The organism is Anaeromicrobium sediminis (assembly GCF_002270055.1).
In the GTDB taxonomy this organism is placed as follows: domain Bacteria; phylum Bacillota; class Clostridia; order Peptostreptococcales; family Thermotaleaceae; genus Anaeromicrobium; species Anaeromicrobium sediminis.
Genome location: NZ_NIBG01000022.1, coordinates 1 through 57,671, shown reverse-complemented (window position 1 = coordinate 57,671; position 57,671 = coordinate 1). Strand labels below are relative to the sequence as shown.

56 protein-coding genes (1 of these 56 running past the window's edge) are annotated in these 57,671 nt (G+C 31.7%); 16 read left to right on the top strand and 40 right to left on the bottom strand.

Going from position 1 to position 57,671, the window contains the following annotated elements:
* The 3 genes from CCE28_RS17925 to CCE28_RS17915 form a co-directional block, all read right to left on the bottom strand.
* A protein-coding gene (locus tag CCE28_RS17925) for an HD-GYP domain-containing protein (RefSeq protein ID WP_095135098.1) crosses the window boundary here: on the bottom strand, nt 1–995 show its 5' portion. The gene continues 274 nt to the left of window position 1, outside the view; 995 of the gene's 1,269 nt are visible here — the first part of the coding sequence; it begins with the start codon at nt 993–995; its stop codon lies off the left edge, out of view.
* A gap of 244 nt (nt 996–1,239) precedes the next feature.
* A complete protein-coding gene (locus CCE28_RS17920; protein ID WP_095135097.1) occupies nt 1,240–1,881 on the bottom strand; it encodes a hypothetical protein in 642 nt (213 codons plus the stop codon).
* Nucleotides 1,882–2,417: 536 nt separating this feature from the next.
* Nucleotides 2,418–2,714, bottom strand: a complete 297-nt coding sequence (locus CCE28_RS17915; protein WP_095135096.1) for a hypothetical protein — start codon at nt 2,712–2,714, stop codon at nt 2,418–2,420.
* A 95-nt stretch (nt 2,715–2,809) separates the two neighbouring features.
* On the opposite strand from CCE28_RS17915, the gene CCE28_RS23045 reads away from it, so the two are divergent.
* A complete protein-coding gene (locus CCE28_RS23045; RefSeq protein WP_095135119.1) occupies nt 2,810–2,902 on the top strand; it encodes a D-glutamate cyclase family protein in 93 nt (30 codons plus the stop codon).
* Nucleotides 2,903–3,049: 147 nt separating this feature from the next.
* On the top strand, nt 3,050–4,600 hold the full coding sequence (gene abc-f, locus CCE28_RS17905) for a ribosomal protection-like ABC-F family protein (protein WP_095135095.1): 1,551 nt from the start codon (nt 3,050–3,052) through the stop codon (nt 4,598–4,600).
* A gap of 34 nt (nt 4,601–4,634) precedes the next feature.
* Here the strand turns inward: abc-f and CCE28_RS17900 are convergent, their stop codons facing one another.
* The 6 genes from CCE28_RS17900 to CCE28_RS17875 all read right to left on the bottom strand — a co-directional run bounded on the left by CCE28_RS17900 (nt 4,635) and on the right by CCE28_RS17875 (nt 9,941).
* Nucleotides 4,635–5,609 (bottom strand): type I phosphomannose isomerase catalytic subunit, encoded by a 975-nt coding sequence (locus CCE28_RS17900; RefSeq protein WP_095135094.1) that lies wholly within the window; start codon nt 5,607–5,609, stop codon nt 4,635–4,637.
* Nucleotides 5,610–5,637: 28 nt separating this feature from the next.
* Complete coding sequence (locus tag CCE28_RS17895; RefSeq protein ID WP_095135093.1) at nt 5,638–7,599, bottom strand: BglG family transcription antiterminator; 1,962 nt, start codon at nt 7,597–7,599, stop codon at nt 5,638–5,640.
* Nucleotides 7,600–7,698: 99 nt separating this feature from the next.
* Nucleotides 7,699–7,962, bottom strand: coding sequence for an HPr family phosphocarrier protein (locus CCE28_RS17890; protein ID WP_095135092.1), 264 nt, complete (start codon nt 7,960–7,962; stop codon nt 7,699–7,701).
* An 11-nt stretch (nt 7,963–7,973) separates the two neighbouring features.
* Nucleotides 7,974–8,291: a PTS fructose-like transporter subunit IIB gene (locus CCE28_RS17885; protein WP_095135091.1), complete on the bottom strand. Its 318-nt coding sequence runs from the start codon at nt 8,289–8,291 to the stop codon at nt 7,974–7,976.
* 80 nt (nt 8,292–8,371) lie between these two features.
* Nucleotides 8,372–9,430 carry a PTS fructose transporter subunit IIC gene (locus CCE28_RS17880; RefSeq protein WP_095135090.1) on the bottom strand — a complete coding sequence of 353 codons (1,059 nt, stop codon included), beginning with the start codon at nt 9,428–9,430 and terminating at the stop codon, nt 8,372–8,374.
* A gap of 46 nt (nt 9,431–9,476) precedes the next feature.
* On the bottom strand, nt 9,477–9,941 hold the full coding sequence (locus CCE28_RS17875; protein ID WP_095135089.1) for a PTS sugar transporter subunit IIA: 465 nt from the start codon (nt 9,939–9,941) through the stop codon (nt 9,477–9,479).
* Nucleotides 9,942–10,190: 249 nt separating this feature from the next.
* On the opposite strand from CCE28_RS17875, the gene CCE28_RS17870 reads away from it, so the two are divergent.
* The 5 genes from CCE28_RS17870 to CCE28_RS17850 all read left to right on the top strand — a co-directional run bounded on the left by CCE28_RS17870 (nt 10,191) and on the right by CCE28_RS17850 (nt 14,236).
* Nucleotides 10,191–11,171, top strand: coding sequence for an acyl-CoA dehydratase activase-related protein (locus tag CCE28_RS17870; protein WP_095135088.1), 981 nt, complete (start codon nt 10,191–10,193; stop codon nt 11,169–11,171).
* Nucleotides 11,143–12,243, top strand: coding sequence for an acyl-CoA dehydratase activase-related protein (locus CCE28_RS17865; protein ID WP_095135087.1), 1,101 nt, complete (start codon nt 11,143–11,145; stop codon nt 12,241–12,243). The genes CCE28_RS17870 and CCE28_RS17865 overlap by 29 nt, the downstream gene beginning before the upstream one ends.
* Nucleotides 12,218–13,198: an acyl-CoA dehydratase activase gene (locus CCE28_RS17860; RefSeq protein WP_095135086.1), complete on the top strand. Its 981-nt coding sequence runs from the start codon at nt 12,218–12,220 to the stop codon at nt 13,196–13,198. The genes CCE28_RS17865 and CCE28_RS17860 overlap by 26 nt, the downstream gene beginning before the upstream one ends.
* Nucleotides 13,199–13,357: 159 nt before the next feature.
* Nucleotides 13,358–13,669, top strand: coding sequence for a hypothetical protein (locus CCE28_RS17855; RefSeq protein ID WP_095135085.1), 312 nt, complete (start codon nt 13,358–13,360; stop codon nt 13,667–13,669).
* A gap of 141 nt (nt 13,670–13,810) precedes the next feature.
* Nucleotides 13,811–14,236, top strand: a complete 426-nt coding sequence (locus CCE28_RS17850) for a YmaF family protein (RefSeq protein WP_242973018.1) — start codon at nt 13,811–13,813, stop codon at nt 14,234–14,236.
* 185 nt (nt 14,237–14,421) lie between these two features.
* On the opposite strand, the gene CCE28_RS17845 is transcribed toward CCE28_RS17850, so the two are convergent.
* Nucleotides 14,422–16,434: an ABC transporter ATP-binding protein/permease gene (locus CCE28_RS17845; protein WP_330396884.1), complete on the bottom strand. Its 2,013-nt coding sequence runs from the start codon at nt 16,432–16,434 to the stop codon at nt 14,422–14,424.
* 76 nt (nt 16,435–16,510) lie between these two features.
* Here CCE28_RS17845 and CCE28_RS17840 point away from each other — a divergent pair, with 76 nt between their 5' ends.
* The 3 genes from CCE28_RS17840 (at nt 16,511) to CCE28_RS17830 (ending at nt 17,779) form a co-directional block, all read left to right on the top strand.
* The gene (locus CCE28_RS17840; RefSeq protein ID WP_095135084.1) at nt 16,511–16,627 is read left to right on the top strand and encodes a DUF1540 domain-containing protein; all 117 of its coding nucleotides are present in this window, start codon (nt 16,511–16,513) and stop codon (nt 16,625–16,627) included.
* Between the two features lie 220 nt (nt 16,628–16,847).
* Nucleotides 16,848–17,057 (top strand): hypothetical protein, encoded by a 210-nt coding sequence (locus CCE28_RS17835; RefSeq protein WP_095135083.1) that lies wholly within the window; start codon nt 16,848–16,850, stop codon nt 17,055–17,057.
* 80 nt (nt 17,058–17,137) lie between these two features.
* On the top strand, nt 17,138–17,779 hold the full coding sequence (locus tag CCE28_RS17830) for an HD domain-containing protein (RefSeq protein ID WP_095135082.1): 642 nt from the start codon (nt 17,138–17,140) through the stop codon (nt 17,777–17,779).
* 101 nt (nt 17,780–17,880) lie between these two features.
* Here the strand turns inward: CCE28_RS17830 and CCE28_RS17825 are convergent, their stop codons facing one another.
* The 7 genes from CCE28_RS17825 to CCE28_RS17795 all read right to left on the bottom strand — a co-directional run bounded on the left by CCE28_RS17825 (nt 17,881) and on the right by CCE28_RS17795 (nt 24,554).
* A complete protein-coding gene (locus tag CCE28_RS17825) occupies nt 17,881–19,533 on the bottom strand; it encodes a SulP family inorganic anion transporter (protein ID WP_095135081.1) in 1,653 nt (550 codons plus the stop codon).
* Nucleotides 19,534–19,858: 325 nt separating this feature from the next.
* On the bottom strand, nt 19,859–20,473 hold the full coding sequence (pdxT, locus tag CCE28_RS17820; RefSeq protein WP_242973017.1) for a pyridoxal 5'-phosphate synthase glutaminase subunit PdxT: 615 nt from the start codon (nt 20,471–20,473) through the stop codon (nt 19,859–19,861).
* Nucleotides 20,439–21,317, bottom strand: a complete 879-nt coding sequence (pdxS, locus tag CCE28_RS17815) for a pyridoxal 5'-phosphate synthase lyase subunit PdxS (RefSeq protein WP_095135080.1) — start codon at nt 21,315–21,317, stop codon at nt 20,439–20,441. Before pdxS ends, pdxT begins: the two co-directional genes overlap by 35 nt.
* A 242-nt stretch (nt 21,318–21,559) precedes the next feature.
* Entirely contained in the window at nt 21,560–21,841 is a 282-nt protein-coding gene (locus CCE28_RS17810) for a hypothetical protein (RefSeq protein ID WP_095135079.1), read from the bottom strand.
* Between the two features lie 51 nt (nt 21,842–21,892).
* Complete coding sequence (gene asnB / locus CCE28_RS17805) at nt 21,893–23,737, bottom strand: asparagine synthase (glutamine-hydrolyzing) (RefSeq protein WP_095135078.1); 1,845 nt, start codon at nt 23,735–23,737, stop codon at nt 21,893–21,895.
* A gap of 167 nt (nt 23,738–23,904) precedes the next feature.
* On the bottom strand, nt 23,905–24,120 hold the full coding sequence (locus CCE28_RS17800; protein ID WP_095135077.1) for a YfgJ family double zinc ribbon protein: 216 nt from the start codon (nt 24,118–24,120) through the stop codon (nt 23,905–23,907).
* 86 nt (nt 24,121–24,206) lie between these two features.
* The gene (locus CCE28_RS17795; protein WP_095135076.1) at nt 24,207–24,554 is read right to left on the bottom strand and encodes a CGGC domain-containing protein; all 348 of its coding nucleotides are present in this window, start codon (nt 24,552–24,554) and stop codon (nt 24,207–24,209) included.
* 201 nt (nt 24,555–24,755) lie between these two features.
* Here CCE28_RS17795 and hpdB point away from each other — a divergent pair, with 201 nt between their 5' ends.
* The 4 genes from hpdB (at nt 24,756) to hpdA (ending at nt 30,093) form a co-directional block, all read left to right on the top strand.
* Nucleotides 24,756–27,476 carry a 4-hydroxyphenylacetate decarboxylase large subunit gene (gene hpdB, locus CCE28_RS17790; RefSeq protein WP_095135075.1) on the top strand — a complete coding sequence of 907 codons (2,721 nt, stop codon included), beginning with the start codon at nt 24,756–24,758 and terminating at the stop codon, nt 27,474–27,476.
* A complete protein-coding gene (gene hpdC, locus CCE28_RS17785; RefSeq protein ID WP_095135074.1) occupies nt 27,476–27,742 on the top strand; it encodes a 4-hydroxyphenylacetate decarboxylase small subunit in 267 nt (88 codons plus the stop codon). Before hpdB ends, hpdC begins: the two co-directional genes overlap by 1 nt.
* A gap of 147 nt (nt 27,743–27,889) precedes the next feature.
* A complete protein-coding gene (locus CCE28_RS17780; RefSeq protein WP_095135073.1) occupies nt 27,890–29,152 on the top strand; it encodes an MFS transporter in 1,263 nt (420 codons plus the stop codon).
* Between the two features lie 5 nt (nt 29,153–29,157).
* Complete coding sequence (gene hpdA / locus CCE28_RS17775; RefSeq protein WP_095135072.1) at nt 29,158–30,093, top strand: 4-hydroxyphenylacetate decarboxylase activase; 936 nt, start codon at nt 29,158–29,160, stop codon at nt 30,091–30,093.
* Nucleotides 30,094–30,132: 39 nt separating this feature from the next.
* Here hpdA and CCE28_RS17770 read toward each other — a convergent pair whose 3' ends face one another.
* The 21 genes from CCE28_RS17770 to CCE28_RS17670 all read right to left on the bottom strand — a co-directional run bounded on the left by CCE28_RS17770 (nt 30,133) and on the right by CCE28_RS17670 (nt 54,027).
* The gene (locus CCE28_RS17770) at nt 30,133–31,314 is read right to left on the bottom strand and encodes a MalY/PatB family protein (protein ID WP_095135071.1); all 1,182 of its coding nucleotides are present in this window, start codon (nt 31,312–31,314) and stop codon (nt 30,133–30,135) included.
* 159 nt (nt 31,315–31,473) lie between these two features.
* Complete coding sequence (locus CCE28_RS17765; RefSeq protein WP_095135070.1) at nt 31,474–31,644, bottom strand: aspartyl-phosphate phosphatase Spo0E family protein; 171 nt, start codon at nt 31,642–31,644, stop codon at nt 31,474–31,476.
* A gap of 156 nt (nt 31,645–31,800) precedes the next feature.
* A complete protein-coding gene (locus CCE28_RS17760; protein WP_095135069.1) occupies nt 31,801–32,862 on the bottom strand; it encodes a YfjL-like protein in 1,062 nt (353 codons plus the stop codon).
* A gap of 130 nt (nt 32,863–32,992) precedes the next feature.
* Nucleotides 32,993–33,163: a Spo0E family sporulation regulatory protein-aspartic acid phosphatase gene (locus tag CCE28_RS17755; RefSeq protein WP_095135068.1), complete on the bottom strand. Its 171-nt coding sequence runs from the start codon at nt 33,161–33,163 to the stop codon at nt 32,993–32,995.
* 403 nt (nt 33,164–33,566) lie between these two features.
* Complete coding sequence (locus CCE28_RS17750) at nt 33,567–34,457, bottom strand: SPL family radical SAM protein (RefSeq protein ID WP_095135067.1); 891 nt, start codon at nt 34,455–34,457, stop codon at nt 33,567–33,569.
* Nucleotides 34,458–34,576: 119 nt separating this feature from the next.
* Nucleotides 34,577–35,140, bottom strand: coding sequence for a nitroreductase family protein (locus CCE28_RS17745; RefSeq protein ID WP_330396883.1), 564 nt, complete (start codon nt 35,138–35,140; stop codon nt 34,577–34,579).
* A 373-nt stretch (nt 35,141–35,513) separates the two neighbouring features.
* Nucleotides 35,514–36,929, bottom strand: a complete 1,416-nt coding sequence (locus tag CCE28_RS17740) for a LysM peptidoglycan-binding domain-containing protein (protein WP_095135066.1) — start codon at nt 36,927–36,929, stop codon at nt 35,514–35,516.
* 160 nt (nt 36,930–37,089) lie between these two features.
* Entirely contained in the window at nt 37,090–37,635 is a 546-nt protein-coding gene (gene nrdG / locus CCE28_RS17735) for an anaerobic ribonucleoside-triphosphate reductase activating protein (protein WP_095135065.1), read from the bottom strand.
* Nucleotides 37,636–37,651: 16 nt separating this feature from the next.
* Nucleotides 37,652–40,012: an anaerobic ribonucleoside triphosphate reductase gene (locus tag CCE28_RS17730; RefSeq protein ID WP_095135064.1), complete on the bottom strand. Its 2,361-nt coding sequence runs from the start codon at nt 40,010–40,012 to the stop codon at nt 37,652–37,654.
* A 268-nt stretch (nt 40,013–40,280) separates the two neighbouring features.
* Entirely contained in the window at nt 40,281–41,063 is a 783-nt protein-coding gene (gene nudC / locus CCE28_RS17725) for an NAD(+) diphosphatase (protein WP_242973016.1), read from the bottom strand.
* Between the two features lie 221 nt (nt 41,064–41,284).
* Nucleotides 41,285–42,925, bottom strand: a complete 1,641-nt coding sequence (locus CCE28_RS17720) for an FAD-dependent oxidoreductase (protein ID WP_095135063.1) — start codon at nt 42,923–42,925, stop codon at nt 41,285–41,287.
* 42 nt (nt 42,926–42,967) lie between these two features.
* Nucleotides 42,968–44,713 (bottom strand): arsenical pump-driving ATPase, encoded by a 1,746-nt coding sequence (arsA, locus tag CCE28_RS17715; RefSeq protein ID WP_095135062.1) that lies wholly within the window; start codon nt 44,711–44,713, stop codon nt 42,968–42,970.
* Between the two features lie 21 nt (nt 44,714–44,734).
* Nucleotides 44,735–45,106 (bottom strand): arsenite efflux transporter metallochaperone ArsD, encoded by a 372-nt coding sequence (gene arsD / locus CCE28_RS17710; protein ID WP_095135061.1) that lies wholly within the window; start codon nt 45,104–45,106, stop codon nt 44,735–44,737.
* A 12-nt stretch (nt 45,107–45,118) separates the two neighbouring features.
* Nucleotides 45,119–45,493: an ArsR/SmtB family transcription factor gene (locus CCE28_RS17705; RefSeq protein WP_095135113.1), complete on the bottom strand. Its 375-nt coding sequence runs from the start codon at nt 45,491–45,493 to the stop codon at nt 45,119–45,121.
* Nucleotides 45,494–45,690: 197 nt separating this feature from the next.
* Nucleotides 45,691–47,046, bottom strand: coding sequence for an SH3 domain-containing protein (locus CCE28_RS17700; RefSeq protein ID WP_095135060.1), 1,356 nt, complete (start codon nt 47,044–47,046; stop codon nt 45,691–45,693).
* Nucleotides 47,047–47,293: 247 nt separating this feature from the next.
* A complete protein-coding gene (locus tag CCE28_RS17695) occupies nt 47,294–48,895 on the bottom strand; it encodes a sensor domain-containing diguanylate cyclase (RefSeq protein ID WP_095135059.1) in 1,602 nt (533 codons plus the stop codon).
* A 188-nt stretch (nt 48,896–49,083) separates the two neighbouring features.
* Complete coding sequence (locus CCE28_RS17690; protein ID WP_095135058.1) at nt 49,084–50,178, bottom strand: acyl-CoA dehydratase activase-related protein; 1,095 nt, start codon at nt 50,176–50,178, stop codon at nt 49,084–49,086.
* Complete coding sequence (locus CCE28_RS17685; protein WP_095135057.1) at nt 50,150–51,148, bottom strand: acyl-CoA dehydratase activase-related protein; 999 nt, start codon at nt 51,146–51,148, stop codon at nt 50,150–50,152. Before CCE28_RS17685 ends, CCE28_RS17690 begins: the two co-directional genes overlap by 29 nt.
* A 110-nt stretch (nt 51,149–51,258) precedes the next feature.
* Nucleotides 51,259–51,987 (bottom strand): YetF domain-containing protein, encoded by a 729-nt coding sequence (locus CCE28_RS17680; RefSeq protein ID WP_095135056.1) that lies wholly within the window; start codon nt 51,985–51,987, stop codon nt 51,259–51,261.
* Between the two features lie 346 nt (nt 51,988–52,333).
* The gene (locus CCE28_RS17675) at nt 52,334–53,056 is read right to left on the bottom strand and encodes a hypothetical protein (protein WP_095135055.1); all 723 of its coding nucleotides are present in this window, start codon (nt 53,054–53,056) and stop codon (nt 52,334–52,336) included.
* Between the two features lie 146 nt (nt 53,057–53,202).
* Nucleotides 53,203–54,027, bottom strand: coding sequence for a MerR family transcriptional regulator (locus tag CCE28_RS17670; protein WP_095135054.1), 825 nt, complete (start codon nt 54,025–54,027; stop codon nt 53,203–53,205).
* Nucleotides 54,028–54,179: 152 nt separating this feature from the next.
* On the opposite strand from CCE28_RS17670, the gene CCE28_RS17665 reads away from it, so the two are divergent.
* Together CCE28_RS17665 and CCE28_RS17660 are read left to right on the top strand one after the other, a co-directional pair.
* Nucleotides 54,180–55,310 carry an Ldh family oxidoreductase gene (locus CCE28_RS17665; RefSeq protein ID WP_095135053.1) on the top strand — a complete coding sequence of 377 codons (1,131 nt, stop codon included), beginning with the start codon at nt 54,180–54,182 and terminating at the stop codon, nt 55,308–55,310.
* A gap of 8 nt (nt 55,311–55,318) precedes the next feature.
* Nucleotides 55,319–56,233 carry a cation transporter gene (locus CCE28_RS17660; protein WP_095135052.1) on the top strand — a complete coding sequence of 305 codons (915 nt, stop codon included), beginning with the start codon at nt 55,319–55,321 and terminating at the stop codon, nt 56,231–56,233.
* 126 nt (nt 56,234–56,359) lie between these two features.
* On the opposite strand, the gene CCE28_RS17655 is transcribed toward CCE28_RS17660, so the two are convergent.
* Both CCE28_RS17655 and CCE28_RS17650 read right to left on the bottom strand, forming a co-directional pair.
* On the bottom strand, nt 56,360–57,034 hold the full coding sequence (locus CCE28_RS17655; RefSeq protein WP_095135051.1) for a 4Fe-4S binding protein: 675 nt from the start codon (nt 57,032–57,034) through the stop codon (nt 56,360–56,362).
* A gap of 259 nt (nt 57,035–57,293) precedes the next feature.
* The coding region (locus tag CCE28_RS17650; RefSeq protein ID WP_242973015.1) for a sensor histidine kinase at nt 57,294–57,671 on the bottom strand (378 nt) is incomplete at its 5' end.

Here is a 57,671-nt window from a genome sequence, read left to right as displayed (position 1 = left end):
GCTAAACTATCTACTTCTGATAGGATTTTGCACCCTATAAATGGATGTTTTTGTATCTCTATATATTCTTCATAATCTAATTTTCCACATTTATTTAGTATATTATCTGGTATTCCAATTTTACCTATGTCGTGCAATATGGCTGCTATTCTTATTTTTTCCACTTTGCTACTATTAAGACCCATACATTTAGCTATACTAGTGGCATAATCTGCAACCCTGTAGGAATGGCCATTAGTATACTCGTCCTTTGCCTCCATGGCATTAGATAAGGACTTAATAGTTTCCATATACATGTGTTTCATGTTTATATAAAGTTGAAATGAATGTCTTGCCAACAATAATGGACCGAAGAATAATATTACTCCAAACATGCCGTAAGAATTATAGACAACAGCTATAAAAATCCCTAATGGAGATATTGCTATAAGATTAAATACAACCCACAAACTCTCCTTAGCAAATATAGTAGGAGGTTTATTCTCTAGTATAGACATTAAACACGTAAAAATTGATACATTTATAATCAAATAGCCTGTTACAGCCATTATTATTCCTATTATATTAAAATCAGCAATCCTGACATTAGATACAAAACTATTTATATATATGTATATCCAAGTAGCAACAAGTAATGATATAGAATATGCTGATCCATTAAATATCCTCTTATACAGCGGAGTATTTAAAATACAATATATTTTCCCCTTATCTTTTTCTATAAATAAAAGCATAGATAAAAATCCGATTATCACCACTATATTAGATTGAAATATTAACATAGACGCTAACCCAATTCCAAATCCCACCGAAATCGCGATTGTTCCATTAACCTTTATTGCTAGAGATTCTGCTATTATACCTAAAGCAATAAAAAAAATAACTTTAGGCAATATATCAACAGTAATTGAATTGACACTAAAGTATAATGATACAAGTCCTAAGACGCTTATGAAAATCACATATAATTTTAGCCTTGTTGGTAACTCCTTCATTTTTATCTCCTTTATATAATTTTAGGTCGGTAAAATTAAATTATCTCCAGCTGAAGCTTGCTCCACCAGCTAATACTAATGATAATAAAGACATTAATAACACTAATACTCTGTTTTTCACGGATATGGCCCCCTTTGCACAGATACTCTGCGGCTACGCTAACTTCACAGGCCTATATTCGCTTCGCTATTCATATGTATAAGTATTTCATCTAAATATGCCGACCTAAAATATAAGCATAATTTAAAACTTTCCTACTTTTCTATTTATGGCATCTAATGTGGCTTTTATTACTGCCTCATACTCATTTTTTCTCACCATAGAAGAACCTACTAGTAAGTCCTCTCCCCTATCAGATATAAATGTAATTGCCACATTTATAATTTCTTTTTTAGCTAAAATTGACTTTTCTATATCCTCAACTATAAACACATTGTCCACACCTAAAAATTCATGGACGCAATTTAATGTGGCTTGTGCCACTAACCTATATACATTTCTAGTAGCATTAGTACCACTTGCTACGCTCAAACTTTCCTCTTCACCCTTTTTAAGGACAACTTTTATTTCTACTAAATTTCCTTCTACAGAGTAGGCTATAGACCCAACTTCTAATCTAGAATTTAATTCTTCATCTTCCTTAGTGTCTATTTGGGCTATACTTATTTTCTTGTGATCTATTTTGATGTTAAATTTAGCCATTAATGTGGATTGTATATCCCTAGATATTTGCTTGGCATTTCTTTTATTAGTAGCCAATATATGTAATTCAACAATATGCTCCTTTTCATCATCTAATACAACCTTAGATGATATAACCTCTGGGATACTGTTTATAAATTCCTGTATATGTAATATTAATTGTTCTATATTTAAGTTCTCCATATTTTCTTTCCCCTCTTCATCAAGAAAATTTAAAAGTTAATCGAAAAAAATCACACTAAATAATATTCGACTTTTTTTTTATATTTCCTTCATAAATTCTAAATTTTATAGCAACGAAACACATTTGTTCACATATTGCATATATTCTCTCTATATTGACAGATACTTACTTCTATCTTTTTTATTAGAATACAAAACCACCTTTATGTGAATACTAATGTATATTTAAACTAAAATTATTCTTCACTTAGCTCTGGAGGTTTTTCATTACTATTTACTTATTTAGTAATAGTTTTAACTCATAATAAATTCAGAAAGTTAAAGGGTTGTCCACCTACCGGTAACTGTCAACTCCCTTGGTATCCTTATACTTCATGGATAGCCATAATAGCTTTAATAGTAATTATAGTAAGTATGCCTTTAGTTCCAGGACAAGGTTCTGGACTAATTGCTGGATTAAGCTTAATAATATTTTATTTCCTATGTTATTTGATTTTTCAACGAAAAAAAAAATAAAGGGTAGCTTTTTCTCCCCTTTAAATAAATTTTTGTATACCGTTTAATTCCTTTTCAATAGATTTAATAACCTTTCCAAGTTCATCAATATGATTTTCTATTTTAGATACTTCATCTCTAATATGCTTATACTCCTCAGATACTTTCTCTAATCTATCACTACCACTTATAGCTTCTTCTATCCTCTTTCTAATCTCTAGTACATAATATTCTTTCTTTTTTTCTGAGAGTGTCTTTATTAGTTTCTCCCTTTCTTCTCTGTATTCTCCGATCACACCCTTGTAGGCCTCCACCTTTATTTTGATATCACCAATCATATATCACCCATCCCCTACAATTATCTCATACTATATCCTATTTAATAAGATTGTCTATGGTTACAAAAATATAAACTTTATTTTTTAAGTTCTTTATACTAGGTTGTACTTTCACCTTTGAATCAGCCCTATTAGATAATAATATAGAAGTTAGACATATTACAGAAAATAAATATGTTAATATGTGACATTAAAAACAAGGATTTACAAAGCTTTTAGTCAATTGCATATATTTACAAAAATAGAGAAACTTTTAAAAGTTTCTCTATTTTCCATTTGAAATTATGCAAGATTTTTTATAAAATTATATGGACTATATTTAATGAGGTGTTTAAATGTTATTAGTAGAAAATGTAAATCACGGATTTGGTTCAAGAGTCATACTAGAAGATGTAACCTTTAGATTAAAAAAGGGAGAACACATTACCTTAGTAGGTGCAAATGGAGAAGGGAAATCTACTTTCTTAAATATAATTACAAAAAAATTAATGCCAGACGAGGGAACTATTCGTTGGGCTAACAAAGTAAGTGTTGGATATTTAGATCAGCACACAGTACTTGAAAAGGGAAAGTCCATAAGAGACGTATTAAGAACTGCCTTTGACGGTATGTTCCAATTAGAAAAGGACATGCTTGAAATGTATGACAAAATGGGTAGTGCTACTGATGAAGAAATGGCAAAGCTTATGGAAGAAACTTCTACTATCCAGGATACTTTAGAATTAAGTGGATTTTATGCCATAGATTCTAAAATAGATGAGGTTGCAAATGGATTAGGACTTAGAGATATTGGTCTTGATAAGGATGTATCTCAACTAAGTGGTGGACAAAGGACTAAAGTTTTACTTACTAAATTATTATTAGAAAGTCCTACCATATTAATCCTAGATGAGCCTACTAACTATTTAGATGAGGATCATATTGAATGGTTAAAGAATTATTTACAAAATTATGAGAACAGTTTCATTTTAGTATCCCATGATATTGCCTTTGTAAATTCCGTATCCACAGTTATATATCATATGGAAAATGGAAGTATTACCAGGTATAAGGGGAACTATGACGACTTCCAAAATATGTACAATTTAAAGAAAAGACAAGTAGAACAAGCCTTTGTAAAACAACAAAAGGAAATCAAACACTTAGAAACTTTCATAGCTAAAAATAAAGCTAGAGTAGCTACTACAAACATGGCTAAAAGTAGGCAGAAAAAATTAGATAAGATGGTTAAAATAGAAAGACCTAGAGATAAAGTAAAGCCTGAATTTAGATTTAATGAGGCTAGAGTTCCTTCAAAGATTGTATTTGAAGCTAACGATCTAGTTTTAGGATATGATGAAGCCTTAACAAGTCCTTTAAACGTTCAATTAATACGTGGTAAAAAGATCGCATTAAAAGGAGTTAATGGTCTTGGAAAGTCTACACTACTTAAGACTTTAATAGGAAAAATAAAACCCTTTGACGGTAAAGTTGAATTAGGAGATTATTTAGAGATTGGATATTTCGAACAAGAATCTTCAAGGGATAATTCAAATACTGCTATAGATGAGATTTGGAATACTTATCCTAGTATGTCAAACTTTGAAGTAAGACAAGCCTTAGCTAAATGCGGTCTTACAAATGATCATATTACTAGTCAAATGAAGGTATTAAGTGGTGGTGAAGCTGCTAAAGTAAGACTTTGTAAAATAATGCTTAGGGACATTAACTTCCTTGTACTTGATGAGCCTACTAACCACTTAGATGTAGATGCTAAGGAAGAATTGAAAAGAGCTATTCAAGCCTTTAAGGGAACTGTTTTACTAGTTTCCCATGAGCCAGAATTCTACATGGATATAGTAGAAGATGTATGGAACATAGAAGATTGGACAACTAAAATCGTTTAATTATAAAAACTATAGGATATTTTCCTATAGTTTTTTAATATTTAATCCTATTTAGTATATCCTTTTCAAACTTTTCTAGGTTTGGAACATAAGTCTTTAAAAGACTCATGCTACCTTCTAAAGAATATTTCCCTAGGGAAGCTGGTATTAATAAGGTTTCTCCAGTTTTTATTGTTTCTTCTCCATCAGTATATATTATTTTACCGTCCCCATCTATACACATAAATATGAAGAATCTTTCCAAGTCACTTTCTTCTTTACAAACCCCTTTTACATCATATTTTTTAAGGACAAAGTTTTTATCATAACAGTAATAGGTCTTTTCATAGCCTTCTTCTTTCAAGGTAAGGCCCTTTGCATTTTTTCCCACAAGGTTAAAGTCTATTACATCTAGGGCTTTATCCACATGTAATTCCCTTCCCCTATTATAATCATATACCCTATAGGTAACATTACTATTTTGTTGAATCTCTGCCACTAAGACTCCTTCCATTGTATGGATTAATCCACTTTTAATAAAGTATATCTCACCCTTTTTAACAGGTATATATTTAAGATACTTTTCTAAATCCCCCTCTTCTATAGATCTTTTAAATTCTTCTCTATTTACCTCTTCTGTTCCTAATACTAACCTAGCATCTTCCTTTGCATCTAATATTACCCACACTTCTGTTTTACCCAGGTCATCCTCATTCTTTAGGGCATAGTCATCTCCTGGATGGACTTGAACTGATAATTTCTGTTGAGCATCTAAAAACTTTATAAGTAAGGGAAACCTATGACTTTTCACTTCCGTTCCCAATAGTTTTTCTTTCTTTAAATCTATTATTTCATCTAGTTTTTTTCCTTTAAATATACCATTACATATTTCACTTATATGATCCTTATGATAGGATAACTCCCAGCTTTCTCCTATATTTCCCTTTGGTACATCTATCTTAAATGAAGATAATTTCTCTCCACCCCAAACCTTTTCTACATAATATGGTTTAAACTTTAACGGATACATGAAATGCCCCCTTCTTTCGAAATTATATTTACATGGTATTTTCTAAATTATTAAGACTTGTTTTAACCCTTTCTATATGGCCATTTAGGCTATTTATAAATTCTTTATCATCCATCCTATTATATAAGTTTTTGATAATATTTTTAGTCTTAAATATATCCTTCTTAGCTAAACAAATTAGAAAAACATATTTTACCCATTCAGATTCCCATTTTACAGGCTCTTCTAAGACTGTTAAGGCAATACATGATTTTTTCACTTCACTAGGTTCTCCATGGGGTATAGCTATGGAATTTCCTATTTCTGTTGCCATTAAGGATTCCCTCTTTAAAACTGTACCCTTGAAGGACTTTTTTATATACTCCTTTTTTTCTAGGTTTTCACACATTTCTTCAATAATCTCACTTCTATTATTAAATCTCTTGCTCCTATGGAAAACTTCCTTACATATGAATTCCTTCTCTTCTTCACCCCTAATCCTCATCTGAATAGAGTCTATATGTTTTTCTACTTTTTTTACATCCATTTGAGTAAAGAGTGGACTTACTAATATTACTGGTCTATCTACTTTTATAGGTACTGTAGATATTATCATTTGTGCTTCATCCATTATATCTTTAGTTAGGCCAGCAGAAGAATATATTCCTATCACATCTATTTCCTTAAAACACCTTTTAAATCGTGCCGATAGCAATTGAGATGTTCCTATGCCACTATGACAAACTATTATGGTCTTTACCTTATGACTATTTCTTTCTACTGCAGCTCCTAAATGAAGGGCTATATACCCTATTTCTGACTCTGGTATATTCACATCTAAATATTTTTGGAAAACACGGCTACACATCCACGCTACTCCAAATACATCTGGATAATTACTTTTAATCTCTTCTATTATGGGGTTTTTTAGGGTTAGACCATATTTTATCCTGTTTATGGTAGGACGTAAATGTAATATGAGTCCATTTAATAATACCTGATCTTCTATTAAATTCATATGAAGGGCCTCACTGGCTATTTTCGTTATATCCTTTCCAATCTCCACAGCCAAATCTAGCTCTTCAGCACTCTCAAAAGTAAGTGTGGCTAAATCCCTTCCATGCATTTTGCTCCCTAATATGTGCAATGTTATATATCCCACTTCCGATGTGGGTATTTTAACATTAAAATACTTTTCCATATGACAGCTCATTTTTTCTGCATAGTAAAAGGCCTTTGTATCCTTAATATTTTCTAATATTTTCTCAGATAAAAATATATCATAGCCCTTTTTAATTCTCTTAATAGATATGGCTATGTGTATTATTAAACTAATATATGCTTCATGGGAAAATCTAAAATTTAATTGTTCTTCCACATGACTTACTAGGCCTTCTAGTTTTAAATAATCTATATTAATCAACGCCTTTAATTGGCATAAAGTTTTTTCATCTATTCTCCCTTTATAATTGGCTTGTAATAAGCCCTTTATTTCATCCGTCTCCTTTATATGATCTATTAAGGCCGATATGGCTTTTCTATAATTATCTTCCTCACCTATTATTTCAATTCCATAATTTCTTTTTTTAACTAATTTTAAGTTAAAGTCATTTATCCATTTTTCTATTTCCTTAATATCCTTATGTATGGTTCCAGTGGAAACATATAGTTCATCTGCCAATTCATAAGAAGTCATATTTCCCCCATCCATAAATAACTTTTTTAATATATATTTTTGTCTGCCCCCTGGAGAATAGGGTTGTATATAATCCACACTCTTTTTTACAGTTCTTAAAAGTTGTAATTTATTATCTTCAGGGCCTTCTATACTAGTTCCTACCCCTGTCTTTTTCGTAAGTCTTAGCCCTTCCTTTTCTATAAAATCCTGTAGTTTTTTTAAATCATTTCGTACAGTTTTATTAGATATGTTTAATTCATTAGCTATTTCCTTTATAGTTATGGGTTTCTCACTTTCAAGTAATATCTTTGCCATTTCCATAAGTCTTTTCATATGATTTCCTCCATACTAAAAAACAAAATCCATAATATTATATAGGATAAAAAGAGACGGAGTACCGCCTCTTAAATTATTTACTTTCTATCTACTATATTACTCTCCAAATCCATTTTCCACAATCTTAATTAAACCTTCAACTGCTAACTTCTCGTCCTCTCCCTGGGCTTCAATAATTATTTTATCTCCCTTTATTGCTCCCATACTCATAATATTCATTATACTTTTAGCATTATAAACTACATCATCTTTTAAAATATTAATAGATGATTTATATTTAGCACTTTCTTGTACTAACATTTGGGCAGGTCTGGCATGAATTCCCGTACTATTTTTTATTATAACTTCATTACTATACATTCTTCCACTCCCTACTTATTCTTATTTAAATGGTCAATTATTTTATCCAGTAATGGTCCAGTCTTCTTTATTAAATCTCCTATGGCCACATTTACAGTTGGAATTCCTTTAAATCTTTCTTTTCCCTTAATGGACATATCCTTAGTTAATATAACTACATGGGCTCCCTTTAAATCATCTTCCGTTATTTTATTCTCCACACCTATGGATCCTTGTGTTTCTACTTTTACTTCAAATCCCCTAGCCTTACATTCCTTTTCTAATGCCTCTGCTGACATATAAGTATGTGCTATTCCTGTTGGACAAGCTGTTACTGCTAATATTTTCATAATTTATCTCCCCTCTACTATATTTAAAGGCCTGTTAAGCAAACTAGAAGTTTTCCTAGTTTGCTTTCACAGGTATCATGTTAAAATTCTATATCTATTTCTCCTGGATCATCATTTTCAATTATTTCTTCCTGAACTTCCTTCTTAAGGGCATTTACCATGAAGGCTGCTACTGCTACACCAACTATTACGGCCACCATGAACATTACCTTATTGTCTACTACGGGTAATACTATTGGTCCACCATGGGGCGCATGGTCTCCCACCTTTCCCATGGCAGCAATGGCTGCTCCAATTGCAGAACCTGTTACAATAGATGGAATAACCCTTATAGGATCTGCTGCTGCAAAAGGTATGGCACCTTCTGTAATTCCTATAAGGCCCATGGCAATGGCACCCTTTCCAGCTTCTTTCTCAGCTTCAGAATACTTTTTAGGACTAAGTAAAGTTGCAACTCCCATGGCAAGGGGAGGAATACATATGGCTACAGCCACAGGTCCCATTACAGTATATACGCCTTCTCCTATCATAGCTGCACCAAACATGAATGCAACCTTGTTCACTGGACCTCCCATATCAAAGGCTATCATGGCACCCATAATAATTGCTAATATTACAGCATTAGAAGTACCCATGCTTTTTAATCCATTTGTCATGGATTCCATTAAACTACTAATAGGCGCTCCTATTATATACATGACAGTTCCCACAACTAGTGATCCTAAAAGTGGTATAACAAATATGGGCATAATTGCTCTTAATTGAGTAGGAACCTTCCAAGTTTTAATCCATTTAGCCGTATATCCAGCCACAAATCCTGCTATGATTCCACCTAAAAATCCTGCTCCTATTTCATTGGCCAGTGCTCCACCTACGAGGCCTGGTGCTAAACCTGGCCTTTCTGCAATACCAAAGGCAATAAATCCAGCTAAAACAGGAACCATAAGTCCAAAGGCTTTTACACCTATATTTAACATTTTAGATAAGATTGGATTTGTTACATTCGCTCCCGTTCCAGCTTCTACACCACTTAGGGCTATGGATAGGGCTATTAAAACACCACCAATAACAACTATAGGTATCATATAAGAAACCCCTGTCATCAGATAAGTTCTTAAATTCTTTAACTCATTACTCATAAGTACCCTCCTTTAATATTTTTTATATTTTCATACGCTCTAAATCCTAAGCTGCAATATGCTTAAATACTTCTCCTAAAATACTTAATAATTCATCCTCGTTTTCAATTTCCATCAAATTTTTTCTAAAATTTTCATCCATTAATTTTCTAGACAATAGGGCTAATATTCTTAAGTGCTCATTTGAAGCTGAACTCTCTGGAACCCCAATTAAAAATACCATATGAACTGGTTTATCATCTAGAGACTGCCACTCAATCCCTTCCCTAGACCTACCAAAGGCTAAAGTAGGAATATTTACCGAATTACTTTTGCCATGGGGAATCCCTACTCCAAAGCCTATTCCAGTAGTGGATAATCCTTCCCTCTCCATAACTACCCTTATATATTCTTCCTTGTCATTTAATCTTTGGCAGGATTCCATCATACTTGCCATTTCCTTTATAGCATTTTCCTTATCCTTTGCTCTTAATGATAAATTTATCAAATCTTTAACTATTATTTTATCCATGCTGTCACCTCTTTCTTTTAAGAAAAGCTTTTCCTTTGCTTATATTCATAATATCATTTATGATTCAATCTAATAATTACTACTCTTGCCATAACATTGTGGCAATTGTTATATTATAGTTTCCAGTTCCCATCTAGGCTCATTGAGTAGGCCTATTAAATTACAATTAAAAATGTAAATTATGTTTATAATTTTAAAAAATGTTAATACTACAAAAGTATAAAATAATTTAAAAAGGTGATATGTTTTATGAAAATTGGAATTCCTAGAGGATTAGGATACTACATGTATCATCCCCTTTGGAAAGGATTTTTTGAGTCCTTAGGTGCTGATGTTGTTTTTTCTGATCCCACTAATAAACAAATTTTAGATGATGGTACACTCCATTGTATAGATGAAGCCTGCCTTCCCTTAAAAGTTTATCTTGGTCACGTTTTAAACTTAAAGGATAAGGTTGATATGTTGTTTTTACCTAAACTAACTAGTGTAAGTAAGGGTGAATATATATGTCCTAAATTCTGTTCTGTACCAGAATTAGTAAAAAGTTCTATAGATGAACTTCCACCCACCATTTATACAAATGTAGATTTCCATAAGTCTCGTAGCAATCTGTTAAAAACCGTATATGAAATAGGTAGTCCCATAACTTCCAATAAAAGACTTTTAAAAAGTGCTTTTAATGATGGTTTAAATGCTTTAAAGGATTATAGACATAAATTTAGCTTAAATATGTTACCCTTAGAAGAATCTTCCTCTTATACAGGTTTTACTAAAAATGAATTACCAGAAAAAATATTAGTATTAGGACATAGTTACATACTTTATGATCATTATTTAAGTATGAATTTAATAAACAAAATCCATTCCTTTGGTTTTCAGGTGATTACCCAAGATAACATGGATTTTAAACACATTAAAGGTCTTGATTTCGATAGGGACAAAAAAATCTTTTGGACCTTAGCTAGACATACCCTAGGTTCTGCCCTATGTGCCCTAGATATGGATAATATAAAGGGTATAGTATATCTCTCATCCTTTGGTTGCGGAGTTGATTCTGTAATTTCAGAAATAATAGAAAGAAAAGTAAGGAGACATACTAACAAAGGATTTATGTTAATCAACTTAGATGAGCATACGGGAGAAGCAGGATTAAATACTAGGATTGAAGCTTTTATAGATATGATTAAATGGAGGCAAGATTATGAAACTAACTTTTCCTCACATGGGTAATATGTACTTACCCGTAAAGGCCATGGCGGAAGATTTAAAAGTTGATGTGGTAATACCACCTAAGAGTAGTAAAAAAACATTAGAACTAGGTACACGATATTCGCCTGAACTCATGTGTCTTCCCATGAAACTAAATTTGGGAAATATTATAGAGTCCATAGAACAAGGAGCAGATACGGTTATTATGACTACTAGCTTTGGACCTTGTAGATTTGGTCTCTATAGCCAAGTTCTAAAGGAAATACTAAAGGATTTAAACCACGAGGTGGAGTTCGTATTATTAGAATCTCCCGATAAAAAATATAGTGAGTTTCTCAATAGGGTATATAGTGTTACTCCTCTTAGAAATCCCCTTAAAATATCTAAAGTTGTTTTAAGAGCAGTTAATGTACTCAGGGAATTAGAATATATAGAAGATTGGATTTTAAAAAATTCACCCTATTGTGATTTTCCCTTGCATGAATTTTTTGATGAATTAAAAACTGATTTAGAAAATTCATATGGTACAAAAGAAATGTTTAAAAAAGTTAAAATTGCTAAAAATAAATTAAATGATTTTAATTTAAATAAAAAAGCTAATCCTCTAAAAATAGGTGTTGTGGGAGAAATTTATACTGTAATTGACAATTTTTCCAACTTGGACCTATTTAGGAAATTAAACACCATGGGAGTGGAAGTTCATAAATCTCTATCCATTTCAAAATGGTTTTGGGAACATGTAGTTTTAGGATCATTAGGATTTAAGGATAATCATGTAACAAAGGCGGCCAAACCCTTTGTATCTACTGGAGTAGGAGGCCATTGCAGAGAGACCATTGGAAATTCCATCCTATATTCTCAGGCTAATTTAGATGGTGTAATACACCTAATGCCCTTTTCTTGTATGCCTGAAATTGTTTCCATGAGTGTTTTCCCTAAGGTACAAGAAAAATATAATATACCAGTACTTAGTTTAATAATAGATGAAATGACAGGAGAAGCAGGTTATTTAACTAGGCTTGAAGCCTATATAGATCTTCTATCAAGCAGGAGGGATAATTTAAAAAATGAAAAAAGCATATCTTGGAATTGATATTGGTTCTGTTAGTACTAATCTAGTCCTAATAGACGAAAAAAACAATGTTTTAGATTCCCTTTACATAAGAACTCAAGGAAATCCCATAAATACCATAAAAAATGGATTAAAGAAACTAAAAGATAATATGACTGAGGAGTTAAAAGTCTCTGGAGTAGGTACTACAGGTAGCGGTAGAAATTTAGGTGGAATAATGGTAGGTTCCGATGTGGTGAAAAATGAAATTACAGCCCATGCCCGTGCTGCCATTCACTTTGTGCCAAATGTAAATACCATCCTAGAGATAGGAGGTCAGGATTCAAAAATAATCCTATTAAGAGATGGCATATTACACGACTTTGGTATGAATACGGTTTGTGCCGCCGGAACAGGTTCTTTCTTAGATAGACAGGCAGAGAGACTTGGAATCCCCATAGAAGACTTTGGCCATATGGCTCTTAATTCAAAATCTAAGATTAGAATAGCAGGTAGATGTGCCGTTTTTGCCGAATCAGACATGATTCATAAACAACAACTTGGACATAATCAAGAAGATATAATAAATGGTCTTTGCGAAGCCCTTGCCAGAAATTATTTAAATAACCTTGGAAAGGGTAAGACTCTAAATGGACCTATAGTATTCCAAGGAGGAGTAGCTGCTAACAAGGGAATAGTACGAGCCTTTGAGGAACTACTAGGAGAAAAAATCCTAGTTCCACCCTATCACCATGTGATGGGAGCCGTAGGTGTAGCCCTTCTTGCAAAAGAGGAAGTGGCCAAAACTAAACGTACTAATTTCACTGGTTTTGAAATAGCTAATAGTGAGTATACGGTTAGTACCTTTGAGTGCAACCATTGTCCAAATTTATGTGAAGTAGTTAAATTCTATAAGGATGATACTTTAATCTCTAACTGGGGCGATAAATGTGGCCGTTGGAGCAATTCTTCTTGTACCGATGAAAAATTTGCATAACTATAAAGGTATAGACCTAACAAAAGAACCCTATCCTACTTTTATCTGACATCTAAATTCTACAGATGTCAGATTTTTTTATTCCAGACAAAATAGTATATGAATTAATGATTGTGGCATACTGTCTATATACTAATAAATAGAAAGGAAGTCATAATCTTGTTCATAACAAAGACCTTAGTATGTCCCAAGTGCAAGAGCAATGATTTTATAGCAAAACGTGAAGCGACCTATTTGTACAGCTATAAACTCAATAAAGATAATAGTGAAAATTCAAAGGAGGAAACAGAACCTCTTCCCTTTTTATTTGATAATAGGGAACAAACTAACTCTAAAGAATATATAGAGTGTGAAGATTGTGGATCCCAATATCCTTGCGATCTTAAAATGGACGGTAAAGAAATTGATTTTACCATTCTACAAAAGGCTATTCGCTCAGATCATACTACAAATCCTGAATTTTTAGGGTAAAATGTACAAAGTTTAAAAAAAGCCTCTTTATAAAGAACAAATCTCTTTTATTTTGCATATTTTAAATTAGAATAAAGACAAGTATACAACTTGTTTTATATTCTATATTAATTTATTTAGTAAAATAGAGGAGGTTTTTACGTGGAAAAGGATAAAAACACATGTGATAGCTTTCAAGAGCATGTTCATGAATTTCTATTTAGTACCATGCTGGCAGCTCCCTTTGATAAAACAAAATTGCTTCACAATCACCGAGTAGCTGGGGTAACTGGATCTGTAATACCAACTCCAGGTGGTGGACATGTGCACCAAATATTCGTCAACACAGACTTTTTCTTTAATCATTTCCATGAAGTTACTGTAACAACAGGACCTGCAATACTGATAAGAGATGGAGACGGAAATATAATTGGTCACGTTCATGCTATTATTGGTACTACTTCATGTACGTTCTTCCACACTCATGACTTTAAAGGAACCACATTAATTCAAAACCCACTAGCTCCTATTGGATGCATAGCCTTTCCTCCTGATTCCAGTGATTGGCTCAAATTTGAAGAAGACTAAGAATTCTTAAACAATTTATTTTTCAAAATATTTATTCCTTCTGTTAAGTAGATTTAATCTTTTATCTACCAACAGAAGGAATTTTATACTTCCTATACAATTATAAACTTTCAAAACTATGTATAGTAAAAAATTAAAGGGTTGTGGACAAACCTCCCCTGACTCTTTAAAAAAGTATGCCTTTTTTACTCATGACGCAAGGACTGTATTGGATCTAATTTTGCAGCTTTACTTGCAGGACTCAAACCTGCTACTACACTAACAATAGTACTTACTAATAACCCCAAAATCATATAGTCAATTTTAACCTCTATTAACTTTACACCAAACTGCCTATTTAAAATTCCATTTCCAATGTTTCCTATGAAAATAGCACAAATAACACCAATTAAACCAGCAATCACTCCCACCAAGGCAGCTTCTGAGAAGAAAATGCGTTTAATATCCTTTCTTCTTGCACCAATAGCTTTTAATACTCCAATTTCTTTCGTTCGTTCAATGACACTAATATATAATACTACTAATATCATTATACCTGATACAATTAATGAAATGCCTGCTATACCAGCCAATACTGCTGTAGCAATATTTAGATACACCATTAATTGTTCTAAGATTGCCTCTTCCCTGGAACCTTCATAACCTAATTCCTTTATTTCTTCTTTTATATGTGCAATATATTTTTCATTGGTCCCATATACATATAGGGTTGTTGGTCCAAACTCTACTCCATTGTCCCTATATAATTGGTTTAAATCATCATAATTCAAATAGGTTAAAGTAAAATTACCCATCATTCCTTGACCACTAGTTTCCATTATGCCACTAATAGTAAATTCTTCCTCAATCTGTACCGGCTTATTATCCTTTTGTTCCACAATTAATAATTTTACTGTGGTTCCAACTAAATTTTTAACAGGTTCCCCTTCTTCCATTAAATTTTCGGCAACATTCTTAGAAATTATAATTTCATCATGTTTAGGCATTTGTCCATATGTAACACTTGATTCATCAAAGGATTTTGTCAATGTTTCAAGTATTAATACATCATTACTTTTATCCTTGTATTCTATCCTGGTTTTCATGGAAATTGTACTACTTTTTTCTATTTCCCTAGCATTTTCTATTCCTTCTATTTCTTTTATATCCTCTGTAGTGAATGGGTTTCCCGCTGTAATGGGCCCCCTCATTTCCTCTTTACTTGGTTTGGTCACTTCTATCATGAGAGGATCAACGTTCCCTTGGATTTCCCCCTGAATATATGACTTTACTCCACTTCCTAGGGCTAACATTATAATAACACTAGTAATACCAATAGATGCACCAAAGGATATTAAAATATTTCGCCATGTATTTAACCTCATATTATTTAAAGCTAATTTAATTGCTGAGAAAAAGCTTAGATTTTGTTTTCCTTTTTTAATATGTGCTCTTTCTTCTTTTAGATCTATCTTTTCTTTTATAATATCGTCCTTAATTATTTCACCATCACTAATAGATACAATGCGAGTACCAAAATTTGCAACTTTTGATGAGTGAGTAACAGCAATAATTAATTTTCCCCTTTTCCCAATTTTTTGTAATAATTCTAATATTTGCTCTGATGTTTTAGAATCTAGGGCTCCCGTTGGTTCATCGGCCAATATTATATCTGGATCATTTGCCAATGCCCTGGCAATAGCCACCCGTTGCTTTTGTCCACCGGATAATTGATTAGGTTTTTTATAAATTTGATCTTCTAATCCCACTTCTTCTAATAATTCTTTAGCACGACTAAATTGTTCTTCCTTTGAAGCATTAGATAAAGTCATTGCAATAGTTATATTGTCTAATACGGATAAATGTGGTATTAAATTGAAACTTTGAAATATAAATCCTATATTATTTTTCCTATATGCATCTAATTCTTTTTCTTTAAATTTTGAAATTGACTTACCATGGAATAAAATATCTCCATGAAAATCTGAATCTAATCCTCCAATTAAGTTCATTAGTGTAGATTTCCCACTACCTGATTCTCCTATTATTGATACAAATTCACCCTTATAGAAGGACAAATTCACATTTTTTAACACTTGAAATGTTTCTTTTTTACTTATTTTATAATATTTATTAACATTGTTTATTTTAAGAATTGTCATCTTATCTCCTTTTCCTATATCATCTGTTTCAGTCTTATTTTTCGCAACTTCTCTCAATTATATAAGATAAATCCATTGAATATTTGCTCTTTAAAACTCTAATAATATTAACAAATACATTGGAGGTGAATTTATGCCGAATAGTAGTATTGGATGCAGCGCAACAGAATGTAAACACCATGCTAAAACTATTAATCAATGTACACTTGATCATATTGACATTATTAAAAACAAAGTGCCTGCCACATGACCCAAGTGCACAGATTGTGCAAGTTTTGTACATCAATAAAAATCTAGCCTTCACCCTAGTGAAGGCTTTTATTTATTTTACTAAAATTACATTTATTTTTCCCACTTACTAAGATTATTAAAATATTACAATTTCTAAAATTGAATTTTAAAAAAAGAATTACACATACTTATAATATACTCTCATATATCTTCATAAAAAATATGAAAGGAATGTTAAAATGGATAATAATAAAATTAAAAATGACACTACTGTAAATGTGGTACAACTTGAAAATAATATAAATATTACTTCTAAAAATGTTGCCGCAGGAACTAAAGGTGCTTATTGTACCTTCGAAGGTTCCCAATATGGAGTGGGGTCAACACTTGAAAAACCAGATGGCACAAGACTAGTATGTACTGAAGATGGTTCATGGCAATATTCTTAATTTAAAAACTCTATCCCTTTATTAAAATAAAACTATTATAATAAATTTTCCTATTACTACTTATGGGGGTAAATAAACATATGAATGAACTACAAAATATATATAAGGATTTTGAAAAACATTTAATGGAAGATGAAAAACCTTCTGATTATTTTAATAGGATATTTGAAGAAGAACCAGCATTAAGTAAATATCCATTTACCATGCTAAGTGACTTAAAAAAAATAGAACAGTCCCCTAAACATCATCCTGAAGGGAATGTTTGGAACCATACTATGCTTGTAGTAGATAATGCAGCTATTAGAAAGGATAACAGTACTAATCCAAAGGCTTTTATGTGGGCAGCATTACTACATGATCTTGGGAAGGTTCCTGCCACAAAAATTAGAAAAGGTAGGATTACGGCCTATGACCATGACAAATTTGGAAAAAGGCTATCACAAGATTTCTTAAAAGAGTTAGGTGCTGATGAAGATATTATTAACATGGTATCTAAAATGGTGAGATGGCATATGCAGATTCTTTTTGTTGTAAAAAGTCTACCCTTTGCTAATATAAAGAGAATGGTGGCCGAAACGAACCCAGATGATATGGCACTACTTTGTCTCTGTGACAGACTAGGAAGAGGTCAAACCTCAAGGGAAGCCATCGCTGCGGAAGAAAGAAATGTGGAAATATTTATTCAAAAATGTAAGGACTATCTAAACGGAGAGAAAAGTTAAAATATTTTTTATTCATATGACCGAAGTAAGTTAATATGAGATTGGATATATACCTATAAAAATAGACCCTTAGATTTAGCTAAGGGTCTATTTTTATATATTTAATTTTTATTAAATTCTAATTGATTTAAATACTTTTTTGCTTCATTTAAGTTCTTATAGAAACGATGCTCTCCTACCTTCTCTATAAATCCATATTTATTTAATCTGGTCTCTAGCTCTTCATTTAGACTCAAAAATATAGGTTCTGTATTGCTTCTTAAACACTCATTACAAAATTGTTCTAATGCATAATATCCTGTGGCATCTATAGTTGGTACGTCCTTTAAACTTAACATCAATACTTTAGGCATGGAATGTATCTCCTTTATGGCCTGTATGAATTTATCCGCAGCTCCAAAGAAAAAGGGCCCTTCTATTTCATAATACATTACATGTTCTTGAAAGATTTTATCCTTAGGTATACGTAACTCATCTCCCCAACTACTTTCTGAATGAACAATTAAAGATGTATTTGATATTCTAGCCATTCTTATCATAAATAGGAACGAAGCCAATACCATTCCCACCTCTATTGCCACTATTAAATCTATAATTACTGTTAATATGAAAGTTGTTAAAAACACAAATGCATCACTTTTAGGATACTTATGTAAATTAGTAAATCCATGCCACTCTCCCATATTGTAAGCTACAATTATTAAAATTCCAGCTAACGTGGCCATAGGTACATAACTAAATAGAGGCATAAAAAAAGTCATAATTATAAATACCACTAGGGCATGAACTATACCAGCCACAGGTGTACGCCCCCCTAGTTTAACATTAGCAGAAGTCCTTGCTATGGCACCTGTTACTGGAATACCTCCAAATAAACCTGAAAATACATTTGCAATTCCTTGGCCTATTAATTCTGTATTAGACCTATGATTCCCACCTATCATACCATCTGCTACAACTGCTGATAATAGAGATTCTACTCCTCCTAATAGGGCAATAGCTACAGCTGGCATAAATAACATTTGTATAGTATTAAAGTCTACCGACATGGCTCTTATATGTAACCCTTGAGACTTGATAGTTCCAAATTGTAATCCTATAGTATTCACATCTAATTTAAATATATTGGCTATAAGAGTAGTTATTATAATTGCAACTAGTGCACCTGGTATTTTTTTATTTATCTTAGGAACTATAATCAATATGCATATGGTTAAAACTCCAAGTAATAGAGCCCACAGGTTTAGAGAAGAAAAGTTTTCTATATACGCTAACCATTTTTCAATAAACTCAGATGGAACTTTTTCCATATTTAATCCTAAAAAGTCCTTTATCTGGGTAGAGAATATTACTACGGCTATACCACTAGTAAAACCTGTAGTAATAGGATATGGAATAAACTTTATTAGACTTCCTAATTTAGCAAATCCCATTAAAACAAGGATCATCCCTCCCATTATGGTAGCTATAGCTAATCCTTCTATACCATATTTCTCTATTATTCCATAAACGATAACTACAAATGCTCCCGTAGGTCCTGCAACCTGAACACGGCTTCCTCCTAATAGGGATACTAAAAAGCCTCCTATGGTGGCAGTAATAAGACCTTGTTCTGGTCCTACACCTGATGCTATACCTAATGCTACTGATAGGGGTATGGCTATAATAGCCACTATAATTCCTGCTATTATGTCCTTATAAAACTGATCTTTTGAATATGATTTTAAACACGTAAAAAGTTTTGGTTTAAACATTATTTGTCCATCCTCACGAAGTTATTTTTTCAAACATGGTAATTATACACCTTTTTGTATAACTAGCAAACACTCCCTGGACATGCCTACACTCCATAATATATAGTTTTTGTTCAAATATAAAAAAAGTCCTTAGTTTTTCTTTAAAATAAGGACTTTTCCTATAAAATGACGAAGTTTTTTCTTTTATACATTTGTCAAATTCAGGCTTTCCCTATACAGCAACTTGCCTATGAGGGAAAATATATTGAAAATTTTTAGAATTGTAGGTTCACATAAAGCTGGTTTCTAATTGATAAATCTTTATATCATTTAGAATTACGGCTTACTTATATTCATCTATCATATTAATAAAGTATTTATGGAAATTAGTATCATCTGTAAGTTCAGGATGAAAGGAAGTTGCAAGCATATTACCTTCACGTGCAGCTACCATATTCCCATCAACCATATGAAGTAATTCAACATTTTCACCTATATGAACAATGTATGGAGCTCTAATAAAGACCATAGGAATTTCCTTTTCCGATACTCCTTTAATCACTTCTTTGATGACGAAGCTCTCTAGTTGAGAACCATATGCATTTCGTTTCACTTTAATGTCCATAACTTTTAAGTGAGCATCTTCATGACCATCCAGTTCATTTGCAAGCAAAATCATTCCAGCGCATGTTCCCCATACAGGTAAACCCTTTTTGATTTTATCTACTAATACTTCTTTAATTTGATAATCATCAAGTAATTTTCCCATTACTGTACTTTCTCCACCAGGTAAAATAATTCCATCCAAATCGTCTAGTTGTTGGACTTTTCTTATCTCAATTCCATTGTGACCTAGTGATTTAATTATCTTTATATGCTCTTTAAATGCACCTTGAAGTGCTAAAACACCAATATTTTTCATTTTAGTATCCTCTATTAGCCATTTTTTCTTCTTCATCAATTGAGTACACATTGATTCCAACCATTGCTTCTCCAAGGTCCTCAGATACTTCAGCTAATATTTTTGCATCATTGAAGTTTGTAACGGCTTTAACTATAGCACTAGCTCTTTTTCTTGGGTCTCCAGATTTAAAAATTCCAGAACCAACGAATACTCCGTCACAACCAAGTTGTATCATCATTGCAGCATCAGCAGGAGTAGCAACACCACCAGCGGCAAAATTTACAACTGGAAGTTCTCCATGTTCATGAACATATTCTACTAAATGAATAGGTGCTTGTAATTCCTTAGCTGCATTCATTAGCTCTTCTTTTGATAAACCTTGAATTCTTCTGATTTCAGAGTTCATCATTCTCATATGTTTAACAGCTTCTATAACATCTCCCGTTCCAGGCTCACCTTTAGTTCTAATCATCGAAGCCCCTTCTCCAATTCTTCTTAGAGCTTCGCCTAGGTTTTTAGCCCCACAAACAAAAGGAACTTTAAAATCTTTTTTATCAATATGTAGAGTTGGATCAGCAGGTGTTAAAACTTCACTTTCATCAATATAGTCAACATTTAGAGCTTCTAAGATTTGAGCTTCCACGAAATGTCCTATTCTTACTTTTGCCATAACTGGAATAGAAACAGCCTCCCTGATACCTTTAATCATTTGTGGATCTGAAGCTCTTGCAACTCCACCATCTTTTCTTATATCAGCAGGAACTCTTTCAAGAGCCATAACAGCACAAGCACCCGCTTCTTCAGCAATTTTTGCTTCTTCAGGAGTTGTTACATCCATAATAACTCCACCCTTTAACATTTGAGCAAGATTTTTATTCAATTCATATCTAGTATCCATTACAATTCCCCCTTAACTTTATATTGTATCGGTATATTATGTATTGTATCCGTCTTCTTGTTTTATATTATTGCATATTCATAGGGTTTTATCAATACATTTTTCAAAATTGTACCTTTTTATTTTTTATTGTATCGTTTTTCTTCATTGCTTAACCGATACAATTTATTTTTCTTTTACTTATCAATTACATAGAAAAAAGTTCCTAGGAATTTTTTTTCACTAGGAACTTTTTTATTTTTTCAAATTTGTACATTATATTTTAATAATAATTCTTTTATTTCTTCGTATGATGTAGGCTGAATATCTAATAGTTTTTCTGGGTTGTTCTTTAAGAAGTGTTCTAATTTTGGCTGAGGTATAAAATATATATTCATATGATCAGGTATATTTCCAAGTCTAATTACACATTTTACCTTATACCACTTATTTCTATATTTCTCAATTTCATTCTTATTAACGTGACAATAGTAATAATATACATCATCTGAATCCAGATAGGATATTCCCTCATGACAAATCATATAATCCCCCCATAACTCTTTTAACTTATAAATATTACGGGGAATGATCCATTATTCTATAATTTTCACTTTATATTCCCTCATCCATGTATCCATCTGAATTAAATATGCAATTAATTGTGGCCCTGTCATGAGTTGACCAAACCATGGTTTATTAAATGATTTCCCTCCTGTTTTAACAATGTCATATACTTTATCCCTATCTATAATTTCTAGTATAGGTGAATTTTTATCCTGTAAAATTTCTCCCATCCATTTTTGTACAGCTTTTGTATATATATAATGGTGTGTTTTAGGATATGGGCTCTTTCTTCTTTCTATAATATCCCTTGGCAAAATTCCCTTTAATGCTCTTCTTAAAATACCTTTCTCTCTTCCATCACAAAACTTCATTTTGTTTGGAATATTAAATGCATATTCAACAAGTCTATAATCTGCAAAGGGTACTCTAACTTCTAAACTATTTGCCATACTCATACGATCTTTTCTATTTAACAAGGTCACCATGAACCATTTCATATTGAGATAAAAAAGTTCTCTCATCCTAGCTTCCTCTTGTGTTTCACCTTCCAGCTTAGGAACTCGCTTTATAGTGTCTTCATATTTTTGAGCCACATACTCTTCTAGGGGCAAATTTTTTAGTCCTTTGGCCAAAATATTTCTCCGTTCCTTTACATACTTTGACCAGGGAAAAGTATTGGCATTTATGTCAGCCTCTCGTCTATACCAGGGGTATCCTCCAAATATTTCATCGGCACATTCTCCCGAAAGGGCTACCGTTGATTTCTTTCTAACTTCTTTGCAAAAAAGATACAGAGATGAATCTATGTCTGCCATACCAGGTAAATCACTGGCATTAACAGCATCTTTCAGTGCTGATACCAACTGTAAATTATCAATTACTATACTGTGGTGATTACTATTAATAAATTGAGCCATTTTCCCTGCCCATACATCATCTGAATTAGGTTGATATTCATTGGCTTTAAAATATTTATCATTGTCTTCATATTCAATTGAAAAAGTATTTAATGTACCCTTTTTATTTCTTTTATAATAATTTGCCACAATAGCTGATATGGCGCTAGAGTCTAATCCTCCTGATAGAAAAGTACATACGGGGACATCAGATACTAATTGTCTTTCAATGGCATCTATTAGCAAACTTCTTGTGTGATCAACTGTAGTATTAATATCTTCCCCATGGGGTTTAGCTTCTAATTTCCAATATTCTTTTAATAAGAAAGTTTCATCCTTATATACTAGATAGTGGGCTGGAGGAATTTCCTTAATATATTTAAAAACTCCACTTCCCAATGATCTTGCAGGCCCAAGTCCAAAAATTTCGAGTAACCCTTCCCTATCTATAACAGGCTCTACCATAGGATGTTCTAATAGGGCTTTTAACTCGGAAGCAAAGATTAATGTATGATTTTTCTGAGTATAAAATAAGGGCTTTACTCCCAGGGGATCTCTAGCTAAAAACAAACTCTTATTTTTTTCATCCCATACTCCAAAGGCAAAAATTCCATTAATATGCTTTAGACAATCTGCCCCCCATTCCATATAAGAAACCAAAAGAACTTCCGTATCCGAATATGCTTCAAATTTATGTCCCTTTGCCTTTAATTTTTCTCTTACTTCTTCTGTATTGTATAATTCACCATTATATACAATTGTATATTTATTATCTCCTAGTTGCCTTGTCATTGGTTGTCTTCCACCTTCTGGATCCACAATTACTAAACGTCTATGACCTAATAATGCGTTGTTAGATACATAAAAACCAGTATCGTCAGGTCCTCTCTTCTTAAGCATCTCTGTCATATTTTCCATTATATTTATTTCACTATTAATATTTCTTTCATAATTTACCCATCCAGCAATTCCGCACATATTTCTTCCTCCTCTTTTATCATTCGATAATCATTTTCATTTGATAATATATTTATATTCAAATTTTCCCTAGTATGTTACACATAGGTGATATATTAATGTAATTTAGGAGCAACGCTAAAAATAAAAAAGTCCTAGTTAAATTTAACTAGGACTTTTTTATAATTCTATATTTTTATAAACGCTTTATCCATTTTCTCTCTAGATTTTAATTCCTTACAAGTTGGACAAAAATAATTAATAGCTGCACAGGATGATAATTCATCAGGCTTTGATCCACATTTCTCACACTTAAATTTTATTTCATAGTCTATGTGACATTTTTCACAACTAAATCTTGAGCCTCGCCCCTTCATATTTCCCCCACATTCTATACACTTCATGATCAATCCCCCTTCTGTATAACTTTTAATATATAAACTAAAAAGGAATTATTAGTTAATATTAACCAACAAATCCTTTTAGAACCCTATTTTTCTCTTATTATACTTACAGTATCTCTACTTTTTCCATTCTCTGAACCATGGGTATAACCTATAACATCAAAATCTTTAGCAAGTTCATGAACTAACCCTTCATAATTTTCATATTTTCCCCTCATACAAGTTGAAACATGAATTACATCTACACCTAATTCCTTTAACTTATTTATCTTATACTCCAAATCTCCACCACTGTGCATGAATGCCACAAGTTCCACATCTTCCATTCCTTCATATCTTTTAAAGGAATCTTCTTTTTTGAAAAAAGCCCTCATACAACCTTTACCAGTACATCTATCTGCCGTTTCTTTTCTAATAATTATTGCTATTTTCATTTGAACTATCCCAGCCTTTTTAATATTTTTATATAAATTATACATGAGGAAATTTATCAATACAATGATAATAATCACAAAGTTGTCTATTTAATAACTAATATCTAAATAAAATCACATTTATGGCATAAGCCAATTTTATTCGAATATAATAATTTTGGGTGAGCAGATTTTTTTTAATAGGTAAAGGGGGTTTAAAAAATGGGTAATACAAAAAAATTAGCTGATATTTTAGCAGCGAAGGGTCTACCCATCAACTTTCAATCGGGAGGAAAGGCTCCTAATGAAATGATAAACAGGGAGATAGTTAAAAAGCCAACACCAAGGGCAGAAAAACTCAGAAATATTTATTATGATACTTTATCTTCTGCTAATATAGAATTTCCTTATTGGTATACAAGAAAGTGGAACGAACTTGAGGGTGAAGTGACTGTAGTAAGAAGAGCTGAAAGTTTAAAGTGTGCTTTCTCACATTTGACTCCAATAATCTTTCCTGGTGAAAAATTAGTAATGCAAAAGGCTAGTTTCTATAGGGGTTCTTTTCCTATGCCTTGGCTATCTGAAGGTTTTTTCGTTGCCAAAGAAGATGAACTTTACCAGGATGCTTTAGAAAGAGGTAGTACAAGTGCTGACGAACTTTCTAAATTTGGTACAGGAGGCGGAAATGTTACGGAGAGCTTTGGAAATATAGTATCAATAGCAGGAAAATTTGGAATGAGAAAGGAAGAAGTTCCCGTACTAGTTAAGCTTGCTAAAATGTGGGTTGGTAAATCTGTAGATGATGTGGGCCACAAATATGAACAGATGGTTCCAGAATATAAAATGAAAGAAAATATCATGCGTACACTCATTTGTATGTTTGATTCAGGATATACACTTCCTCAAGGTCGTGAAGTTATAAACTACTATTATCCCCTTGAATATGGATTTGACAAGCTTATAGAAATAGCTAAAGATTGTCGAGGAGAAGTGGCCGGTCGAGCTGGTGGAGATGGATTAGTAGGTATGGACAGACTATATTTCTACGAAGCCGTTAGACTAGTTTTAGAAGGAATTCAAACCTGGATATTAAACTATGCTAAAGAAGCTAAGAGACTTTCTAATATAACTGAAGATCCTACTCAAAAGAATGAATATGAAGAAATTTTCAATTGTTTAGATTGGATAGCCCATAATAAACCTCGTACCTTCAGAGAGGCCCTTCAATTAACTTATATAGTACATATTGCCTGTTTAAATGAAGATGCCATATCTGGATTGTCTCCAGGAAGATTAGGCCAAGTACTATATCCATGGTTTGAACAGGATATGGAAGCTGATAGGATTACTGAAGATGAAGTATTAGAATTATTAGAACTTCATAGGGTTAAAATGACTTGTATAGATTGTTTTGCTTCCATGGGAGTAGTTGGAGGCGTTTTATCTGGTAATACCTTTAACAATCTAAGTCTTGGTGGTCTTACAAAGGATGGAGTATCTGCTGCAAATGATCTTGAAATGTTAATAGTAGAAGCAGGAATTACCTGTGCCACTCCACAACCTACCCTATCCGTATTATATGATGAAAAATTGCCAGAAGAATTCTTATTAAAATGTATTGAATGTGATAAGACAGGTACTGGTTATCCTGCATGGATGAATAATCAGGGTGGAATTCAATTTATAATGGACCAATATGGACCTGAAGGTATGACCATAAGTAAAGCTCGTTCCTTTGCCATAGGTGGATGTTTAGAAACCTCCCCATGTTGCTGGAAGGAACTCCATTTAAATAATAAAAACTATCACATTCCTGGTGGTGCTGGTCAACCTACTAGCGTAGGAGTGCATTTTATAGCTAATCCTAAGGTATTAGAATTAGTCCTTTCTAATGGTAAAGACCATAGAACAGGAATTCAAGTGTATCCACCTCACAACAAAAAACTTCATACTTATGAAGAATTATGGAAAGTATTTAAAAATTACTATGAAATGACTTGTGATTGTTTAACTACGACTAATAACGTCCAACACGATATTTGGAGAAGACACAACATGTCCATATTTAGTTCCATGTTAAAGCCTGATTGTTTGGATACGGGTCACCATATTGGTCATTTAGGATATAGATATAATGGCACCTATAATATTGAAAGTTGTGGTACTACTAATATGGTCAACTCTTTAGTTGCCCTTAAAAAATTAGTATATGAAGATAAAAAATACACAATTGAGGAAATGACTAATTCAATCCTTAATAATTTCGGTTTTGAAAATGCAGAGAAGATTGGTAGTTACTCCCTAGCAGATCAGGTTAAGCTTCCTGGAGGTCATGACTATGATGATATTTACGGTGATTGTCTACTAGCTCCTAAATATGGCAATGATAATATTTATGCGGACTCCATATTAAAGGAATATGAAGATTGGTTCTGTAAAATGTGCCATAATTATGAGTCCCTTTATGCAAAACCATTATATGCTTGTCAAATATCCGTATCAACCCATGGTGCTCAAGGTAGAGCAACTTTGGCAAGTGCTGATGGTCGCCTAGGTGGTACCACTTATGCTGATGGTTCCATGTCTGCATATCCTGGTACAGATAAAAATGGACCTTATGCATTATTTAATTCTGCAACCGTATGGGATCATACTAAATCTCAAAACTCTCAGATGAACTTAAAGGTTCATCCAAGTGCAATACAGGGCATAGCTGGTTCTAGAAAGTTATTAGACCTTACTCGCGCTTATATGAGAAAGGGAGGATTCCATATTCAATATAATATTGTAGATTCTAAGATGCTTAGGGATGCTCAGAAAAAACCTGAAAATTATAGGGATTTAATGGTTCGTGTTGCAGGGTTCACGCAATATTGGTGTGAAATTGGTAAACCTATTCAAGACGAAGTTATTGCAAGAACTGAATACGAAGGAGTGATATAATGGAAACTAAAAAGTTTAATCACAGTGATTGTTTAAATTTCGCTACTATTGATGTGGCTAAAGGATTTTGCAGAGTTACTAATGAAGTAATACTCACTGATACGGATATATGCCCTAAGTTTTCTCAATCATCTAAGTGTAAAAATTGTGCTCACTTCTCTAATCCTAATGAAGATAATATTGGCACATGCAGTGGCCTTGAAGATAGAAGCTGGACCTATGGAGATTTAAATGCTATTACTTGTAATGGGTATGAAAAGATATAGTTATATACAGTTTACAAGCTAAAGGTATGTGAACTTACTTCAGTCATATAAATTAAGATTGGAAGTAATTTATTTCAAAGTTAAATAACAGGGTTAGACATTAAATTTTATTAATTAATATCTAACCCTACTAAAGGAGGTTTTTTTATGGACGAAAAACAAAGTAGACATTTGGGTCATATGGTAGTTTTAGCCTCTTGGCTTGCAGTGTTTTGTCTCTTTGGATATAGGGCAACCTTCTCAGTTTTGTTGGGACCAATGTCTAAAGACTTGGGATGGAGTATATCTCAGTTATCCTTAGGGTACTCCTTAATGATGACAGTATATGCCATAACAGCATTTTTCAGTGGTATGATCATAGATAAATGGGGAACGAAACCAGCTTATGCCATTGGCTCTGTTTGTGCTGCCCTGGGCTTTTATATTACTAGTAATGCCCATACTTATATGGCCTATTTAATTCCCTATGTAATCTTTGCTGGAATTGGAACTGGTATGCTGTGGGTTTCATCTACCATATCTGTCCGAAAATGGTATACGGGAAAATCCTATGGTACCATGTGGGGAATAGCTTTTATGGGAGCCCCTGTAGCTCAAGTAATTTTGAGTTTAGGAGTTAAAAAGGTTCTTTTAACTATGGATTGGCGCCTTGCCATGAAAGGTTTGGCTATAGTTGTATTTGTAGCCTTAGTAATAGCATCATTAGTTGCTAAGAAAAATCCAGAGGATTATGGAATTGCACCCTTTGGTATGGATAAATCAGGGGGTAAAAAAGACTCTACTGAATATGTATGGAGTCTTAAAGAGGCTTATTCACAAGGTGCTATTTGGGGTGCCATAATAGCATTTTTAACTAGTATGGTAGCCGAGTTTTTGATTTGGACTCAGGTTGTCATGTATTGGACAAGAGATGTTAAACTATCCCTTTCAACTGCCACTAATCTATATGTAATGATTGGGGTTGCTGGTATATTTACCATGCCCCTTATGGGGAAAATAGCTGATAAGGTAGTAATTAATTCTCCTGTAGAATCTTTAGGAAGAAAGAAGATGCTCATATTTGCTCCTCTAGTGGGAGTAGTAGCATGCATATTACTCTTAATGACTAAATCCACCATTGTATTTGGTTTAATTGCTTGTATTTTATTTGCAATTTATTGGGCCATAGAACCAGGTGGAGTGGCCGGATATGCTGGTGCCATATATGGAAGAAAAACCCTAGGAAAAATTTGGGGTGCAGCAACCTTAGTTGTTATGGGTATTGGCCCTGCTGTAGGAAGTTATATGGGTGGTTATTTATACGATTCATCTGGAAACTATAAATATTCCATAATATTTGCAACTTGTTCCTTTGCTGTCTCCTCCATAGTAGCATTCTTCTTGCCCCTTTCAGCTAAACCTAAGGAGTGATTAAATTGAGTGCAAAGGGATTATTGTTTGATATACAAAGTTATTCAGTTCATGATGGTCCTGGATGTAGAACCTTATTTTTTTTATCAGGATGTCCCCTCCATTGTGAATGGTGTGCAAATCCAGAGAGCTGGAGATTATGTGAAAAAGTAATGTTTGCATCTAGTAAATGTAAGGTTTCTAAAGGATGTAGTAGATGTATAGATAAATGCCCCCATGATTCCATTACTATTAAAGAAAATAAATTAGTATTAAATTGGGACCTTTGCAGAAAATGTACTACCTTTTCATGTACAAAAGCGTGTTTTTATGAGGCTTTAAAATTGTGTGGAAAGTATTATGAAGTAGATGAACTATTAAAAATAATGGATAGGGATAGACAATATTGGGGAGAAAATGGAGGAGTCACCTTTAGTGGAGGAGAGCCATTTGTGCAACATGACTTCTTACTAAAAATACTAAAAAAATGCAGAGATAGATATATTCATACGGCCATAGAAACTACTGGTTATGTGGACAATTCCATATTTTTAAATGTGATGAATTATGTTGATTTTGCCTTTATAGATGTAAAACACATGGATAAAAATAAACACAAAGAAAAAACTGGAGTTTATAATGATAGGATCCTTGAAAACATAAGAAGTTTAAAAGAATCTAAATGGCCTGGAAGATTAGTTCTTAGAATGCCTGTCATAAAAGATTTTAACGATACACAAGATAATATAAATCATATGGTTAGTTTCATGAAAGAATTAGATTTATTTGAAATAAATATCCTTCCCTTTCATAGAATGGGAGACTCTAAGTGGACTCAGCTTGGATATGAATACAAGTATAAAAATGAAGAACCCACTTCCCATGATAAATTGGAAAAAATACAGACTATCTTCTTAGATAATGATATTGCCTGTTATATAGGCCACGAAACTCCATTTTAAATGTTAAGGGTATCTTAAAAAACTAAGATACCCTTTTACCTATTTTCTAATGTATTTCTTTACTGCCTCTTCAATATTTTTAAGACCCTGCTCCAACATGGTTCTAGGACAAGCTACATTTATTCTCATATATCCCTTCCCCTCTTCACCAAACCAATTTCCAGCATCTAATCCAACCTTAGCTTTATTTATCATAAAGTCAACTAAATCTTCATCAGATAAACCTAATCCTTCACAGTTTAGCCATGCTAAATAGGTTCCTTCCGGTCTATTAGTCACAATTTCTGGTATGTTTTTCTCACAGTATTCTTTTAAGAAATCCATATTAGATTTTAAGTATACTAATAGATCATTTAACCATTCTTCCCCATATCTATAAGCTGCTTCTACAGCTACTAAACTAAAGCAATTATTTCTCTTAATATCTAATATACCAAGGGTCCTTTCAAAGATATTATACATACTCTCATCTGGGAATATGGCAAAGGATGCTTGAAGGCCTGCAATATTGAAAGTCTTTGTAGCTGATAAACATGTAATAGTATTATTGTTTAATTCTTCTGATATGGATGCAAAGGGAGTATATACTTTATCTCCATATACTAGGTCTCCATGGATCTCATCGGATATGACCATCACATTATGCTTTAGGCAAATTTCTCCTAACCTAGTTAACTCTTCCTTTGTCCAGACTCTTCCAACTGGATTATGAGGATTACATAGAATTAGAAATTTAATATTTTCATCCATTTTATTTTCTAAATCTTCATAGTCCATAACATAATTATCATCTATTTTCTTTAGGGGATTTAAAACTAATTCTCTTTCATTATCTACTACCACGTCAAAAAATGGATAATAGACAGGAGATTGAACAATTATTTTATCTCCTGGTTTAGTAAATTTATCCACTATAATGCTTAGGGATGTACATACTCCTATACTGTGGATTAATTTTGATTTATCAATATTCCAATCATATCTTCTCTTATACCACTGGGTCATGGCCTCGTAATAGGAATCAGGTCTTGAAGTATAACCAAATATACCTTGCTCTGCCCTTTTTATTATGGCATCTTTTATGGGTTTAGCCGACTCAAAATCCATATCTGCAACCCACATGGACACTAGATCATCCCTTCCAAATTTCAACTCTAACTCATCATATTTTGCTGCATAATTATTCTTTCTACATATTACTTTGTTAAAATCTCTATTCATAATTAACCTCCTTTTAAAATTTCTTATTATATTACGAAAAGTTATACTTCTTTATTTATCCCTTTACACCCACTATTCCTCCACATATATAGATAAAACTTTAATAATCTAAAAAGCTCTTAACTAGTTTTCAATCTAGTAAGAGCTCGTTGCATCAATTTATTCACACTTTTTATTTTCTCTATAATATTCAACTATTAATTTATCTAGATGTTCACTTATTTTTAAAATTTCTTCATCAACTAAATTAACGTTGTCGTCCTCTAAAACAGTATTAAGGTTCTCTTTATATTTTTCTATCTGACCTTTTACTATTTTTTCTTTGCTCAATAATTAGTCTCCTTTCCAACTTTAACTTAGTATACTTTATACATTCTAATATTAAAAACATAAAAAAAATGTAGTATTTTGTAATATGAAATGCAAAAAATCCTTTTTAGTTCCTAAGTCCTACATATTATAAACAGGATTATATTCCAATAAAGATTACTTTTTTTCATACTTATAGTTTTTTATTATACCTTCCTCGTCTGTATTTTTGTCAAACCAAACTTCATAGGAACTATCCTCTCCATTAGAGCATTTTACGGTCACCCTTAAAAAATTTATTTCATGTACACCTATTGTATTTCGTATCTTAATTGCTAAATCTGTTAATTCTTCTTTAGATAGTATTAAGTCTTTCATTTCATTATCTTTAATTCTTATGATATAGGTTATTTTATTATTTAATTTTTCTCTTTTCTCTTTAGTCTTGTTGAATTTTTCCATATCATAGGTTAGATTATAATAATGATCATTTAATTCATCCCTAGTTATATAGTCCTCTGTTTCTATACCAGCTGATACCCTTAAATTCTTATCCATAAGACCATTTAAAATCCCTTGTAATTCTATTTCCCTTTCATATGTATATAATTGTTCCATTTCAAACTTAAATTGATCATATATTTCTTTACGCTTACTATAGTCTATATGAACTTCTTGTGATGATCCTCTAACAAAATATTCATACACATTATAGTAATTATCCATGTACCAATTATATGACGTTTTTTTATACTTTAAAGTTCCATCCTCATAATTTTTTTTCACATAAGAATTTATTTTTTCCTTAGCCTCCATGTAACCCCAAGGTGTACCAGTGGCTTCTACATTAATAGATATGCCTGCCCGCAGAAGTATAATGCTCAAGATTAAATATAATATTTTTTTCTTTTTTATAGGTTCATTGTATACTTTTTTCAAACTCATTGCACCAAATACTCCACATAGGGAAGAAATACTAAAAATTAGAGGAAATAAAATACCAAATCCAAGAACATTAAAAAATCCACTAATAGCTCCTATAATTAAGGATATGGCCACAATATGAGCTGTTTGGTCATAGAACATTCTACAGACAAAAGGAATAATAACCATCAATGATAAGGACCCCATCACTGATCCCCTATATGTAATTACACAAGCAAATACAATTAATATTATGGTAATTATAGTCTTATTCATCTTTTTATATTTTAATAACTGGTTCTCTATTTTCTTCATAAAATATCCCTACCCTTATCTAAAGCCTTAACCATCTTTATCATATCACATCCATATATTTACAATCCAATATTTTTTCATATTAATTTAAAAAGCTCCTGACTAGATTCTAATCTAGCAAGAGCTTACTTCATTCACATTGTTTATTTTCTCTATAATATTCAATTATTAGTTTATCTAAATATTTACTTTGTTTTAAAATTTCTTCATCTAGCATGTCCACATTATCGTCCCTAAAAATAGCATTGAACGTTTCCTTATATCTTTCGATTTGTCCCTTTACTATTTTTTTCTTATTCATGTATTAATCCCCCTTTTTTACTATAAGCTTTGATAGTATTACTAGAGAAAAATATCATGTCTTTGAATAAAGTTACTATTAAATATCTTCTTAAGTTTAAATTCATATTCCTGTTAAGATCTTAATAATTACTTAGTTCTGTGACTATGTATTTAAAATAACTTTATATCCCCTTTTTTGTAAATATATTTTACTATATACCCATACTTATAATGTTTAATCTACAAAATGTTAGATTTTCACTATACTTATAAATTTATGTCATTCCTTTGATTCTCTTTTATTATACCACACTTAGAACATTTGTTCTAGTTTTTTGCTAACATACAAAAAGACCATGAAGATTTTATAGGTTTCTTCATAGTCTTATTTATATTTATTTAATTGTAATTGTGCCTAAATCTTAATCGAAAATACTAATTTGTCTACCTACAGGTTTCTCCGGTTTATATGAATTTATTATGTCTTTCATCTTGTATAAGAGCTTTAATTCTTTGCATGTATCTTTAAATGATTCTCTTAATATTTTATAGTTAAAACTATTACAATTATACTTTTCACCATAATGTCTAATATACTTTTCCTTTATGCCAGGAAAGAATTCATCTAATTTATTATAAAAATATATTCTTTGATTTTGGCGAAGTGTTACTCCAAAACTACCATATACAAATTTTGCTCCATTGTCATAGGCTGCCTTTGTAATTCCTAATATATTTTCCCTTGTATCATTTATAAATGGCAGTATGGGTACTAATACTACTCCTGTAAAAATTCCACGTTCAGCAAATTTTTTAATTACTTGTAGCCGTTTAGATGTTACACTAACATTTGGCTCTATCCTCTCACAAAGCTCATCATGAAAGGTAGTTATGGTCATCATAATACATACGGGAGAAGTTTTATTTATTTTCTCTATAATATCCATATCCCTCTCAATCAGTTCACTCTTAGTTAATATACTTACTCCAAAACCATATTCATTAATAAGCCTTAAGGATTCCCTAGTTAGACATAACTCTTCCTCAAAGGGATTATAAGGATCACTCATGGCCCCCGTACCTATCACTCCCTTTTTTCTCTTTCTACCTAAATCTTTACTTAAAATATCTATGGCATTTTCCTTTGCTCTTACTTTATCAAAATTATCTATTCTATAACATTCACTTCTGGAATCACAATAGATACAGCCATGATTGCACCCCTTATAAATATTCATATTGTAGTCATGTCCAAACCAATAGTGTGGATTCTTATTTTTAGTTATCATTGTTTTGGTCTGTATATAATCCATTGTAAATCCTCCATATGATTATTTTAGTACTCATATAACTATAATATCAAAATAATCATGACAACAGCATGTCATATTCATAATTTTCTATATCAAAAAAGCCCATGAAATCATGGACTTTACTTAATATATTGAACTACATTTCCCTTTCTTGCTGGTGCATTAAATACTCTAACTTTTTTATACCCAAGTGCTACTCCATAATAAGGCGTATATCCCCTTGGTATATTTAATTTTTCCTTGTATTCATCGCCCTTTTCACTATTAAATAAAAAGCTTACAAATCCATTCCAACATCCTCCTATATCTAGAGATTCAGCTGCCAATAGCATATTTTCTGTTGCAGCTGCACAATCTACTTGTGGCATAATAGCGTTATCTCTACCAGAGACTATTATAACTGTTGGTGCTCCATAAAAAATATTAAATCTCTCATTGTTAGCCATTTTCCTAATCAATTCATCTGGAAAGTCTTTACACTTCTCCTTTGACTCCACGTTTAATTCTTCCATTAATTCTTTGTTTTGAATTACAGTGAAATTCCAAGGCTGGTCATTATGGGCACTTGGTGCGTAAATACCAGCTTCTAATATGGCTTCTAATTCCTCTTCTTTTATTTGCTCTGGTTTAAACTTCCTTGTACTCCTTCTATTTTTTATTACTTGTAAAGTTTCATTTATCATTTAAAGTCCTCTCCCTTGATTATAAAATAACTATGTTTTTTTATTTTTACATTCATCCATATGTATTAATACATTATCATTTATCTTTTCTCTTGCCAAGGTTGTAAATATTTTACTATGAGTTATTATCACATATAAAAAGTCATACTTCGTATGATTCGTTATGGAACCCTATGGTTCCCTTCGACGATTGCTCTCGCAATCTGAACACCTTTCTTTAAATAGGCAGAGGAATCCTTCCCCCACACCCCCTTATTTTTTTACTTATCTACAGTTTTGAAAATTTATAATTTTCTATAACGTAAAAAAAGTTCCCAGTAAAGAATCTTCACTAAGAACTTTTATATATTAGGTATTGCCCATATAAAATCACTTATAATTGTTTTCTAATATTAAAATTATCCTCAAGTAAAACCCAGTTTTGTGGAAATGGATAACCTAAAACCCAATAGCTAATACCACTTAAACCATAATCCTTTACCGTATCAAATTTTGCTTGGGCACTACGGGCATCTTCAAACCAAACTTCGTGCATTCTTCCTTGTTCATCCCTATAACGATAATATGGTGATTGAGCTACTGGATCGTATTTAATTGTTGCACCATATTTTGCTGCCTGTAATATTGCTTCCTGTGGACTAAACGTCCTTGCCTCTTGACCTTTTTTGTGAGGAAGTAACCAATCTCGTGCATATATTTGAAAACCAAAGTATATCTTTTCTTTAGGAATAACAGTAACTGCATAATCAAGTACTCTCTTAATCTGATTTAGTGGTGAAATAGCTTGAGGTGGTCCAACTCTAGCTCCCCATTCATATGTCATTAACACGACAAAATCAGCAATTCTGCCATGGGCCTCATAATCATGTGCTTCATACAATAACCCAGGTTGTTCTGCGCTAACCTTTGGTGCTAGGGCACTTGAAACGAAGAATCCTTCTGGATGTAGGCGATCTACAGTACGCTGCATGAACTTATTATAAGGCTCCCGATCTTTAGGAAGTACATTTTCAAAGTCAACGTTTAATCCTTGATAACCTTTTTCTTTCATAATATTTATAATATTCGTCAATAACTTTTCTTGAATTTCATTACTGTTTAAAATAATATTTGCAACATTTTCCCCTTTCTCCGTTGAAGTAAAGTTCGTAATTGACATCATAGGAACTACATTTTCCTCATAGGCAGTCTTAATAGCTGGAACATCTTTTATTGGCTGCAGACTTCCATCTTCTTTAATCAGATATGCAAAGGGGCTTAGGTAAGTTAGATATTTTCCATCCTCCCTTACAATTGGTATTGCCTCTTTATCCAAATTATAAATATATGCATTAACATCCATAGGTGGTTTTTGTTTTCTAGGAATGATTAAAACCATACCTGGATATATGGAACGTGGATCTTCTATATGGTTTACCTTTAAGAGAGCTTCCAATGGAACTCCATAACGCTTAGCAATTTCCCATGCCCTTTCTCCTGTTTTAACATAGTGTCGAGGTGCTGGAATATATAACCTCTTACCTGGATAAATGGATTTAGGATCAGTAATTTTATTTACCTTAATAATGGTTTGTACTGTTGTTCCATAATCTTTAGCAATTTTCCATAAGTTTTCTCCTGGCCTTACTATATGAACAACGTCTTCTTTTGGAATAACTAATGATTGACCATTAACTAATTGGTTTGGATTTGGTAACTTATTTACTTCTATTATTTTTTTAATTGGTACACCATAAGCTGTTGAAATTTGCCAAAGTGATTCACCTGGCTTTACCGTATGAATAAGCATAAAGTCATATCCCTCCTTTTTTCCCTATACTATTAATTTATGATGAATATTTTGAGACGTGACATATACATATTTATAGGTACATTTGCAATTTCCGAGGAAATAAAAAATGCAATAAAAAAGTTCCTAGGAAAAATTTTTCCCTAGGAACTTTCATATCTTATATTGTCATAGCTATTTCTTCTATGTCATAATACTCTTCTTTGATCATTACCACTTTAGCAGCTACTGATTTTTTTACATCTATAATCCTTTGATTCTCAGAACCTCTAAATCTTAAAAGCATATTTTTTTCTTCCATGATAAAGGGACCATCCACTAATACATCCACATACCCAAGTAACTCTTTCCATCCCTCTTTATATGTTGATGCTTTATAATTTATTAATTCTTCAAAAGTATACCCTGTATATGCCCATACATCTAAACCTAAACTTTTAGCTTCTTTAGCTATTTCTATACAAGGCATAGGCTGTTCAAAGGGATCTCCTCCCGATAGGGTAATTCCTTTATGAAGTCTTAAGGATCTTAATTCTTCTTTTATTTGTTCCGTATCCACTACAAATCCCCCTTTAAAATCATGGGTTGATTGGTTGTGGCATCCTATACATTTATGTTTGCATCCTTGAGTCCAAATAACGGCCCTAAAACCAGGTCCATCTACTATACTATCCTTTGTAATTTCATGAGATAACCGAATATCCATATTCAAACATCCTTCTTTACATATTGTGTTTAGTTCTATCCCTTACTTCTGCTTGCTTTGCATTATTAAATCTTTCAACAGTTCCAACTAAGTATCCTGTTATTCTTCTTATTCTGTCAAATTTAATTCCGTCTTCCTCTGTTCTTCCACATTTAGGGCAAACCTCATCTATTACTCCATTGTATCCACATACAGGGTCCCTATCTACAGGATGATTTACAGATCCATAGCCTATTCCAGCTTCATGCATGGCTCTTACAATAGTTTCAAAGGCCTCTATGTTGTCTGATGGTTTTCCATCTAACTCAATATAGGTAATATGACCTGCATTGGTAAATTCATGATAAGGAGCTTCCTTTTGGATTTTATCGTAAGCACTTATTTTATGATATACAGGAACATGGAATGAATTAGTATAATATTCCTTATCTGTTATTCCCTTTATTTCACCGTATTTTTCCCTATCTGATTTTGTAAACCTTCCAGAAAGACCTTCTGCTGGTGTTCCTATTAAAGAGAAATTAAGTTTCTGCTCTTCTGATGCCTTATCTAATTTATCTCTCATATATTTTATAATCTTTATTCCTAACGCTTGGGCTTCTTCACTTTCTCCGTGATGTTTTCCTATTAATGCTTTTAAACACTCTGCTAAACCTATGAAGCCTACAGTTAATGTTCCATGTTTTATTATTTCACTTAAGTCATCTTCTGGATTTAAGTTATCAGAATCTAACCAAACGCCTTGACCCATAAGGAATGGGAAGTTTTTAACCTTCTTATTCTTTTGTACTTCCATTCTTTCTAATAATTGATTCATTACTAAGTCTATCTTTTCGCCTAACCCCTTAAAGAATCCATCTATATCAGCCTCTTTATTTAATACATGACCATATTCTATAGCTAACCTCGGAAGGTTAATAGATGTGAATGATAAGTTACCCCTTCCAGTTACTATATTTCTTGATGGATCATAGGAATTACCCACAACTCTTGTTCTACAACCCATATAAGTTGCCTCTGTCTCTGGACAATTTGGCACATAGTACTTTTTATTAAATGGAGCATCTATAAAACTAAAGTTAGGGAATAATCTTTTAGCAGATACTCTACATGCTAATTTAAATAAATCGTAGTTAGGGTCTTCTTGATTATAATTTACTCCCTCTTTTACTTTAAATATGGATATAGGGAATATGGCTGTTTCTCCGTTTCCAAGACCAGCTTCCGTTGATAGAAGTAAGTTTTTAGAAACCATTCTTCCCTCTTCTGAAATATCTGTTCCGAAATTAATACTACTAAATGGAACTTGTGCACCGGCCCTTGAGTGCATAGTATTTAAGTTATGAATAAAGGCCTCCATGGCTTGATAAGTTTTTCTATCCGTCTCCTTATAAGCATGTTTTTTTGCAAAATCATGTATTCTAGTAGCTTCATCTTTATTAATATTAAGCTTATCCATTAAGATGCCTATTATGGCTTCATATATTTCTGTTCCCTTTAATTCTATATCTTTACCTGAATCTTTCTCAGCTTTCTCTACAACCTCTATAACTAGTTTATCTGCATCCTCATCTTCCATATTAAAGTTTAATGAAAGAGCCTTTGATAAATTAGAACAATAAAGCTTTTTATAAGTTTTTTTCACACCTGGAGCTAATCCATAATCTAAGAATGGAATACTTTGTCCTCCATGTTGATCGTTTTGATTAGACTGTATAGTAATGGCCGCAAGTGCTGCATAACTTCCTATGTCCTGTGGCTCTCTTAAAAAACCATGGCCTGTAGAAAAACCACCCTTAAATAATTTTCGAATATCTATTTGTGAACAAGTTAAAGTTCCCATGTTGAAGAAATCTAAGTCATGAATATGAATGTCTCCATTGTCATGGGATAAGGAATGTTCTTTGTTTAACATGTGAGTTTTACAGAATTCCTTTGATACGGTACTTCCATATTGAAGCATAGTCCCCATGGCCGTATTCCCATCTATGTTAGCATTTTCCCTTTTTGTATCACTTTCTTTTGCATCTTTTAATGTAAGATTATGTATAGTCTTCATTAATCGAGTCTTAGATTCTCTGCATCTACTTCTTTCAGCTCTATATAAAATGTACGCTTCACTTGTCTTTGCATGTCCTGTTTCTATTAGAGTCTTTATAACCACGTCTTGTATTTCTTCAACTGTTGGTATGTGTCCTGTGTATTTTTCATCTAGCAGTTCTATAACATTATTAGTTAAGCTTTCAGCCATTTGGTAATTTGGATTTTTCCCCTCTTCATTAGCTACTTCTTTGGCAGACTTATATATGGCTAGAGTAATTTTCTCAGGCTCAAACCCAATAATTCTACCATCTCTTTTTTTAATTTTCTCAACCATTTCCAAACCCCTTTTCTCTATATGTTGTGTCTATAATTCTTCTCTCATACTATATATAGATTATTATACAATAAAAAATGCCCTTTTTTGTTATAAGGGCCTAATTAATTTTTAATATTATCTATTTTAGGCATATGTGCCTATAAAATTTCGTATTTGTCGTACTTTGTCTATATTAATAGGAATTAGGTCGTGTGTCAAGTTCCATATGGTCCATTAAATAGTATTTTTATCTACGATTTCTCTTCTATTCTTTTGTTTATAAAATCTATTTATAATTTTCAATAAACCAGTCAATAAGTTCCCTAGCTACACTTCCTTTAGATGGTACATTAGGCATATTATCTACACTATACCAATTTGCCTTGTCTATTTCATTCCCATCTACTTTTATTTCTCCCTTTTCATATTCACATGTGAATGCAACCATTAAGGAATATGGGAAAGGCCATGGTTGATTTCCAAAGTATTTTATATTCTTAACATCTATTCCTACCTCTTCTTTTACTTCTCTCCTAACACAGTCCTCAAAGGTTTCTCCTGGATCCACAAATCCTGCAATAACACTGTGCATATCATTTTGAAATCTAGTATTATGTGCAAGCAATAGTTTATCTTCCTTTATAACAGCTGTTATTATAGCAGGAGAAATAGTAGGATAATTTACAAGTCCGCATTTAGGACATATTTTTGCTCTCTCGTCTTTCTTTTCCTCAACTAAAGTTCCACATTTGCTACAATACTTATAATCATTATGCCAATTAATTAAGTGTAGAGCTTTGCTTCCTAAATTATATATTTCCTTTCCCATTAAATCTATGAGTGAAATAAGCCTATAAAACTGAAAATCTTTAGGTAGATTAATTAAATCTTCTACTTTTCCAAATAGAAATTCCTCATTTTCCTTTTCTATTAATAAATTCATATTGTTCAAGCTTATATTTAAATTCTTCATGTGCTCATCACTAGGTAATAATATTTCTTTATTTGATGTATTTACTAATATTTCATTATTCTCATTAAAAATAAAATATATTCTTCTTTTATCCATGTCCATACACCTCATCATATTTTAATTCTTTAAGAATTCTTTTCATTTTTCCTTCATCCATCATTTATTATAATACAAAACTTGAAAAAAAAAATAGACATAGAAAATCTTTTGTATCTCCAGACAGGAATTTTAAGTATAAAACAAAGACCTACATAATGGATAGTAATATCCATTATGTAGGTCATATTAATTTCGATTTCACCATTCTTATCATATAACTATTTCTTTTTAGTTCCCTTGTAAAATCTATGTCCTCCTGAAAGGTTGTAAACCTCTTTAAATCCATGATTAAGTAAAATGTTTTGAGCAGCATTACCTGTTACTCCCTTATTACAATAAGTAATTGTGGTAACGTCTTTATCTAAGGTCTTCATTTTTTCCCTTAATTTAGCATGAGGTATATTCATTGCAGTATCCACATGACTTTCCCCATATTGCTTCTCTACCCTTGCATCAATTATCTGCACTTTTTTATCCTTATGAATTAATTGTCTAATTTCATTAGATGTCTTAATAGGTATATTCTTATTTAATGCATTATCTAAAATCATTCCCGTATAATGAACAGGGTCCTTTGTGGTTGAAAATGGTGGAGCATAGGCAAGGTCTAAATGAAATAGTTCATCTACCTTTGCACCATAGGTTATTAGGGTAGCAAATACATCAATCCTTTTATCTACTCCTTCATATCCTACTATTTGTACACCTAATATTCGTTCACTTTTTTTATCAGCTATGGCCTTTATGACCATTTCTGTCCCATTAAAATATGCTGCTTTATCTGGCTTAATATTATGACATACTAAAACATCATAACCTTCCTTAATTGCTTCCCTTTCGCTTAATCCAGTATTAGCTATGGCCATATTAAATAGCTTAAATATCCCTGTACCTAAATTTCCTCTATATTCTAAAGTTCCACCTGTTAACACATCTCCAGCAATTCTACCCGTTTTATTAGCAGTAGAACCAAGAGGTCTATATACGGATTTTCCCGTTATTTGCGAGTAAGTTTCTATACAGTCACCGCAAGCATATATGTGATCCACATTAGTCTTCATTTTTTTGTCAACCTTTATGGCACCTGTGACTCCAATCTCCACACCAGCTTCCTTAGCTAAAGCCACATTAGGTCTAACACCTGTTGCCATAATGATCATTTCACTTTCAACTATAGTACCATCCTCTAGGGTAGCTGAATCTTCATCTATCTTAACTATACTATTATCTTTTATTATGGTTATGTTCTTTTTAATTAATTGGCTTTCAAGATAAGCTGCCATATCTTCATCTAGATTTGGAGTTATTTGGTTTTGCTTTTCAACTACAGTTACAGATATTCCATCATCCATAAGATTTTCAAGCATTTCAAATCCTATGAAACCTGTTCCTGCTATTATGGCCTTCTTTGGTTTATTAGTTGTTATAAAATTTCTTATGTTTCTTGCGCTTTGCACATTTCTTAAAAAGAATACATGACTTTTATCTATTCCCTCCACGGTCGGAACAAAGGGAACTGCACCTGTGCCTATTACTAGTTCATCATAAGAGTCATTAAATATCTCATTGGTTAATAGGTTCTTTACAGTTACTTCCTTTTTATCACTGTGAATTTTTAAAACTTCATGTCCTGTAAATATGTCTATATTATATTTTTTCTTAAAAAAAGCTGAGTCTCTTGGTGTAAGTTCTCCCACATCTGATATTTCTCCACCTATATAATAGGGAAGGCCGCAACCTGAGTAGGATATATCCTTATCCTTTTCGTAAATGACAATCTCCGCATTATCATTATTTCTTCTTGCCTTGGTAGCAGCAGAGGTTCCAGCAGCAACAGCTCCTATAACTATTATTCTCATTTTAATTCTCCTCTTTATCAGTTTATATATTAAAATTATTCTTTAGTTTATAAGCTCTAATAATTTTTCTCCCTTAAGGTCTTCTTCCTTCCAGGAAACAATGGCAAAATTACCCTTTGAAATTTCATTTACTTTATCTATCCACTCTATTTCATTATTTGCTTTTGCCTTTAATATTTCATTTTCCGTATTAGTTCCATAAAGACTTGAATTTACAACCCACCATTTACTAGTTATACCTGCCCTTTTTAGATCGGACTCTAGCCTCATGGCTTCATAAACAGGTGTTGTTTCAGCTAAAGTTACAATGATAACTTCTGTTTCTTCTGGATTTCTCAGCTTTGGAAGTAAGTTTTTAACAGACTCAGGTATATCTCCTGAAGATCGTTCAATTTCTTTATGGTAACTTTGAGTTGAATCTAGTAAAAGTAATGTATGGCCCGTTGGTGCCGTATCTATAACTACAACTTCATCTTTAGATTTCTCAACTATTTCAGCAAAGGCCCTAAATACTGCAATTTCTTGAGTACAAGGAGATCTTAAATCTTCTTCAATATAAGCTATATCTTCTTCACCCATTGTTTCTCTAGCTTTTCTTAAAACTTCTTCCCTATATTTTTCAAGTTCCCTTTTCTCATCCACGTTGCTTAGGGTAATACCGTATCCTTCATCTAAGACAAATTTTAAATGGGCTGCAGGATCTGTAGTTGTAAGATGAACTTTTTTTCCCTTCTTTGCAAGTCCTAAGGCTATGGAAGCCGCAATTGTAGTTTTACCTACTCCACCCTTTCCCATGGCAAAGATAACTTTTTTATCCTCATGAAACAGGTCATCTACCACATCCTTTAATTTTGGAATACTGGTACTGGCCAATTTTCTTTCCCTGTAATTTATTTTGTCATCCTTTAAGAATCCCCTTATATTTTCAATTCCTGTTATATTATAAGGTCTTAATGGTATTTCATAGGTATTAAGGTCATTTAAACATGGTGGCATGGCACTAAGTTCCTCTTGTTGCTTTTTATAAATTCCATTTGAAAGGGAATCATTATGGATTTTAAGAACACCATTTATGACCAATATTTGATTAGTAACTCCTATATCTTTCAGCTCCACAGAGGCCCTCTCTGCTTCTTTAAGGGGAGTATGTTCTGGTCTAGAAACAAGGACTAAAGTAGTTTTATCTTTATCTGCAAGAGTTTCTACGGCATTTTGGTAAACTTCCTTTTTACTCTCAAGGCCTGACAGCTGGCCTAAACAGGATGCTCCATGGGTATTTTCACTTATGAAGTTGCTCCAAGCTGATGGGAGTTGAAGCATTCTTAAAGTATGACCTGTAGGTGCCGTATCAAATATAATATGGTCAAATTCCTCTTGTACCTTTTTATCCGTTATAAAGGATGAAAACTCATTAAAGGCAGCTATCTCAACAGTACAAGAACCAGAAAGTTGCTCTTCCATGCTCTTTAAAACAACCTCTGGAAGCTTCCCTCTAAAGGGCCCAATGACACCTTCCCTATACTCCGCTGCAGCTTGTTCTGGATCAAAGTTGGCTACTACTAAATTTGGTACCTCTTTAATAGGTACCCCCTTATTATTTAAATCCCTATTAAAAACATCTTGAAGGTTAGATGCAGGGTCAGTACTTATAAGCATAACTTTTTTTCCCATATCTGCTAATGTAATGGCTGTTGCACAGGCAGTGGAAGTTTTACCAACTCCCCCTTTCCCTGTGAAAAATATATATTTAGTCAAGTTCATTTCATTAGGATTATAAGCTTTTATCATCTGGGTCACCTCTTTCCTAAATTAACAACAACCATCGTCACAACCGCAACCTTGGGATTTAGTTTCAGTCCCTGCTTTTAAGTAATCTTCTGGTATTTCAAGTAGCTTAGTAAATTCTTCGTTTGTAGGATAGGCTTTAGTCTTAACTACTTCATTGTCTAAAATAGTTACCGGTAGCACATTCACGCCATCCTTATTGATAATCTCATTGATAGTTTTATTGTCTACAAAGATTTGAGGATTATCAGTTAAATTATATCTTTCAACTAGGATTCCTCTTTTCTTTAAATTATTTAAAACTGTTGCAACTCTTAAAAGCTCAGGATCTACTCCTGGTCCACAAACACCTGTTGAACAACACATAGCCGGGTCAAAAATTATCATTCTTTTCATAATCAATCTCTCCTATTTAATCATATTTAATACTTTCTCTTTATCTTCAGTAATGAATTGACAATTCAAATTATTTTCTTTGTACTTTAAATACCTATTTGTATCATTTTCATACAAAGGATCTATTTTGAATCTTTCCTTCAAAAATTCAATAATCAATTGATTTTTCTCTTCAAATTTAGAATTAAGCTTATAATGAACCCATTGAGCATCCTTTGATGAACTAATAAGATTAACATCCTTTAGCTTACTTAAATGTCTAGATACATTAGATTGGGTCATTTCTAATAGAACTTCAATTTCACAAACACATAATTCATCATACATAAGTAGATTTAGTATTCTTAATCTATTTTCATCTCCTAATGCCTTGAATAATTTTATCATTTGTACCATATCACCTCCTTATATGAGTATATTTGAATTTACTCATATGATATCATATTTATATTTTTTTGCAACTGATTTTACAAGTATTTTTTACGAAATTAAAAAAAGCCTTTGTAAAATATCTTTCCCTAACTTTTTATTACATAAACAAAAATAACCTTGCACTTAAGTACAAGGTTTTAACTAAATAAGGTTTATTCAATAACAATCACAGCACTTTCACCTATTGTTATCCAATCATATAAAAATTTTGCATGACTTGTATAATTTCTAACGCATCTATGGGAGCGGGGAACTGTTCCTATTGTAAATAAATATTCCCTCATACCAGGATCAATCCTTTTATCATCAACTATTTTAAAACTAACAGGAACCCCATGAATATATGACCCACCCATAAACCTTATGGCATATGGTGCATATCCAGCAATTTCTCTTGTCCCATCCTTAAAATATAAGAATTTAGTTTTCTTTTCTATTGCCATAAAGTGGCCTAATGGTGTTTCAAGTTTATATTTTGATTTTTCTCCAGTAGTGGCAAATACATAGGATATGAGATTCCATTTACCTTCTCCATATTGAAAAACTGCTTCGTTTTGATTTTTCCTATCTACAACAACTACTTTTTTTAAATTTTTAATGGAATTCCTAAAGGATACAAACCTTTTAGGTACCCAGTATTCACCTTTAAAATTAAGGGTAGTAATTTTGTAATATTTATCTGATTTTCCTACTATGGACACTAAAGTGCCATCAGGAATATATCTAAATTTAGATTTAGCACTAGGTTTTGCATAGGCTGGTGCTGATTGATATCTTCTTTCTCCATAATTATCAGTAGTCTTTCCTTTATAATAAGGGGCTTTTCCATTTCTATTTTTGTAATTAGCAATATAGGCCGTTTTATTATTTTCTACTTCATTCTTTAAAATATTTAAAGATTCCACCATTTTGTGAAATTGAAATTCACGGGCTTGACCTAAAAGACTAAATACATATCCATATTTAATGTTTCCTCCCTCTTTCCAAAATACCTTATACCATAAATCATTATTATATTTTTTTATATACTGTCCTTTTACAGATTCTATTATATTAATCTTTTCAAAATAAGATCCTTTTCCCAATACCTTTGAATTCGTTGTTGGTTTTTCTCTTATATTTATACTTTTAGATAATATTAGAAAATAATTATAACTTGTAGAATATTTATTATATTTAATGTCTTCATTAATACTATCAGGTAATTGTGTATTAAAAGTTTCTATAGTAACATATTCTTCCTTTTGTATATTTTCTATATTTGCATCCTCTTTTACTTCTTCCTGAGAAATTAGGGTATCCTCTTCTGTTTTATTTTCAGCTTCTGCTTTTTCTGTTAAATCTTCATCTTCTTTTATGTTAACACTATTTACGTCCTCCTCTATATCTCTTGTGGTAGAGGTATCTCCTCCATTACTTTTATCTTTACTGGATAAAACTTCATTTATGTTACACCCTGTAAAGAATATGGAAAATATTACAAATAATAGAAATGCTTTTTTCTTCATAGAGTTCTCCCTTTTATTTATATTGTAATTTAAATCCTAAATAAAGTAGTTACAAAACAATTAAAAGCTTTCTGGGAATATATTCAATAAATTTGATTTTATAGTATTATAATTCCCTCATGTATTATAAACAATGCAATGATACAAATTATATATATGTAAAAAATAGCAAAAGGAATCACCTGAAATTGATTTTTTAATCATTTTCAAGTGATCCCCTTTTATATACTTTGATTTTAAATTTAACTTATCTAATAATTTTTATGTCTTTTTTAATCTCCCTTTTTTCATTGTACATTCTTTCATCAGCCATACTAATTATACTATCTATATATTTGCTTTCACATGCTTCAAACTCTGCTATACCATGGCTTACACTCACAAGATATTCCCTGTTTTCTTCATCATTGATTTTATTATATTCATTGTTAATTCTTTCCCATATATGTTCTGCTTGCTCAGTAGTAGAGTTATTGAAAACTATTAAGAATTCATCTCCACCTAATCTCATTACAAAGTCTGTTTGTCTTATACAAGATTTAATTCCATCTACAACTGTAAGTATTAATTCATCTCCAGCGTCGTGGCCTAAAACATCATTTACTTCTTTTAACCCATTTATATCAATAAAACATATACTAATTTTATCCTTATCATTTAATGCCTTTTTAATCTTCTCATTTAATAGTGCCAATCCAGCTCTTCTATTTAATACATTAGTCATGGCATCATATTCAGAAAAGTATTTTATTTCTTCCTTATTGATTTTGTTTTTTACCATTAAAACTGCTAAACCAGTGGAGATAATCAATATTAGTAAAAAATCCAGCTTATGTCTTCCTAATAGGGCAAATAGTATTTTTAGGTCATTAGCTTCTGCAAAATCACCTTTTATACTATCTTTAGATATATGGGAAACTGCTTTCCAATTCCCTTCCTCTAATACAATTCTTTTATCTATAAAATATTCATCATTAAAAAACAAATTATCAATAGCTGAAATGTTTGAAAATACAAATAACCCCTTATTCGTATATATCATACCCTTGTCATTCCTTCTAATATGATCCCATTCCCTAGAGTATTCATTCTTAAAATTTATATGAGCCTTATCCTCATACATGAAAGTCCATTCTTTATTCTTATCATTATTTGAAATCCAATATCCATTAGAGTTTAATAAAAATAATTCTCCATCACTAGTTGCTGAAATACTTTTAAAGTTTTGCAACAAATATTTTGCATAATAGTTAAGTATTACAATTCCTTTTACTTCACCTTTCTTTGTAAATACTGGGGTTGAAAATCTAATCATTGGTTTTATAGGTTCTTGAACCTTTTTATTTTCTAAATTTAAATCAATTTTAGAAATATATATTTGACCCTTTTTTAAGCCCATTGTTTCTTTAAAGTAGTATCTGTCTTTTTTATTTTGCAGTTCTGATTTGTGTACAATATTGGCAAAATTATCATAATAGTTAATCCTTATTATTTCATTTCCAGAAATGTCAATAAATCTAATTTGGTCGTATATTTTTTTCCTATTACCAAAAATTAGCCATTCCTTTGCCAGATGATCGTATGTTTTTTCCATAGAATCATATTCATTAATAGAATCTGATATATACAGTAAATCAGATATGACATTATCAAATTCTTTACCAATGAGATTTTTTTCTAATTCTACTATCCTCTTTTCATTTAACTCAATTTCATTTCTTTTAACCTTAATAGTATTTAACTGAAGTATTGTAAAGAAAAAAGTATATAATATGCTAATGCCTATAAATAATAGAAAAAAGTATTTTATAAAATAAGATTTTTTTATCATAAAGTTTTTTAAATTCATAATAACTCTCTCCTATCTATAATTCCCTAAGTATCAGAGATTAATATGATTTTTTGTCTATATATTATATGTTATACCCATTTTCGGAACATTTCAACATTTTTCTACAATTGACATATCCCCGTCATAATTCGCAATAAAATGTATTGAAAAAAAGCTATGAGATTAATTAATCTAATAGCCTTTTTTTATTGAGTATATGCTTCCTTCTTTCTTTGTAATAAATCAACAAAAGCCTCTATGCGAGTAGAGTATCCTGCCTCCCCTGTCATCTCATCTAGTATTAATTTTAAAACGGGAATGTTCTTTTCCTTTTCTATAGTGGGTAATATACTTTGTGCAACTATTTCAGGCATACACGTAAAAGGTAACAGGTGGATAACCCCATCAAAATCTTTCTCACTATAAAGGACAGTATTCCCTATAGTGTGCCTTGCATGTCCTCCAATTTCCGTATTCAAATAGGGCTCTGCTGCTCTGTGTACTTCTTCCTTATTTGAGTTTATAAAAGGAAGAAAGTCTATTTGTTCCTTAATAAATTCACTTGAAGTTACTGATCTATGAACTTCAACGCCCATATTCCCTAATTTTTTTATTATGTCTAAATTTATATAAGGTTCTAAAACCGTATATATTTCTCCTACAATGCCAATCCTAATAACCTGTTTATTCTTATCAATTAATACATTTTTTAATTCCTCTTTCTTTTTCCTAATTATATTTAATGTTTCCTTATATCCCTTTGCACCATTTACTTCCTCTTCAAATTTGGAATATAATTTATCCACTTCTCCCTTTATCATTTCCCTAGGTCGTGTCTTTATGACTAGATCATCAAATTCATCTATTTCATATATAAGCTTTATACCCTTAATAAATGCAGGTAAAAGCTTAAAGTAATTAGATGTATTTGATACCTTACTTAATTTATTAAGGAAAGATTTTATTTCTTTCAAGTTTTTAAAAGGTTCTCCGCAAATCATCTCTATGTCATATCCCAAAGTATTTAATATTTCTTCTTGAATCATATTGTAGTATCCAATTCTGCAGGGATCACTTCCTCCCCACATAAAAAGTGTATCAGCTCCCTTTTCGATACTTTCTAAGTAATTTCCTAAAGTAATTTTAAAGGGTATACAAATTAATTCGGGAGAATGTAGTGTTCCAAGTTCTAGGGTCCTTTTATTGCATTTTGGAGGAATAATCACTTCTGCTCCTAATTCTTCAAATACAGCCTTTAATGCAATATACATATTACCCATTAGCGGAAATGTTATTTTCACTTGTATCCCTCCATTTAATCATATCAATAAAGGCTTCCATTCTAGTATTGATTCCAGCTTCACCACTATGTTCATCTAATGTTACAAGCACAAAAGGAATATTACTTTCTTTTCGAATATGCTTTTCAACCATATCACCTACAACAGAATCAATGCCACACCCAAAGGTTGAAATATAAATTATTCCATGAACATTTTTTGTGTCTATTGAATACATGGCCGTGCCAATAAGCTTTCTGGCAAAAGTCCAATATATATTGCCTTTAAATTTATGAACATAATCATTTATGTATTCCTCATCTATCATTTCTGGAGTAAGTACCTCTACTCCCCTTGATTGGATTTTATTTATAATACTCATGTTCATATATGTATCATATAAATTATATGAATGGGCCATAATCATAATCTTTTTTGTATCTTCTGTCTTCACTTTAGAACAAGAAGTTTCTTTTATAATGGATTCACCATCCATTGGAATCATACCCTTATTTACACTTTCTTTGTATGCTTTATAATTTAAATACGCCTTATCATAGGCAGACAAAATACGTGTAGAATCACCAGTAAAATATTTACCCACTTCACAAATAATTTCCTTTAGATTTTTTTTATCTTTCATAAAGTCTATTTCAGGATAAATCATTGGTGGTAAATCATTTATTGAGTACTTAATCATTTCAGGAAGACCACAAAACTTTGGACAAATATATTCACCTTTGCATATACTCTTTAAGCGAGGAATAAAGAGATAGTCCACCTTATCTTTTATATCTAACACATGTCCATGATATATTTTAACGGGAATACAAGCTTCATTTACGGCACTTTTTATTCCATTATTAAAAATTTCCTTATTTGTTTTTTGCGATACTATTACCTGTGCTCCTAATTCTTCAAAGAAAGCTTTCCATAATGGATAATATTCATAAAAAAGTAGAGCTCTTGGAATTCCGACTTTCACTGACATATAGTACCTCCAACTAATTTTTCATACTTTGTCATTATTAGCAAATTCTTAAATACTTATACTAAGTCTGTCTATTAAAGTCCTAAGATACACCTACTCTATTTTATTCTTTATACGTCTTTATTGTTTTCACTAAAATCCACCTTGTCTTGTAATTTATCTTCATATTTATCAACATACATGTTGCCGTCTTCATCTATAGTTGCATACATAACTTCTTCAATTCTCTTTACCCCATTACCTTTAAGTTTACTTATTAGATCTTTACCACTTAATTTTCTTTTTCTTAAATTCTCGTATATAATTTGCCCTCCTATAATTATTTCCGTAGGTATGCTTTCAACTTTAGATATTATATTTAAGTCTCCTAGTGTTACTGTATTTTTATCACTTTTTTTAAATACACTTAGCTTTCCATTTGCCTCTAATAACCCATATTCAATGTCTTCTGGGGATAAACAATCATTCTGCCTCAGAAGTATATTAAGTTCATCAATATTATATCTAACTCGCTTTAAGTTCTTTTCCAATATCTTACCATTCTGTATAATTAATACAGGCTCTCCTTCTACTACTTTTCTAAAACTTCTATTTTTTAAAGAAATACTTGAAATTAACCATGTAAGTATGCCAAATAAGATGAGTCCAAGAAAATGCTGCATTGTTCTATTCTCAAGGTCAGTTGCCAATGTTGCCGCTATTGAGCCAAAAGTTATACCGTTTATATAATCATGAAAGGCTAACTGGGATACCTGCTGTCTTCCTAAAAGTCTAGTAATAAATAATATGGAGAAAAATGCTAAAAATGTCTGAATTATAATCTCTAAATATAATTTCATTAAAATCAACTCCCGTTTATATTCATATATTATTTTGTTACTATTTGAGAATACTATGCTTAAATATAATAAAAATTTATTAAGGGAGTGAAAGAATATGAATTTACTTTATGAAGCTATATTTACCGTTGTGTTTATAATAGTAGGATTTATTATTCTGTATGTGCTTACTAAGAAAGAAATAATATAAAAAAGGCATACGTTGTATGCTTAGTTATTTACTTATCTACAGTTTTCAAAATTTATAATTCTCTAGTAACTAAAAAAGTTTTGTTTAAAAAATATCTCCTTAATTCTTACTCATTTAGAAATACCTTCTACACAAAACTTTATACATTACCTATATTTAGTTTGTTTTGCTCTCATTTAAAAGTTCTATAGTTACTTTTGGAAGGGTCATATCTTTAAGTACTGAATACCAAGGATATTCCTTATATACCTGATCACTTCCTTCTAATTTAAGTTGTGCTCCTAAACTTATACCTTCAAATTTCTTCAAGCTTGTTATCACATTCCAAAAATTCTTATCAGAAAATACTTCTTCTATGTATGAATAGGTTGTTTCATTATATCTGTTGTAGATATCTACGAGTATGGCATTTAAGAAAAGTGGCTCACTCCTATTCACATTTTCTCCAATTTGTTGGTAATACTTTGTTTCATATAAACCTGCACAATAGTTAATCTTTTGCATCTTTACATAATCCATCTCATAGACCTTATCTAATATTCCATTTAAAAATGTTATTCCATTAAATATGGATTTCTTATATTCCCTAGTTATTCCCACATTATAAGTCCAATTCTCTAGTTTATTATTATACAAAATAAGATCCTTATCATTAGTATGAAACACACAATTCCCCACTAGAGATGTCTTTTCCATAGGTATGTCTTTATATTTACTATTGTCTATTGATATAGTATAGTGTTTCTTTATTTTGTGCCTATATACATTCCCTGTGGCAAATTCTGTACATATTCTGTGACTACCATAGTATATGTCATTTATGGATGTGAATGTACCTATTTTTTTATATATGACTTTGCTAAATGTATTAATATTCATATGTCCCCCCACTATCTCTATTGAAAATTTATAATTCCAAATAAAAAAAAGCCATGTTCATTTGTAATTTTACACTTATATCCATATTGTACCAAATTTCTGAAATCATCGTCAATACGCTCAACTTTTCTTCATATATGAATTACTTATTCATTTTCCCTGATTAATATTTGGATTTCTCCATAAGTATATTCGTAATCATCATGATACAAGGAACTAAATGATTCTGAGTACAAAATATACCCAGTAATATCATAGCCCTTAGAATTTATCCAGGCCATTAAATTCATAATCACATTTGGTATTCCATCTATTTTTCCTTCATACCACTGGCATATATACTTTCCTTTTTTCATTAAGATTGTGTCTTTCCTTTTATAGTTATATGGAATTGAATAGTAAAATCCTTTATATTTAGTATAATTTTCAGATATTACTGCATCTTTGTTAAATATAAGTCCAAATTCAATAAATGGAATTCTTTCAGCTATTGTTTTCTTTAGGATTTCCGTCCCTTCTGCCATAATTTCTTCTAGTTGATTAAGATTGAATCCCTTAGAAATTATCTCTACACTAATCCTTTCTTCTAGCTCCTTAATTTGAATTCCATCATATGAATTAGTTCTAGTATTAATATTTGATTTCATCACTTCTATATTTTCCTTTATATACTGTATCCGTCTAATTTCCTCATTAATTTTTTCTTCAGCTTCCTCTAATATATTTGATATATTCTCTTTTGTTTTATCCTTAAAAATCTTTTTTATGTGATCACTTTCTAGTCCAATATTTTTCCATATGAGGATTTCTATTAATTTTCCCAACTCATTTTCGCCATAAATGCGATATCCATTTTCCTTAACATATGCAGGTTTTAGGAGGTCTATTTTATCGTAGTACTGCAAAGTTCTCTTTGTTATATTGAACATTTTGGCAAAGTCACTTATAAGATATTCCCTTTCTTTTTTCATAATAACCACTCCTCCTTTACAATATTATATATTAATTTAATTTGTTTTAAACTTTTTCTTGACCATGACCTACGTTATTGTTTTACCATTTTTACATAAGTAACTATTACTATGTATAGTGATGTTAATCAAATAACAAAGGAGAATGAAAAATGTCAAAACTATTAAAAATGAATGCAGATTTTCTTGAGTTTTGTTACAGGAGATTATGGCAGGCTGCTGGTGCATCAGAAAGTCATGCAAAAGCTGTTGCAAGAAATATATCTCTTGGTGATAGACAAGGAAAACTTTATCAAGGAATGGGAGTAATTGAAGCACTTCTAATTCCCCTTCAAGGCGGAATTCTTGATATTAAAGCTGAACCTATCCTTGAAGCTGAAGGTCCAACATGGTTAGTGTATAACGGAATGAGATCTTCTGGATACTATACAATCACGAAAATGACAGAACTGGCAATAGAAAAAGCTAGAGAATATGGAATTGCAATAGCCTTTGGCCATAATCATAATGATGGAGGTTCCTTCTTTGGATTTACTTCTTTAGCATTAGAACAAGGAATGTTTGCAATGGCTTCAAACAATTCAGTGCCACTAAGTGCTCCATTTGGCGGTATGGACTTTGCCATGTCTGTTCCTCCATTTGATGCAGCATGTCCTGGTGGAGAAGAACTTCCCTTAGTAGTAAGTACAAAGCTATGTGAAGGATATGATGCAGATATTACAGAAGCATTGATAGGTGAAAAAAAGCTAAAAGGAAAATTAATAGTTGATCCAAATACAGGTGAACTTACTGATGATGTTAAGCCTTATGCAAGCCTTATAGAAGGTTACGGTCGTGTTAGTGATTGTACTGCCCCATGGATTTTCTCTAACCCAAGACTTTATTCTTTAAATATATGGAATGAAGTTTTAACATCAATAATTAATCCAAAGGGAGTTCTTTGTTCAGATCTACCTGCAATACCATCTGACTTCTTAAAACCTGGCGCTCCAACTACTGTTGGTGGATCATATATAATCGTTATTGATCCAAGTCATTTTGGTCCTCTGGCAAATGTAAAAGCTAAGTCAGATAAATTTGTTAGAACAATAAAGAATACTAAGAAAAGACCTGACGTGGATGAGATATACATTCCAGATGAGTGGGGTTTAAAGAAAATTAAGGCAAATGATCCAATTGTAGATATAATGGAAGATCACTTAACTGCTTTTAAAGGATTCCTTAATAATTATGGTGTTGAATATTCTGATCTTGAAAAAGAGTGGAATGAGAACAACAAATAGGAGGTCCCATGAGCTCATTACAATCAATTGAAAAAAAAGCTATGAAAAACGCATTTTTAATGTTATGTATTATGGCAGCACTTGGAATAGTCGTATATAATTTTTCAAATTCAGTGGCTATTCTAATAGATGGAATTTTTAGTTTAATTTCTGCATTTAGCACCCTACTAGCCATAAAAGTGTCCTCTCTACTTGAAAAGGAAGATAAAAATTATCCCTTTGGTTTTGCTGGATACGAAACATTGTATGTAATTTTTAGATCATTTTTATTATTGGTCACAGTTTCATTAGCCCTTGTTGATAGTATCTCAAAAATTATTCTTTATATTACTACTGGAACAGTTCCAATTGTAAATGCTAATGTATTTATGATATATGTAATTTTTATAGCTATAATGTACGTACTTTTGAATAAGTTATATGGACATTATTATACTATAGCTAATGGAAAATCAGAACTTCTACTAGCTGAGAAGTTCAATGCAAAGTCAAATTCATATTTAATGCTAGGAGTTGGTGCTTCTTTCCTAATAATAGGACTCCTGAAGTTTACTCCACTAAGCTTTTTAGTACCCATAAGTGATTCACTAATTGTACTAGTCATAGCCGTAATGGTTATAATCGACACTTTGAAGCTTTTTATAAACTCCATTAAAGTTCTTGGTGGGAAAGGTGCTGATTCTGAAGAAGTAAACACTTTAGCAAATTCGTTAGCCAGTGAGCTTAACTCTATTAAGAAAACACCTTCTATCATATCAAATGTTAGGATTCAAAAAATCGGTAAAACTGCTTATATTTCAGTGGATATAGATATGAATAGGAATGAACTAGAGAAAGAAAAGCTAAAAGAATATACTGATAATATTAGAAAATCTATTAATGAAATTTATGAATATAACCGTACCTTTGTTAATATAGTTTAAGTTTTGAATAATTTTAGATAAGATTGAGCTATTGGCCATATGAATATGCCAATAGCTCTTTCTTTTGTTTTCCCATTCATAGGCTTCCCTTTTTGGAACCATCTTTTTTTGTTTTTTCTCTAAACACTAAAAAGTTAAGGGTTTTTCAATAGCTCCCACTGGACAGGCCAAATAACATGAACCACATTCATCACAACGTGCTCCATTAATTTTATATGGTGAGCCCTTTTTTACTGCTGCAAATGTACAGACTTTATGACATTTTCCACATTCTATACACTTATTGGTAATAATGCATCCTGCATTATTATAAGTCATTCCACCAAAGGAAAATCTTGTTCTCAAAAGCTTGTGATCGCGCTTTTCTAACTTAAAATCATAGTCAAAAATTTCTCCCTTTCCTTTGTAAATGCAAAAACATCGTGTTGCAGGATATTTATTCATATCATATATTGCAGTTTTAAAATCAGAATTGGTTTTTGCTTTTAATTCTACTTCTTCTGTGGTTAACTCTTTAATATCTCCTGCAAGCCTCATAGTATAACCACCTACAAAATTTGGTGAACCATTATCATCATGACCAAGGAGCTGTGTTGACGGGTACATGCCACAAATAGCCACATTTCCGTTTGCCTTGAGCTGGTGATAAAAAGGTTTAACCATCATTGTTCTAAAATATAAACCATCATCATCAAATGCGAAAAAGTGAGCAATGCGAGATTGTACATATCCATCGTCCACAGTAGAAAAAGAAACACATCCAATTTTATCAATATACTCATAAATTTCTTTAATATTCATTATTAAATCCTCCCTATATGTCTTTATATTTTCATTGGCAAAATTTTAATCTAAAAAATAATTGATTGGATTGAATATCAATAATAATACCTAATGAAACCATATCAAATCTAATACCATCTCTTAATAATTTATAATTAATTCTATTATTATTTTTGGTGATTCAACAGGTAAATTTGGTTTCAAAAACTGTAAAAATGGCACCCAATAGAGTACCATTTAATGCTCAATATAATTTTTTTGTTGTATACCCAGACACTTATTCGTATATATCTGAAAATTCAATTTGAATTTTTTCTACATTAATTGACTGTCTATAATATTCGGTTTGGTTTATGTCATCTTCTTCACAAACATGCTTAACAGGCAGTTGAATAATTACTTCAGTTCCTTGCCCTAATTCACTTTTTACATATATTTCGCCCGAATGCATGTCCACTAAGGATTTTACTAAGGATAATCCTATGCCACTTCCTTCATGGTTTCTATTATACAAGTGATTAACTTGGCTAAATTTTTCAAAAATTATTTTTTGTTTTTCTTTAGGAATTCCCACACCCGTATCCTTTACTGAAATCTGAATTTTATCTCCTTTGTCATAAATATTAACTTCTATTTCATCTCCTGGATTTGTGAA

What these genes read in the sequence shown, in the direction of transcription:
- CCE28_RS17920 (WP_095135097.1), bottom strand. Translation starts at nt 1,881, where the DNA reads ATGGAGAACTTAAATATAGAACAATTAATATTACATATACAGGAATTT.
- CCE28_RS17915 (WP_095135096.1), bottom strand. Translation starts at nt 2,714, where the DNA reads ATGATTGGTGATATCAAAATAAAGGTGGAGGCCTACAAGGGTGTGATC.
- abc-f (WP_095135095.1), top strand. Translation starts at nt 3,050, where the DNA reads ATGTTATTAGTAGAAAATGTAAATCACGGATTTGGTTCAAGAGTCATA.
- CCE28_RS17900 (WP_095135094.1), bottom strand. Translation starts at nt 5,609, where the DNA reads ATGTATCCGTTAAAGTTTAAACCATATTATGTAGAAAAGGTTTGGGGT.
- CCE28_RS17895 (WP_095135093.1), bottom strand. Translation starts at nt 7,599, where the DNA reads ATGAAAAGACTTATGGAAATGGCAAAGATATTACTTGAAAGTGAGAAA.
- CCE28_RS17890 (WP_095135092.1), bottom strand. Translation starts at nt 7,962, where the DNA reads ATGTATAGTAATGAAGTTATAATAAAAAATAGTACGGGAATTCATGCC.
- CCE28_RS17885 (WP_095135091.1), bottom strand. Translation starts at nt 8,291, where the DNA reads ATGAAAATATTAGCAGTAACAGCTTGTCCAACAGGAATAGCACATACT.
- CCE28_RS17880 (WP_095135090.1), bottom strand. Translation starts at nt 9,430, where the DNA reads ATGAGTAATGAGTTAAAGAATTTAAGAACTTATCTGATGACAGGGGTT.
- CCE28_RS17875 (WP_095135089.1), bottom strand. Translation starts at nt 9,941, where the DNA reads ATGGATAAAATAATAGTTAAAGATTTGATAAATTTATCATTAAGAGCA.
- CCE28_RS17870 (WP_095135088.1), top strand. Translation starts at nt 10,191, where the DNA reads ATGAAAATTGGAATTCCTAGAGGATTAGGATACTACATGTATCATCCC.
- CCE28_RS17865 (WP_095135087.1), top strand. Translation starts at nt 11,143, where the DNA reads ATGAAACTAACTTTTCCTCACATGGGTAATATGTACTTACCCGTAAAG.
- CCE28_RS17860 (WP_095135086.1), top strand. Translation starts at nt 12,218, where the DNA reads ATGAAAAAAGCATATCTTGGAATTGATATTGGTTCTGTTAGTACTAAT.
- CCE28_RS17840 (WP_095135084.1), top strand. Translation starts at nt 16,511, where the DNA reads ATGCCGAATAGTAGTATTGGATGCAGCGCAACAGAATGTAAACACCAT.
- CCE28_RS17835 (WP_095135083.1), top strand. Translation starts at nt 16,848, where the DNA reads ATGGATAATAATAAAATTAAAAATGACACTACTGTAAATGTGGTACAA.
- CCE28_RS17830 (WP_095135082.1), top strand. Translation starts at nt 17,138, where the DNA reads ATGAATGAACTACAAAATATATATAAGGATTTTGAAAAACATTTAATG.
- CCE28_RS17825 (WP_095135081.1), bottom strand. Translation starts at nt 19,533, where the DNA reads ATGTTTAAACCAAAACTTTTTACGTGTTTAAAATCATATTCAAAAGAT.
- pdxT (WP_242973017.1), bottom strand. Translation starts at nt 20,473, where the DNA reads ATGAAGAAGAAAAAATGGCTAATAGAGGATACTAAAATGAAAAATATT.
- pdxS (WP_095135080.1), bottom strand. Translation starts at nt 21,317, where the DNA reads ATGGATACTAGATATGAATTGAATAAAAATCTTGCTCAAATGTTAAAG.
- CCE28_RS17810 (WP_095135079.1), bottom strand. Translation starts at nt 21,841, where the DNA reads ATGATTTGTCATGAGGGAATATCCTATCTGGATTCAGATGATGTATAT.
- asnB (WP_095135078.1), bottom strand. Translation starts at nt 23,737, where the DNA reads ATGTGCGGAATTGCTGGATGGGTAAATTATGAAAGAAATATTAATAGT.
- CCE28_RS17800 (WP_095135077.1), bottom strand. Translation starts at nt 24,120, where the DNA reads ATGAAGTGTATAGAATGTGGGGGAAATATGAAGGGGCGAGGCTCAAGA.
- CCE28_RS17795 (WP_095135076.1), bottom strand. Translation starts at nt 24,554, where the DNA reads ATGAAAATAGCAATAATTATTAGAAAAGAAACGGCAGATAGATGTACT.
- hpdB (WP_095135075.1), top strand. Translation starts at nt 24,756, where the DNA reads ATGGGTAATACAAAAAAATTAGCTGATATTTTAGCAGCGAAGGGTCTA.
- hpdC (WP_095135074.1), top strand. Translation starts at nt 27,476, where the DNA reads ATGGAAACTAAAAAGTTTAATCACAGTGATTGTTTAAATTTCGCTACT.
- CCE28_RS17780 (WP_095135073.1), top strand. Translation starts at nt 27,890, where the DNA reads ATGGACGAAAAACAAAGTAGACATTTGGGTCATATGGTAGTTTTAGCC.
- CCE28_RS17770 (WP_095135071.1), bottom strand. Translation starts at nt 31,314, where the DNA reads ATGAATAGAGATTTTAACAAAGTAATATGTAGAAAGAATAATTATGCA.
- CCE28_RS17760 (WP_095135069.1), bottom strand. Translation starts at nt 32,862, where the DNA reads ATGAAGAAAATAGAGAACCAGTTATTAAAATATAAAAAGATGAATAAG.
- CCE28_RS17755 (WP_095135068.1), bottom strand. Translation starts at nt 33,163, where the DNA reads ATGAATAAGAAAAAAATAGTAAAGGGACAAATCGAAAGATATAAGGAA.
- CCE28_RS17750 (WP_095135067.1), bottom strand. Translation starts at nt 34,457, where the DNA reads ATGGATTATATACAGACCAAAACAATGATAACTAAAAATAAGAATCCA.
- CCE28_RS17745 (WP_330396883.1), bottom strand. Translation starts at nt 35,140, where the DNA reads ATGATAAATGAAACTTTACAAGTAATAAAAAATAGAAGGAGTACAAGG.
- CCE28_RS17740 (WP_095135066.1), bottom strand. Translation starts at nt 36,929, where the DNA reads ATGCTTATTCATACGGTAAAGCCAGGTGAATCACTTTGGCAAATTTCA.
- nrdG (WP_095135065.1), bottom strand. Translation starts at nt 37,635, where the DNA reads ATGGATATTCGGTTATCTCATGAAATTACAAAGGATAGTATAGTAGAT.
- CCE28_RS17730 (WP_095135064.1), bottom strand. Translation starts at nt 40,012, where the DNA reads ATGGTTGAGAAAATTAAAAAAAGAGATGGTAGAATTATTGGGTTTGAG.
- nudC (WP_242973016.1), bottom strand. Translation starts at nt 41,063, where the DNA reads ATGGATAAAAGAAGAATATATTTTATTTTTAATGAGAATAATGAAATA.
- CCE28_RS17720 (WP_095135063.1), bottom strand. Translation starts at nt 42,925, where the DNA reads ATGAGAATAATAGTTATAGGAGCTGTTGCTGCTGGAACCTCTGCTGCT.
- arsA (WP_095135062.1), bottom strand. Translation starts at nt 44,713, where the DNA reads ATGATAAAAGCTTATAATCCTAATGAAATGAACTTGACTAAATATATA.
- arsD (WP_095135061.1), bottom strand. Translation starts at nt 45,106, where the DNA reads ATGAAAAGAATGATAATTTTTGACCCGGCTATGTGTTGTTCAACAGGT.
- CCE28_RS17705 (WP_095135113.1), bottom strand. Translation starts at nt 45,493, where the DNA reads ATGATAAAATTATTCAAGGCATTAGGAGATGAAAATAGATTAAGAATA.
- CCE28_RS17700 (WP_095135060.1), bottom strand. Translation starts at nt 47,046, where the DNA reads ATGAAGAAAAAAGCATTTCTATTATTTGTAATATTTTCCATATTCTTT.
- CCE28_RS17695 (WP_095135059.1), bottom strand. Translation starts at nt 48,895, where the DNA reads ATGAATTTAAAAAACTTTATGATAAAAAAATCTTATTTTATAAAATAC.
- CCE28_RS17685 (WP_095135057.1), bottom strand. Translation starts at nt 51,148, where the DNA reads ATGTCAGTGAAAGTCGGAATTCCAAGAGCTCTACTTTTTTATGAATAT.
- CCE28_RS17680 (WP_095135056.1), bottom strand. Translation starts at nt 51,987, where the DNA reads ATGAAATTATATTTAGAGATTATAATTCAGACATTTTTAGCATTTTTC.
- CCE28_RS17675 (WP_095135055.1), bottom strand. Translation starts at nt 53,056, where the DNA reads ATGAATATTAATACATTTAGCAAAGTCATATATAAAAAAATAGGTACA.
- CCE28_RS17670 (WP_095135054.1), bottom strand. Translation starts at nt 54,027, where the DNA reads ATGAAAAAAGAAAGGGAATATCTTATAAGTGACTTTGCCAAAATGTTC.
- CCE28_RS17665 (WP_095135053.1), top strand. Translation starts at nt 54,180, where the DNA reads ATGTCAAAACTATTAAAAATGAATGCAGATTTTCTTGAGTTTTGTTAC.
- CCE28_RS17660 (WP_095135052.1), top strand. Translation starts at nt 55,319, where the DNA reads ATGAGCTCATTACAATCAATTGAAAAAAAAGCTATGAAAAACGCATTT.
- CCE28_RS17655 (WP_095135051.1), bottom strand. Translation starts at nt 57,034, where the DNA reads ATGAATATTAAAGAAATTTATGAGTATATTGATAAAATTGGATGTGTT.